This is a genomic window from Anaeromicrobium sp. (assembly GCF_025210435.1).
GTDB lineage: Bacteria > Bacillota > Clostridia > Peptostreptococcales > Thermotaleaceae > Anaeromicrobium.
The window spans coordinates 1-46,318 of the sequence record NZ_JAOART010000003.1; the positions used below are offsets into that span (position 1 = coordinate 1).

A 46,318-nucleotide genomic window follows, 5' to 3' on the forward strand; every position below is an offset into this window, starting at 1 on the left:
TATGATTTATTTTGTTATGTTATATTATTCCAGTAAAAAACAAGCTGAAATCTATGCTAAATTTAACTGAATTACATAATAATTACTGGAATTATATTTCCAAATTTGTTGTGATTGTTTGTACAAATTTTACGTAGTTATACTGGATTCTTTATTTTTCAAGACGGTAATTTTTTTACAATTACTACATATTTACATGAAAAATATGAAATATATGTAAAGAAATGATAGCATCTGTCGATATATTTATTAGCATAAATTATACTTAATTGGAAATTAATAGTCAAATAGTAGGATGGAATGAATTATTAGCAGAATGAGCTGTTAATTCTGATATATCTAAAACTCAAAGATAGTTTTATAGATGCAACTGAAGAAAGTAAAATAAAAAGAATATATAGGTTCTTTAAATCTTCAACCATAGATCCAGATTATTTATATGGATTTTTAATAAACAAGGTTATTAGGCTTAAATTAATTTATAATTTAGATAAAAAGGTGGTTTTTATGGACACACAATATAATATTATGTCGTCTGAGGACTTACGTAAAATGCAATTAATACAGCTTGAAATGCTACTAGAGGTTCATCGTATTTGCAAAAAGTACAATATTCAGTACTGTATTATAGCAGGAACTCTCCTAGGGGCTGTACGACATAAGGGGTATATTCCTTGGGATGATGATGCTGATGTGGCAATGCTTCGCCCTGAATATGAAAGGTTTTGTAAGGTATGCGAAAAGGAGTTAGATGGCACACGTTTTTTTTTGCAAACACATTCTAATACTCATGGTTATCGTTGGGGATATGGGAAAATCAGACGCGTGGGAACAGAGTTTGTTCGTAAGGGTCAGGAACATATGCCTTATCCCACTGGAGTTTTTATTGATATATTTCCGTTAGATAATGTGCCAGATAATATTTATGTTCGTCGAATTCATAATTTGGCATGCACTGTTATTCGAAAAATGCTTTGGTCTGCGGTGGGAGCAAAATCAGATAAAAATGTAATCATGCGTGGTATATACCATTGTATTTCATTATTTCCAAGAAATTTTGTTTTCTTACTGTATAACAGTCTAATGAGGGAAAGTAATAAAAAGTCTACACAGATGGTTAGAATTTTAACCTTTCCTACTCCAGATAATGGCTATTATGGTTATTATAGAAGGTGGTATGTGGAACTTAAAGATATAAAATTCGAGGGCCATTATTTTCCTGGCCCTAAAGATTATGATGAATATTTAACTTTTAAATTTGGGAATTACCACGAGTTTCCCCCTCTAGAGGAGCGTAATGGACATGCAGCTAGCCGATATAGGCTTTCGCCTTCTGAAAAGGGGAAGCTTAATCCTAAGGTATATAAAAATAATACAGAGATAGGGGGGAGTAAATGAAAAAGGTAATTACTTATGGTTCTTTTGATTTGTTTCACTATGGCCATTATAGACTTTTAAAGCGAGCTAAAGAACTTGGAGATTATCTAATTGTGGGAGTAACAACAGAGCAATACGATGAATATAGAGGTAAATTGAATGTGATTGATTCTCTTATGGAAAGAATCGAGAATATTAAACAGACTGGACTTGCGGATGAAATTATTATAGAAGACCACGAAGGACAAAAGGTTAAGGATATTCAAAAGTATGGAATAGATATTTTTGTTGTAGGTTCAGACTGGAAGGGCAAATTTGAATTCTTAAAACAATATTGTGATGTTGTATATCTGGAACGTACAAAAGGAATTTCTAGCACTATGATACGACAGAAAAATTATAAAATTGTCAAATTGGGCATTATTGGAAGTGGTAGAATTGCTACACGATTTGCACCGGAAGTTAAGTATGTAAGTGGAACGAATTTAGAGGGGGTTTATAATCCATCTATTCATAGTGCAAGAAGGTTCGCCCAGCAATTTGAGTTGAAGTTTTTTACGGATGATTTGGAAGCTTTTTTTGAGAAAATTGATGCGGTTTATATAGCATCTCCTCATAATACACATTATGAATATATACGCAAAGCATTAGAACAGGGGAAGCATGTATTAAGTGAAAAGCCTATGGTTTTACATGCACATGAGGCAGAAGAAGTTTATCATATTGCTAAGGAAAAAGGTCTCATATTGCTAGAAGGAATTAAAACTGCTTATGCGCCAGGATTCTTACAGCTCCTGGCAATTGCCAAAAGTGGTAGAATCGGTATGATACGTGATATGGAAGCTTGTTTTACAAAGTTAGTAGCGGGGGATATTAGGGAATTGAAACCAGAGGAAAACGGAGGAAGTGTTACGGAACTTGCCAGTTATCCACTTCTTGCAATTGTGAAGTTACTTGGCACAAACTACAAGGATTTAAGATTTGATACTTTTGTAGATGAAAATGGTATTGATTTATATACAAAAATTCATATGAAATATGAAAAATCTGTTGCTACTGGAAAAGTTGGTTTAGGAGTAAAATCAGAAGGACAGCTTTTGATTTCTGGTACACAAGGATATATTCATGTGGAAGCACCTTGGTGGAAAACCCAGCATTTTGAAATACGACATGAAGAGCAGGATAAAAATGAAAAATTCTTTTCTAAGTTTGCTGGAGATGGCCTTCGTTATGAACTGAGTGATTTTATCTCCATGATAAACGGTAATGAGAGAAAAGGATTTAAACTGACTCCAAAAGAATCGGTTGCTATTGCAGAAATCATTGAGGCATTTTTAGGAAAAGAAAATACAGTTACTATGAAGTATTAATTTGAGGTGAAATATGAAAAAGATAAAGATATTACAATTTCCCATTGCTAATGCACGTGGTGGAATTACACAATATGCATTACAAAATTGGAGATTTATAGATAAAAGTCGTTTTCAGTTTGATTTTGCAACAAGAAGCAAAACTTTGGATTTTGCAGATGAACTTACTGACCAAGGGTGCAAAATTCATTATTTAACATGTTCATCAGAAGAAAATGAATCACAATTTATTAAAGAAGTTAATGAAATCTTAGATGAGGGCTATGATGCTGTTCATCTTCACACATCCTTTTGGAAAGGTTATTTAGTAGAGAAGCTTGCTATGGAAAGAAAATGCCCCTTAGTAATCGTACACTCCCATAGCACGATGATTGATGTATTGGACGAGCAACAGCGAAAAGAATATATAAAAAAACACAATTTCTATAAAAATAGGCTTCCATTAGAATATGCTACAGACTTTTGTGCTTGTTCTAAGCTTGCAGCAGAGTGGTTGTATGGTGAGCAAATTCCTAAGAATAGCATTCACATATTAAAAAATGCTATTGATGTACCAACATATAGTTTTTGTCCTGAAAGTAGGAAGGATTACCGGGAAAAGTTAGGCCTTAATGGGTGCTTTGTTTTAGGCCATATCGGAAGGTTTGTCTATCAAAAGAATCATGATATGCTCATTGAAATATTTCGAAAGGTATATGAAAAAATGCCCAATGCAAGACTTATGTTCATAGGTGGCGGTAAGTTGGAAAAACAAATTCAACAGAAGGTGAAAGAATATGGTTTGGAAAACGTAGTGATGTTTATGGGGAAACGTACGGATGTATCACAACTCCTACAGGCAATGGATGTTTTTTTATTACCTTCTCGCTTCGAAGGTCTGCCTATTGTTCTTATAGAAGCACAAGTAGCAGGGTTGAAATGCTTTGCAAGTGAGAGTATTTCTACAGAAGCAAAAATTACCCCTAATTTGGAGTATATTTCAGATTCCACTTCTGATTGGGTAGAATGGATTGTGAAAACTGGGAGGGGCTATGAACGCATAAAAAATGACCACTTGATTACACAAGTTGGCTATGATTTGAGGGAACACATTAAAGTGATAGAAAAATTATATGCTGGAGAAGATATTTCTAAATATTGTCCTAGTGCAGAAGATGAAATTTCTCTATAATAATGGTTGTTGAAGGAGTTGATACACTTTGTTTAAGGATAAGACGTTAATGATTACAGGTGGAACTGGTTCTTTTGGGAAAGCTGTCTTAAAGCGTTTTCTAGATACAGATGTTAAAGAAATACGCATTTTTTCAAGAGATGAAAAAAAGCAGGACGATATACGAAGGTTATATAATAGTAGTAAGGTTAAATTCTATTTGGGAGATGTGCGAGATTTGCATAGTGTTCAAAGTGCAATGTTTGGAGTGGATTATATTTTCCATGCTGCGGCTTTAAAGCAGGTGCCGTCATGTGAGTTTTTCCCCATGGAAGCAGTTAAAACTAATATCTTGGGCGTAGAGAATGTTTTGACTGCTGCAATAGCAGAAGGGGTGAAGAAAGTTATTTGTCTTTCCACGGACAAGGCAGCTTACCCAATCAATGCTATGGGAATAAGCAAAGCAATGATGGAGCGCGTATTTGTGGCAAAATCACGTACTACGGATAAAACAGTAATATGTGGTACAAGGTATGGGAATGTAATGGCTTCAAGGGGATCAGTAATTCCATTGTTTATTGATCAAATCAAGCAGGGTAAACCCATTACTGTTACTGACCCTAATATGACAAGGTTTATTATGAGCCTTGAGGAGGCCGTAGAACTTGTTCTATTTGCTTTTGAAAATGCACAACCGGGAGATATTATGGTACAAAAAGCTCCTGCATGTACAATTGGTGTTTTGGCACAAGCGGTAAAAGAAATATTTCAGGGGAACAATGAAATTCAATATATTGGTATAAGACATGGTGAAAAGGATTATGAAACTTTGCTTACTAAAGAAGAATGTATACACGCAAGGGACTTGGGTAATTACTATCAGATTCCTGCTGATAATAGGGAACTGAACTATTCCCAGTATTTTGAAGTTGGTAAGACGGAAAAAAACATAATTACAGAATACACTTCAAATAATACCACAATTTTAAACGTGGAACAGGTTAAGGAAAAGCTCTTAAAATTGGATTACGTGCAAAAGGAGTTAATTAAATGAAAATTCTAGTTTTGGGTACGGGAGGTATGGCAGGGCACCTTGTTGCAATATATCTTCGTGAAAAGGGACATAGGGTTACAGGTTTTTCAAAAACTCCCCTTTCCTATTGTGAAAATATTGTAGGTAATGCCTTAGATAAGAAGACTTTAGAAGAAGCTGTTACCTGTGAACCCTTTGATGCAGTGATTAACTGTATTGGTGTTCTCAATAAAGAAGTAGATAATCATATAGCAGATGGTATTTTTCTCAACAGCTATCTTCCTCATTTTATTGTGGATTGTTTAAAAGATACAAAAACAAAATTTATTCATCTAAGTACAGATTGTGTTTTTTTAGGTAAGAGTGGTGCATATGGTGAAGATGATTTTAAGGATAGTGATACTTTTTATGGAAGAACAAAGGCGCTGGGAGAAATTAACGATACAAAAAATCTGACTATCAGAACATCAATAATTGGCCCGGACCGAAAAGAAAATGGAGTTGGACTGTTAAACTGGTTTCTTAAACAAGATGGATCTGTGAATGGATTTACCTCGGCAATTTGGACAGGAGTTTCCACAATAACTTTAGCACAGGCCATTGAACGTGCATTAGAGGAGGATTTATGTGGACTTTATCATCTCGTGAATAATCAAACAATTAGCAAGTTTGAGCTTTTACAGTTATTCAATTGTTATCTAAAGAAGGAGCAAGTTGAAATTTTGTCAGATGATTCGGTTCATGTTGATAAGTCCTTAATAAATAATAGAAAGGATTTTAACTTTATAGTTCCTTCTTATGAACAAATGATAAAGGATACAAGGGATTGGATTTTTGCTCATAAGGAACTGTATCCACACTATTTTTAAGGGGGTGTTTATTTTGAAAAAATTAAAATTAATGACTATTGTAGGAACTCGTCCAGAAATGATTAGACTTTCTGAATTGATAAAAAAGGCCGATTCCTATTTTGAACATATTTTTGTGCATACGGGACAAAATTACGATTATAATCTAAATGAAATTTTTTATAGAGATTTGCAGCTTCGAACTCCTGATTATTATTTGAATGTGGTTGGTGATCATTTGGGACAGACCATTGGAAATATTATTTCAAAGTCTTATGATTTAATGGCAAAGCTTCGACCTGATGCTTTGTTAATTCTTGGTGATACAAATTCCGCACTATCTGCTATTTCAGCAAAGAGGTTAAAAATTCCGATTTTTCATATGGAAGCGGGAAACAGATGCTTTGACGAAAATCTTCCAGAGGAAACAAATAGGAGAATTGTAGATCATATTTCTGATGTAAACCTTCCTTACACAGAACATGCACGCCGTTATTTGCTGGCAGAGGGTGTACGCAAGGAACATATTTATGTAACGGGTTCACCTATAGCAGAGGTCATATATGCACGTAAACAGGAAATTGAAAAAAGCAAGATATTAGAAAACTTATCACTAGAAAAGGGAAAGTATATTGTCCTTTCAGCACATCGTGAAGAAAATATAGATATTGAAGAAAATTTCTTTAGCCTGATGAATGCTATCAATGTAATGGCAAAGAAGTATGAGATGCCTGTTATCTATTCGGTACATCCACGTAGTGCCAATTTAATTGAGAAGAGGCAGTTCAAATTTCACCCCCTTGTTAAGCAGCTTGCACCATTTTCATTTACAGACTATAGTTTTCTTCAGCAAAATGCTTTTTGTGTAGTATCCGACAGCGGAACTTTGCCGGAAGAAAGTGCAATTTGTAGATTTCCGGCTGTTAGTATTAGAACTTCTACGGAACGTCCGGAAGCCCTAGACAAAGGATGCTTTATAATTGGAGGAATTACAGAAGAACAGATATTGCAGTCAGTTGATATGGCAGTGAAAATGGCACAAAATAGTGACTTTGGTTCTACGGTTACAGATTATTCTGAAATAGGTATTTCATCAACGGTACTTCGTATTATTCAGAGTTATGTGGGGATTATTAACAAAAATATTTGGAATAAATAATTATTTGAGGAGGTTTCAATGAATAATCCACTAGTTTCAATAGTAATACCAGTTTACAATGGAGGAAATTATTTAAGGGAAGCCATTGACAGCGCATTAGCGCAAACCTATGAAAATTGTGAGGTATTAGTTATAAATGATGGCTCTAATGATAATGGTTTAACAGAAAAGATTGCTTTATCTTATGGTGAAAAAATTAGATATTTAAAAAAACAAAATGGTGGGGTTGCAACAGCAGTTAATTTAGGAATTGAAAATATGAAAGGTGAATATTTTGCGTGGCTTTCTCACGATGATATGTATTACCCTGAAAAAATCGAGAAGCAAATACAAGCTTTACGTGAAAATGGGGATATGACTGCAATTGTTCATTCTAACTATGACGTATTAGATGTTGAATCACAAAAATTAACCCCTGTTAATTGGCTTAATCAATATACACTTAAACAGTTGACAAATAGTAATTTTGCTCCAGTTTTTTTATGCATTCATGGATGCAGTATCTTAATTCATAAAAGTCATTTTCAACGTGTTGGTTTATATGATGAAAGCCTTATAGCTACTCAAGATTCTGTTTTTTTATTTCATCTAATGAGGGATCAAAAATCAGTATTCGTAGAAGAGGAGCTGTTTATAACTAGGTTGCATAAAGATCAAGGAAGTCGTACAATGGCATGTCATGAACCAGAATATAATAAGATGTTCAAAAACTTTTGTGATATGCTGACGGAAGATGAAATGTGTTTAATGTGTGGTTCAGTATATAATTTTTATAATAGATTATTATGTTTATTAAGACCTATTCCAAAGGGAAAAGTTACTTGTAAATTTATTTTAGAAAAATTACATGAATTACCGATTCCTAAAGATTATTTTAGCAAACAATATGAACTTTTTAGTTTTTTGCAAAATATTTCAAAAGGTAAAACTGACAAGTTGTGCATTTTTGGAGCGGGAAGATTTGGAAAAAGATTGCTTAGAGATTTAAGAGGTAGATGTATCACTGTTGATTGTTTTGCAGATAATGATCCTCAAAAAAAGGGTACATTTATTGAGAATATTCCTTGTATTTCATTTGATGAACTTAAAAAACAAAAAGAACATATATTAGTAATTATTTCCATGTTAGCTTCTGATGAAGTATTTAAGCAATTAAACGAAAATGGGTTTAAATATTTTATTACAAAACAGAGTATTGATAGATTTTTATTCAGTATTCCTCCTATTATTCAATTGGAGGAGTTATATACCAATCCAAAAATTAATTATGAGTCTGAGGATTGCAGATATTTGATAAAGAGTTTTAATAAGACGTTGATGGAAATGATTAAAAATTCTAATAGTTAGAATATAATTAGAAAAGAAAGGACAATAAGTATGAAATGGACAAGTAAAGGACATCAGTTTGATGATTTAGGTATGTTATTAAAGGATAAAAATCAAGTCTATATCTATGGTGCAGCTTTAAAGGGTGGTAAGTTATTTGAACTGTTAAGGTCGTGTAATAAGTGGTTGAACTGGGAAATAGCTTTTGTGGATGCAGATAAATGTAAACAGAAAGATGGTTATCTAGGTACTCAAGTTTTATCACCAGAAGAATTATTTAACAGTCCAAAAGAAAATCATTTTGTTATTGTTGCAGCATCACCATTCAATACAGTGGAAATAACAGATATATTATTAAAAAATGGATATGTTTCAGATTTTAATTGTTTTGCATATGAAAAATTTATGAACTTTATTTTACCTATACACTTTGTATATAATTATGATATGGTTTTTTTCTCTTCTCAAAGTATTTTACCGAGTACAGTATGTAATTTGAATTGTGAAAGTTGCTTAAATTTTAATCCATATATAAAAAATCATATTACCGATGATTTTGAATTAGTAAAAAATGATATTGACAGTTTTTTTACTGCAATAGATTATATTGATCGCTTTCAGATTACTGGGGGAGAACCATTTTTATATAAGGAACTTGGCAATTTGATTTCATATATTGAAGAAAACTACAGAGATAAAATTTTTAATCTGGAAACTGTTACAAATGGAAGTGTTATTCCTTCGGATGAATTGTGTAAGATACTTAAAGAGAATGATGTTCATGTTATTTTAGATGATTATAGAAATGCATTAAAAGATGGAGACAAGAAATTCAATGAAATAATGAATAAGTTTAATGAGTATGGTATTCAATACACTCCAAATTTTGTTACGGAATGGTTTAATATATATCCAAAAGGAATAGACCACTCAAATTGGTCAAAAAAGGAACTTATTGACCATTATGATGCATGTAATAATCCATTTTCAACAATAAGAGACAAAAAAATATATGCATGTAATTATGCACATTATGCAGAGAAAGCTGGTTTGATTGTTGAAAATTCAAATGATTATTTTGATTTATCTAAATTTACTCCAAAGATGAAAAAAGAACTAGTTGAATTTAGACTTGGTTATACTAATGAAGGTTATGTTGATTTTTGTAAAACTTGTGCAGGATGGGTCTCTATAAATAAAAATATGGTACCTGTTGCAAAACAGATCAAAAGAAATAATGCTTAAGAGGTGGTACTATGAAATGGACAAATAGAGGTCATCAGTTAGATTATATAGGAAATCATTTTGTAAATAGAAATAAAATTTATATTTACGGAGCAGGGAAATTGGGAGCAGAGTTATTTTCTTATGTGAAATTTCTTGATTGTGTTGAAGCTTTTGTCGATGCAGATGAAGAAAAACAAAAAGATGATTATTGTGGTGTAAAGGTCATATCGCCTGAAGCTTTTTTGAAATTACCCAAAGATGATCAGATTGTTATATTAGCGGTTTCTATGAAAAATATGGATTACATTTCAACAAGATTGTTACGAGCTGGATATTTAGAATGTATTAATTTTTTCACTATACATCGATTTATTGACTACTATCTACCAATATACAGTGTTTATGCTAAAGATAAGGTGTTTTTTTATTCAGGAGCAACTATGCCTAGTACAGTATGTAATCTAAATTGTAAAAGTTGTTTAAATTTCAATCCCCAGATAAAAAAGCATATTACTAAAAGTATAGAAGAAATGAAAAAGGATATAGACTGTTATTTTAATTGTGTTGATTATACAGTTAGGTTCCAGATTTGTGGTGGAGAACCCGTTTTGTATCCACAACTTGCTGATTTATTAATATATATTGGAGAAAATTATAGAAGTAAGATACGAACTTTTGAAATTGTAACAAATGGTACTATAGTACCTTCAGAAAAATTATGCCAGGCTTTAAAAAAATATGATGTTCTTGTTTATCTTGATGATTATACGGAAGCATTGCCAGAAAAAAAACATATCAGAGCTACTATAATGGATAAGTTCCATCATTTTGATATTAGTTTTGTTGATAATAAAGTGGATGTATGGTTTGATTTATGTCCAATGACAACAGATAATTCATATATGTCTGAAGAAGAGTTGATTGATTATCATGATGCGTGTCAAATTCCTTGGATAGAGTTTCGTGATGGCAAAATATATAATTGTAATTTTTCCAGCTTTGCTATGAAAGCCGGATTGAACGTTGAGTCAGAAAATGACTATTTTGATTTGAGGAATATTACATCAGAAAATAAAAAGGAATTAGTTGAGTTTCGTATGGGTTATACTGAAAACGGGTATGTAGATTTTTGTAGACGTTGTGCAGGTTGGTGTACAATTAATAAAAAACCTGTTCCAGTTGCAAAACAGTTGAAAAGAAATAAGGATTAAGAGGTGTCATAATGAAGTGGACGAATAAAGGTCATCAGTTTGATGAAATAGGAAAATTGTTTAAAAATATTAACAGAGTGTATATCTATGGTGCTGGCATGTATGGTGAAAAATTATATAAAAATATTAAATTTATTAATTGTATTGAAGCATTTGTAGATGGGAACATTGAAAAGCAGGAAAGTGGATATTTAGGTAAGAAAGTAATTTCTCCTGAAGAATTTTTCAAAATTAATCCTAATGGTGACCATATTGTGATAGTGGCAGCGTCTATGGGAAATACGCCAGTAATTTTAAAAGAATTATTATTATCAGGATATAAAGAGTGTATAAATTGTTTTGCTTATAACCGTTTTGTTGAATTTTATTTCCCTATTTTTAGTTTGTATAGATATGATAAGTTGTATTTTGAAGAAATGACAACATCAATTACTCAGAGATGTACATTAAAATGTGAAAAATGTTCATGTTTATTTCCGTATGTTAATGATCCTAAGGATTATGAGCTACAAAGTCTAAAGGAGGATATGGATTGCTTTTTTTCTAAGATAGATTATTTGCAAAGATTAAGTATTATTGGTGGAGAACCATTTTTGTTTTCTAATCTTACAGAGTATGTATCATATATTTGCGAAAATTACTTAGAAAAAATCGGAAAAATAGTAATTGTGTCCAATGGAACTATTGTACCTAATAAAGAACTAGCTTATGTTTTGAAAAAAAATAAAATTGTTGTTGAAATTAGTGATTATACTAAATCATTACCATTTTTAAATAAAAAATTAGAAAAATTGAAGAGTTACTTGAATCAACAAGGTATAGAAATAATAGAAATCTTTCATGATCAGTGGGTTGATTTTGGATTTGAAAGTGTGGATAATAGTGATTTCACATCAAAACAACTCATTTCATTATTTAAGAAATGTGATATACGTTGCAGAGGATTAAAAGACAAAAGTCTAATAATGTGTATGCCATCAGAACATGCTAATGTAGTACTTTCTAAATTTAAAGACGATGAAAATTATTTTGATTTATTAAATGAGTGTGAAAATATAAAGAAAATAATTTTAGAGTATAATATGGGATATACAAATGAGGGTTATTTGCATATGTGTAAGTATTGTAATGGTGGAGTTCCAATAAATAAACATATAATCGAATCGGCAAAACAAATTAAAATGTAGAATGAGGGTAATTTATATGATTAAATCTTTGAAAAATAGAATTTTAGAATTGCTAGATACAATTACAGAAATGGTAAATTTATTGTGCCAAGTACAAGATAAAAAAGTATTCATTTCAGATTGTTACGAAGCAATTGAGTCTATAATGGGTCATATTGAGAAAGAACAAACATCCCCTGTAAAGACACTTAGGTTGTTAGATGAAATTCAAGATGCTTTTGTTTTAGGGTTAAATAATATAGAAATCATTAATGACTCTTATGTTAAAGAACTGAAAAAAAATGTTGTTTTACTTAAATCTGTATTAAGAGAGGAAGTTAATGAACAACTTAATGTAGTATTTTTCCCATACAAGGAATCGATGTGGGATAGTCTGGCTACCATATATGAGGCGGCTGTAAATGACTCTAATTGTGTAGCGAAGGTTGTTCCTATTCCTTATTATAAATTAGAACACGAATCAGTCCAGCCAGTTTATGAAGGTGATTTATTTCCTGAAGATATTCAAAAGGTGAATTATAATAATTATGATTTGGAAACAGAACAACCAGATATTATATTCGTACATAATATTTATGATCAGTACAATACGATTACACAAGTATCTGAGCAGTATTTCACATCAAATTTAAAAAAATATACAGATATGTTGGTTTATGTACCATACCATATTTCATCACCAGTTAAGGCAGAGAAGGATGATTCACGCATGTCATATAAACTTCCAACTATCAAAAATGTAGATAAAGTGGTGCTTGCCGGGGAATTTGTAGAAAAAGAGGCATTAAGAGATGGGATTCCAAAAGAAAAGATTTTAACACTTGGTTCACCTAAATTTGATGGAATGTTAAAAGTTTTAAATGAAGATACTGAATTTCCTGATGAGTGGAAAGACGTTATTGAAGGGAAGACAGTATTTTTACTTAATACTGGATGTTTATATTTTGTTAATGATATTCGAGCTGCTGCTGTTATGCTAGATTTAATACTTGATATTCCTAGGTATATTGATAATGTAGCATTAATTTGGAGACCGCATCCGTTAACCGAAGCTGCTGTAAAAAGATATGCACCAGAATTGTCAGGTCTTTTAGAGAGTTATTATGAGGCAATAAAAAACAAAAGTCCTCATGTTAAGAATACTATATTAGATCAAAATGAAAGCTACTTCCCTGCGTTAAAGGTAGCAGATGTTTTACTAACAAATTTTAGTTCTATATTGGATTCGTATTTGTTGACAGAGAAAAAAGTGATTTATTTAGGTGAAAAAATGCCTGAAAGTTCATTGATTCCATCAGATACATTTTATTATTTTTTTGATAAAGATGAACCTTGGTTTGAACTTGCGAAAAAAATAGCCAAAGGGTATGATCCGTTAGCTAAAAAAAGAAAAGAGATTGCATCTAAATTTTATGAATGTTTAGATGGAACAAGTGGAGAAAAGATTTATAAAGCCGTTAAAGAATGTGTTTTAAGAAATCAATAGTGTATATATTTTTAAAAATTTTATGGAGGAATCATATGAATACACCTATGGTATCAATTGTTATTCCAGTTTATAATGGACAAAATTATTTAAAAGAAGCTATAGACAGTGCCTTGTCACAAACCTATTCAAATTTTGAAGTGATTGTAGTTAATGATGGTTCGAATGATGGAGGTATTACGGAGAAAATTGCATTATCATACGGCACTAAAATTAGGTATTTTTATAAAGAAAATGGTGGCGTTGCAACAGCCCTTAATCTTGCAATTCAAGAAATGCGTGGCCAATATTTTTCTTGGTTATCTCACGATGATATGTATTATCCAAATAAGCTTAATCGTGAAATCCAAGCTTTGCAGGAGCATGGAGATATGTCTGCTCTAGTTTATAGCGATTATGATATATTAGAAGTAGAAACGAATACAATTGATTCTACTAATTTGAGCAAAATTTTTTCTCTAAGTAAGTTAACTAATTCTGTATTCCCAATTTTACAGAACATAATTCATGGTTGTACACTTTTGATTCATAAAAGTCATTTTGAGCGTGTGGGCTTGTTTGATGAAAAGCTAATTACAACGCAAGATTATGATATGTGGTATCGCATGTTTCGTGGGCAGAAAACTATTTTTATTCCTGAATCGTTGATAAAGATTCGTATACATAAAGAATCAGGTACGAATACTATTTCTTGTTTTACTAAAGAAGTAGGTACTCTTTATATGAAATTTATCAATTCTTTATCAGATAAAGAAATAGATGAAATTTTTATACATCCTGCAATATTATATAATAAAATTGCAGGATTAATGAAAGATTATGCTTTAATGGAAGAATATAAAATTGTTATGGAGAAATTAATGAGAATAGATGGGCCCCAAAATATTTGGGGAGGTCTCGAAAAATTCAAGGAATGCATAGATAGTTTTTCAAATGGAAATGCAGAAAAAATCTGTGTTTTTGGAGCAGGGCATTATGGTGAAAGGTTATACTATGATCTTCATAGCAGGTTAATTAAAATTGATTTATTTGCCGATAACAATCCTGAAAAATGGGGTAGCAGCATTAATGGGGTTTCTTGTATTTCACCTAAACAGTTATATGAAATTAAAAATAATACATTAGTAATTGTAGCAATGCGAACTCCTACGGAGGTAGTATTGAAAATGAAAAATGATGAATATCCTTATGTAATAACGAAACAACAGCTTGATGGAAAGATTGCTCAAACAATTCCTTTAAATAATTCTATATAACTATGTTTCGACGATTTAATTTGCATTCATAATTTCATTTTTAAGGGAATTTAAGTTTTATACAAAGGATATTGATATAAATAAAATATTTTAAAAAGGAGTTATCCTATGAAGTGGACTAATAGAGGTTATGAATTTGATAAGCAAGGTGTTTATTTAAAAGGAATAAAAAAAATCTATATTTATGGTGCTGGTAAGCTTGGTATGGAATTTTTGCATATGTTTAGAACTTTTGATGATTTTGATTGTGAAATTAAATTTATTGATGCAGATAGAGCTAAACAAAAAGCAGGATATCTTGATTTGAAAGTGTTGTCACCTGAAGAATTTTTCCAAACATCTAAAGAGGAGCATATTGTCATAGTTGCAGCTTCTATTCAAAACACTATAACCATTATGGAAAAAATGCAAGCATTTGGATATGAAGAGGATGTAGATTGTTTTACTGTGCAACGATTTTTGCCAATTTATTCGGGGTATGTAAGAGATAAGGTTTACTTTCCTTCCATATCTTTTTTACCAACTACAAGATGTAATTTGAATTGTGAAGCTTGTCTAAACTTTAATCCGTATAACAAAAATCAAACAGATATAGATTTGAATATTTTAAAAGCAGATGTTGATATATTTTTTCAATGTGTAGATTATATTGGATTATTCCATATCAGCGGCGGAGAACCTTTGCTTTATCCGCAACTTGGTCATTTAATCGAATATATTGATAATAATTATAGAAAAAAAATATATAGGTTGGAGATAACAACAAATGGCACTATTATACTATCTGATGAAATATGTAAAATATTAAAAAAGCATAATGTGAATGTTATTTTGGATGATTATACAGAGGCTTTACCTCAAAATAAACAAAGATTTGAGAAGGTAATGAATAAGATGAAAGCGCATTGTATTGAGTACTTCATAAACAAAGTGGATAGTTGGATTGATCTTTGCCCTTTAACAACAAATCATTATGATTGGAATGATCAAAAATTAATGGATTTCTATGAAGCTTGCAAAAATCCTTTTCAGGAATTACGTGATAAAAAGATATATAGCTGTAATTATGCCAGCTATGCTATGAAAGCGGGTTTGAATGTAGATTCTTGCAATGATTATTATGACCTTACTACGTTTAACCTGAAAAAGAAAAAAGAATTGATAGAGTTTAGATTAGGCTATACTGAAAAAGGGTATGTTGACTTTTGTAAGAAATGTAGTGGATTATCTACAACAATTAATAAAAATATTGTTGTAGTTGCGAAGCAGAAATCGTGAAAATAATAGTTGTATAACTATATACGTATAATCCTGTACGCTTATAATTAGATAAAATGAGGGACGAGTAATCGTCCCTATTTACATAAACATATCCATAAGCATACCCTTAATGTCATCTAACCTTTTTACCACATTTATCCTATCCACTTCACCACTTAAAAACTCATTTGTCAATTCACTAAGGGCCTTGTCAACCTTCTTAACCTTAGTAAAGACCCTGTGACGACCCCTTCTATCTAAAAAATTATCCTTTTCAAACATATAAGAATTAGTAACGGCCACATCCATAAATTCCTTTACCAACTTTTTATATTCTATCATATCTTGAATATACAATTTATCAGATAATCTATCTGCCTTTTCCGTTATTTTAGAATAAAGGTCTTCTAGCTTTTCTTTCACATCTTCAGATTTTAACTTATTAAATTGGTCCTTGAATTTAATAGTCTTTTCTGAATCTAACTTCACAAGGGGGGGAGTTTTTTGTATTTTATTCATTTGTAGTTTAGGTATTTTATTTATCATATTAGTTATATTATTCAACTAAAACACTCCTTAATATATAGAACCTATTATACTATACATATCGGCAATTATGACATTTTTTTTTAATAATATATAAAAAATATTATGATATAATTATTATAATATAGATACGGAGGAGAGATTAACTTGGAAAAACTACTTAAAGAAATCCTTGTAGAGATAAAAGATATGAAAAGTCATATGGGTACTATTAAAGATGATATAAATATGGTAAAAGAAGATGTATGTGAATTGAAAGAAGATATGTCTAAACTAAAAGAAGATGTATATGAATTAAAAGAAGAACAAAAGCATATGAACAAAAAAATTGATTCAATCCACGAACAAGTATTTATTAATGCAGAAAACATTGCTTAAAATACTATGGAAATGAGAAAAATATCTGAAGATATAGAGTTCATAAAATACAAAGAAAGTAAAACGGAAGAAGATTTATTCAAACTGAAAAATAGACTTGAAATTATAAAATAGGGGCGGATTAACCGTCCCTATTCTATAATTTGAATATATGTTCATTAGGGAAAAAACTTTAACTTTAATGTAAATATGCCGATATATATTATAGAAAGTATATGAGGTGGGAGATTAAATTGTTAGATATAAAGAATAATATATTAAATAAAATAAATTCATACGACAGTTTACCTAAAAATAATTTAAATGTGGAAGGAATTGTTTTAGAAAAGGATAAGAAGGAACTGGTCCTTCAAACAAAGACTAATAAGCTGAATATAACCCTAAAAGAAGATATGGATATACAAGTGGGAGATAAAGTAAATTTAAAGAGAAATCAAATAAAAAAGATGGAAGTAGTAAAGGAAGATAATATAACTAAAAATAGGTATGAGACCATATTAAAATCTATGGGATTGGAACTTAATGATAAAAACATAGAAGCCATAAAGGAACTTGAAGAAAATGGCATGAAGGTAAATAGTGAAAATGTGGGAGCCATGGTAGCTTCTAAAGATTATTTAGATATAGTAAAGGAAAATCTAGATTATCATATGGCTATTAAATTAGAAGAAAAGAATATAGATATATCTAAGGATTCTCTATATAAGATAGGAAAGGCAATAGAAGCTATTAATAAAGATAGCATACAGGTAGAGAATAAGGTTGAGGACCTTAGCACAGAAGAAGCACAAAAAATTGCTAAGTCTATATATGGCAAAGAAGCGGGAAAGGACATACTAGATATTATAAAATCCCTTCATAAAGAGGGCATAGAAGTAAATAAGGATAATGTTGATAAAGTATACAATCTATTTTATAAACTAGATTGTATAAAGGATATAGAAGATGAGATTATAATTAGTTTATATAGGGAAGAAGAAATTATTAGTATAGAGAGTTTGTATAAAAATAAAATGAATATTACTAATGGTGATATAGGGGGAATAAGTGGCTCTAATATGGTTGCCAATATATATGAAAGTACAACTATAAAAGACAATAATATGAATATACAAAGTGAAGAAAATACAAAAGTAGTAAAAGTAAGGAAGACCATAGATAACCTTAATGACAAATTAGATTATAAAATAGTTAATAAATTATCTAGGGCGATAGATGGGAATATAGAAGATGAACATATAGAGGTACTAGAGAAAAAAGTAGATAAAATTAATAGTGAAATAGAACCTCTTAAAAATAAAAATCCTTTTTCAGCAGAACATGTTAAAGAGGAGAAATCTCTTTTAGTAAAGGGATTAAAGAGAGTATTAGATGTAGGTAAAATATTAGACAAAATTAAAACTTTAAAACCGGAGCACATTACTTATCATGTAGGAAGAAAACTAACTTTCACATTAAGTAACATAGAAAAAACATATGATGAAATGAATTTTATTAAAATAAATAAAAAAATAGAAGAAGTAGAATTAAATAAAATAGATAATATACAAAGGGAGTACGATAAAATCCAAAGTACATTAACACCAGAAAAGATAATAGAGATGACTAAAAGGGCTTATAATGTACTTACTATGCCTATGGAAGAAATAAATAGATTTAAGGTGAAAAAGGCATATGATACTAAATTGAATATTATAAAAAATATATCTAAATATGACAAGGATATATTACCAATAATATTTAAAAATAATATTAACTTAACATTAAATGAAATAGACAGAGTTCAGAGTATATTAAAAGGAGAAGAAAGTCTTATGGAAACTATGGAAAAGGCATTAACCTCCTTAGAAACATCTCCTATTATAGAAGAACAGATAAAAGAAATGAAAAGATTATCAAAGGATATTTCAGATAATGTGAAAGCAGGAAAAGATATAGAAAAAGAATATGAGAAATTATTAAATCTAATGGAGAATATGCATAACAATAGTGATTTATCTCAACATAATAAGGATCAAATGGAGGATATGGTAAATAATATACGTCTGTATAAAAAGCTAAATAGTAGGGATACATTCATAGATATTCCCATAGAGATAAATGGTAATATGAAAAATTTTCAAATATATATGAAAAATAAGGAAGTAATGTCTGATGGTTTAAATATGGCTTTGTATGTGGAAACTAATAGCTTGGGAAAATTAAACATAAATGTAAACATTAAAAATAATAATGTGAATATAGAAATAGCTACAAAAACTCCAGATGCCATTGATGAATTTGAAGGTTTTGAAAACTTTCTAAAGGAAAACTTAGAATCAGTAGGATATAGTTTAGATATTTTAAATATTATTAAAGACGATGAAAATAAGAAGGATATGGACCATATAAAATATTCTAGTGCATCCTTTGTAGACATGGTCGTATAGGGGGGGAATTATGAAAAAGAATATAAAGAAGGCTTATAATATATATGAACATGAAGAAAAAAATCACTTACAAGTAGTAATTCCTGAGAGAGTATATAAGATAGTACCTAAAATATTAGAATATATTGAAAAAGTAGATGAAAAAAAGACTAAAGGTATAAAGCCTTAGTATTTTTTTTCCGATATAAATGGTGAATAGGAGGGACGTTATGAGAATAAGAACTAATTTATCTGCAATGAATGCCCATAGACTACTTAGTAGAACATACAATGAAAATAGCAATGTACTAGAAAGATTATCATCTGGAAAAAGAATTAATAAAGCCAGTGATGATGCTGCGGGGATGGCAATAGCTTCAAAAATGCACGACCAAATTAGGGGACTTAGGATGGCATCACAAAATGCACTAGATGGCATATCCTTAGTTCAAACGGCAGATGGTGCTTTAGCTGAAATGCAGAGCATGTGTCAAAGAATAAGAGAATTAGGTGTTCAGGGAGCTACTGGGACCTTAAATTCTGAGGATAAAGATAATATACAAAAGCAGATTGATGAGCTAGTTGAGGAAATAGATAGGGTAGCAAAGGATACGGATTTTAATAAAAATAAACTTTTAAATGAAAAGGATAAAAAATTAGAGTTACAAGTGGGTGCTAATAAAGGTCAATTACTTGAATTAAATTTGGAAAATATGGATGCAAAGTCCTTAGGCGTAGATGGATTAGATGTTAATTCTGGAAATATAGCCACAGAACTGGATAAAGCCATTAGTAAAATATCTAGTGTTAGAAGTCAATTAGGAGCATATCAAAATGGACTTGAAAGAATAATTAGTAATATAGATAATAGTGAATTAAATATAACTACCGCTTTGTCTAAAGTAGAAGATGCAGATATGGCCTATGAAATGGCAGAGTTCACAAAATTAAACATATTACAACAATCAGGTATGGCCATGTTATCACAAGCTAATCAAAAGCCACAGGCTGTACTTCAATTATTGTAGTAGGTGATTTAGATTTATGGATAACAAATATTACATTAATAAAATAAGTACATCAAATGAAGCAGGACTTGTAGCTGTAATGTATGAATTATTAATAAGATATATGGAAAATTGTATAGTTAAAATTGAAAATGAAGAAATAGAATATATACATATAAAAAAATGTAAAAATATATTAAATGAATTTTTCTTAATCACAGAGGGAGATAATAAAATTTCTAATAATATTAGAGGTCTATTATTATATGTAAACAAATTAATAGATGAAGGGTATAATTTTAAAGATATAGATAAATACAGAGAAAGTATTAAAATTATAAGACCTTTGTATGAGGCGTGGAATGAATTAAGTATGTGTGAAAGTAATGACCTAAATAGATATAATGGTTATGGAATGGACAAGGTGTATACTCAAAATAATTTTAATGGGAAAGGATAGGGTGAATAATGAGAGTAGATGCTATGAACAACAATGGTATGGAATATAAAAAGGTAGAAAATGTGGAGGTTGTGAGAAGTACTCAACAGGTAAAAGCACAGATTGATAATGGTAATAAGAAAAAAAATAAGGAATTTAATGGTGAAAAGCAACTAATGAAAGAAATTCAAAAGATGAATAGCGATTTACCTTTTAGAAACACATCTTTAAAATTTGCAATCCATGATAAAACTAATGAAATTATGGTAAAAGTTATAAATGATGATACCCACGAAGTAATAAGGGAGATACCATCAGAGAAGGTATTAGATATGGTAGCTGCTGTACTTGAGAGAACGGGATTAATATTAGACACTAAGGCGTAGGGGGGGGATTAAATGGGCAGTATGAGAATAAGTGGTATAGCCTCTGGTATGGATACGGACACTATGGTTGCAGACCTTATGAAGGCTGAAAGAAGAAAGGTAGATAAAATACAACAGGATAAACAGCTTTCAGTATGGAGGCAAGAACAATACAATGATATTAATAAATCTATTTCACAGTTTATTTTAGATACTAGGAAAGATTTATTTGGCACAACTAGTTATTATAGAACGTCAGACACATTAGACTGGGTAAACAAGGCCACATCTTCTGACGAAAGTATATTCACTGCAAATGCAACTACAAGTGCTCCGACAGGAACCCATACTATGAAGATAACACAGCTTGCTGAAGGTGTTAATGTTGGTAGTACTGGTGAGGTGCAAATAGGTGGTAAGACGGCAAAATCAGAAAATACCTTAAGTGAATTAGGGATTGCTGACGGAAAGATTACCTTTGAAATAATTGTAGATGGAACGACAAAGGAAGTTGATATAAATTACAAGGGGTCAGATACTATTGAAGAATTTGTTAATAAAATAAATAACGCACAAAGTTCTGATGGAGAGCCATTGGGAATTCAAGCTAGCTTTGATGATGCTAATGGAAGATTATTTTTAGCTACAAAGGAAACTGGGGAGAATTCACAGATAAAAGTAAAAACTGGTGGCGATACGGGAGGATTATTAACTGGAGCAAGTTCTAAATTTAAAATGGAACAGGATCTTTTAGATTGGAATAATGGAAAGAAAGCACAAGGACAAGATGCAATTATTGAATTTGATGGAGCTAAAAATTTGAAATATTCTTCCAACACATTTTCTGTAAATGGAATAGATATAAATCTAAACTCAAAACCAGCAAATACTGGTACGGAATATACCATAAAAGTAGACACGGATGTGGATGGTGTATACGATAAAATAAAGGGTTTTGTGGATAAGTATAATGAATTAATAGGAAAATTAAATGAAAAAATAGCAGAAAAAAGATACAGAAAATATGACCCTCTTACAAAAGACCAAAAGAAAGCCATGAAGGAAAATGACATAAAGCTTTGGGAAGAAAAGGCAAAGAGTGGACTTTTAAGAAATGATAAATATATTGAAAGCTTAATGCAAAATGTGAGAAGTGGATTATATGAACCTGTAGAAACGGATAGTGGGAATCTATCTCCATATGATCAATTATTTGATATAGGTATTACTACAGGGGAATGGAAGGATAAAGGAAAATTAGTAATAGATGAAAAAAGACTTAAGGATGCTATTAGGAATGATGGAGAGGGAGTGATGAACTTATTATTCAGCCCATCGGATAAGGATAATAGTTCTAAGTCAGGTATTGTAAATCGCATGTATGATGATATGATAGATGGCATGAAAGAAATCATAGATAAATCTGGAACAGGAGATAATACGGAACTATATAGACATGTTAAGAGTACTATTTTACTAGACTTTGTTAAGGGAACAGATGGAAGAAGGGGGTCCGTAAGTTTAATAGACGAAGAGATATCCTCATTTGAAAAAAGAATTGGAAGGGAAGAAGCAAGGCTTATTAAGGTTGAAGGTAGGTACTGGGCTCAATTTACTGCTATGGAGAAAGCCATAAGCGAAATGCAATCTCAAAGTTCCTGGTTAGCGGGACAAATGTAGTAGTGAGTAAAAGTCTAAAGTTTTTAGCATAAATTCAGATAAGTCACCTGTAGAAAGGGAGTAGATAAGTATGGCAATGAGAAATCCATATGCAGGATTAAATCAATATAAACAAAATAATATAATTCAAGCGTCAAGGGAAGGGTTAACCTTAATGCTTTTTAATGGAATCATAAAGTTCATAAGCCAGGCAAAGATACATGTAGATAATAAGAGCATAGAAAATGCCCATAATGCTATAATAAGAGCTGATGATATAATAATAGAATTAAATTCCACATTAGATATGCAATATGATATATCTAAGAACTTGAGGAGTTTATACTTTTATATGTCTAAAAGATTGGCAGATGCTAACATGAGAAAGGATAAGGAAATATTAGACGAAGTACTAGAATTAGTTACAGAACTAAGAGATACTTGGAAGGAAGCTATGGAAATAGCTAATAAAAAGTAGGTTATTATGAATAAAATAAATGAATTAATAAATATATGTGATAATAAGCTTGAACTTTTAAAAAAGATGCTACAAATGACAAAGAATCAAAACCATATAGTCCTTACAACAGATATGGGTAAATTAACAAATAATATAAAGGAAAAACAAAAAATAATAGACAAAATAAATGAATTAGATATGGAGTTTTTAAAAGTATTTAATGAAGTGAAAACTCTTTTAAATGTAAAATCCATGGAAGAAATATCCTTAACCCAATATCCTCAATTTGTAGAAGTAAAAACCAGAATAGAAAAAATCATGGAATACTTAGAGGATATAAAGAAAATAGATGACGAAAATACACTATTAGTAGAAAATGAATTTAACGAATTAAAGAAAAAAATGAAAAATGTAAAAGTTCAACAAAGCAGTAGAAAAATTGCATCTGCCTATAATAAAAAATATGCTTCCGTAAGTGGTGTCTTTTTAGATAATAATAATTGATATTTCTTTAAAAAGAGTGTATAATATATTGTGCATGATGTAGGTCTGTGGTTGAAAGTCCAAGCCAGTCGCAGGCAAAAGGACCCACGTAAGGTAATTTTAAAAAGTAAATTATTGATCATGGTGCGGCTTAGAAGTAAGACCTGCCAGTTAAATCTGAGAGAAGTAATAGTGAGGCAAACCCGGAGCAAACCTTCCAGCAGGCGAGTGTGGGGGCAAAGACCAGGTCAGCTATGATTATGCAAGTTAAAACTTCCATATTAATATGGGGGTTTTTTATTTTATAAAAAATTATTATAATTGTTGAATATGCCTTAAATAAGATATGATTATAAAGTATTATAAGGTGGACTTTCTACCATACTATAAGTATAAATAAATTTTTGCACCTTCTTTTAGAAAAAAATCAAATTACATGTTTATATTTTTATTTAAAGGGTATGAATGTAATATGAAAAACTTGTCCATATATAAAAAGTGTAAATATAATTCATATTATATGAATATTAATTATATAAAGGATAAAGGGTTAAGATTTAAAAACATCTTTTACCTATTATTTTGGAAGGGGCTGAAGTATATGAGAATCAAAGTCAATGGAAAGAATGTGGTAGTGACTCCAGCTTTAAAGGCAGCAGTAGAAATGAAATTGGAGAAATTCGACAAATACTTCAAGGAGGATACAGAAGCTCAAGTAACGATGGGTGTTCAAAAGAATAGACAAATTATTGAGATAACTATTCCTATTAATGGTTCCATACTTAGGGTGGAAGAAGCCACTGAAGATATGTATTCTGCTATAGATAAGGCAGTGGACAAATTAAATAGTCAGATAAGAAAACATAAAACTAAGCTAGAGAGAAAATATAGAGGACATAATCATATAAGGTTTGAACATATCCCTGCTTATGAAGACAGTCAGTTAGATGCAAAGATTGTAAAGACTAAAAAATTTGCAATGAAACCTATGGGTGAAGAAGAAGCAATACTTCAAATGGAGTTATTAGGACATAGCTTCTATGTATTTACAAATGCTGAAACAGATGATGTAAATGTAATATATAAAAGGAAAGATGGAAATTATGGTTTAATAGAACCTTCTTTTTAAATAAGATATAATATTATATGGATAAAAGCCTTCTTATAAATTTAAATATAAGAGGGCTTTCTTAGTGTACTTTACCAAAGTTCTTAACCTAAAATTTATTTATATTAAAGGATATACCTAATTACACATAGAAATATTCCATATACACAAACTAACAAAATTTAATGAAAATTTGGAGAAAAGACATATTTGTGATATTATAAAAAAAATTAAACTTTTATAATTAAGATGAGGTGAACCGCATGTTTTTAGAGGGAATCACATTAGGTGTAATAATAGGAAAGTTAAGAGGCGGAAGGCTATGGAGTATAGGACGGATTAAGATGAAAATGTGGCCATTAATAATAGTTGCCCTATTAATTCAGTTTTTGTCCATGTTTATAGGATCTTATAGTTGGAGTAGTCATATTGTTCCTTATGCATATATAGTATCCTTAGGTTTAATACTTGTATTTTTAATATTTAATTTTCATAAAAAATCCCTATGGATAATATTTGCAGGAATATTCCTTAATATGCTAGCTTTAATATTACACAAAAATGCCATGCCCATAGCCATGGATTTAGTGAAAAATACAAACTATGGACAAAGTATTAGTGAAATTAATAATAACAATTTAATTAATTATATAAGTTTTGAAAAAATAGAAGGATTTAGTAAATATTTAGGACGATTTATTTTTATTAAGAGACCATATATATGTCCATCCATAATGAGTATAGGTGATATATTAGTATCAATTGGAGTCTTGGTCTTTACACAAAGTCAAATGATGAATAATTATTATGGTAAGTATTCCTATTCAAGTAGAAGTAAAATGATAAATTTTAGATATAGTGGGAATAAATAAAGGAAGAACTAAAGTTCTTCCCTTTTTTTAAGTTGATAAATCTATATATGTATTCTAATTAATAATTATATATGTTAAAATTAAGTTTAAAGCAAGAATTGAGAGGATGATACAAATGGGTTTTTTTGATAAGATATTAGGACGATTTAATGATAGGGAAGTTAAAAAATTATATAAAACTGTGGATAAGATAGAGGCATTAGAACCTCAGATACAAAAACTTTCAGATGAAGAATTGAGAAATAAAACAAGTGAATTTAAAGAGAGACTAAATAAGGGAGAAACTCTAGAGGATATATTACCAGAGGCCTTTGCCGTAGTAAGGGAAGGGGCTGTAAGGTCCTTAGGTATGCGTCATTATAGGGTTCAATTACTTGGAGGTATAGCCATACATCAAGGGCGTATAGCTGAAATGAAAACGGGTGAAGGTAAGACCCTAGTGGCTACAGCACCTGTATATTTAAATGCCCTAACAGGGAAAGGAGTCCATGTAGTTACAGTAAATGATTACTTAGCTAAGCGTGACATGCAGTGGATGAGCAAGGTATATGGTTTTTTAGGTCTAAGCGTAGATTGTATAGTCCATGGAATGGATAATGAACAGAGGCGTGATGCATACAATGCAGATATAACTTATGGTACAAATAATGAATTTGGTTTTGATTATTTAAGGGACAACATGGTCACTTATAAAAGTGAAATGGTTCAAAGGGAACTTAACTTTGCCATAGTAGATGAGGTGGACTCCATCCTTGTGGATGAGGCTAGAACTCCCCTTATCATATCAGGTGCTGGAGAAAAATCTACAAAGATGTATTTAGATGCAGATAGGTTTGTTAGAACATTAAAGAAGGAGTTAGATTACACTGTAGATGAAAAGGAAGGTACTGTAGTATTAACAGATGATGAAGAAGAGGGAAAATCAGGTGTAAAGAAGGCTGAAGAGCATTTTAGAATAGACAATTTAGCAGATCCTGAACATATTCAATTATCCCATCATATTAATCAAGCCCTAAAGGCTCATTCTACCATGGAGAAGGATAAGGACTATGTAATAAAGGATGGAGAAGTAGTAATTGTAGATGAGTTTACAGGAAGACTTATGTTTGGTAGAAGATTTAGTGAAGGTCTTCACCAAGCCATAGAAGCAAAGGAAGGTATGAAGGTACAAAGGGAATCTAAGACCTTAGCCACTGTAACATTACAAAACTACTTTAGAATGTATAATAAATTATCTGGTATGACAGGTACTGCTAAGACGGAAGAAGAAGAATTTAAACATATATACAATATGGATGTTGTAGTTGTACCTACAAATAAACCTATAGCCCGTGAAGATTTATCGGATATTATATATAAGTCTAAAATGGCTAAATTAAATGCTGTAATAAATACAATAGAGGAAAGACATAAAATTGGTCAGCCCGTATTAGTGGGTACCATATCCATATCAGACTCTGAGCTAATAAGTAAACTACTTAAAAAGCGTGGAATAAAACATGAAGTATTAAATGCTAAACAACATGAGAGGGAAGCTGAAATAGTGGCTCAAGCAGGTCATTTTGGATCAGTAACTATAGCTACTAATATGGCTGGTCGTGGAACGGATATTAAACTAGGTGGAAATCCAGAGTTTATGGCTAAAAATGAAATGGAGAAGAAGGGATACTCAGATTACCTAATATCCATGAGCACTAGTTTTGCTCCAACTGAGGATAAGGCCATTATAGAGGCTCGTGAAACTTACAATAAGTTACACGATAAATATAAAGAGCATACGGATAAGGAATATGAAAAGGTATTTAATGCAGGTGGTCTTTATATAATAGGTACAGAAAGACACGAATCACGAAGAATAGACAATCAGCTAAGGGGTCGTTCTGGACGTCAAGGAGACCCGGGGGCTTCGCAATTTTATATATCATTGGAAGATGATTTAATGAGATTATTTGGAAGTGACAGAATTCAAGGTGTAGTAGAAAAGTTAGGAATGGAAGAGGACGAACCATTAGAGGCTAGAATTCTTAGCAAATCCATAGAAGGTGCTCAAAAGAGAGTCGAAGGAAGAAACTTTAGTATTCGTAAACATGTACTACAATATGATGATGTAATGAATAAACAAAGGGATGTAATATATAAAGAAAGAAAACGTGTATTAGAAGGTCATGACTTGAGAGATGAAATAATGAACATGTTAAAAGCCCTAGTGGAGAGTGCTGTTAATTCCTATACTGCTGGAGAACAATATCCAGAACAATGGAATTTAAAAGGCCTTAAAGAAAACTTAAGGACCATATTCTTATCAAAGGACAGCTTAGAGTTTAATAATGTGGAGAATTTAACTATAGAAAGTCTCAACAATGAAATAATAGAAATTGGTAAAAAGTTATATGAAGAGAAGGAAAATGAGGTTGGCCCTGAGCGAATGAGAGAACTTGAGCGAATGGTAATGCTTAGGGTAGTAGATACTAGATGGATGGACCATATAGATGCTATGGATCAGCTAAGACAAGGTATAGGCCTTAGAGCTTATGGTCAAGAGGACCCAGTTCGTGCTTACCAAAATGAAGGATTTGATATGTTTGAAGAAATGATTGGATCTATTCAAGAGGAAACTTTAAAGTATCTATTTAATGTAACTACAGAGACTGATACACAAAGAAAGCAAGTGGCCATAATCAGTGGAACTAACAGTTCAAATTCCAACACTACAGGAACCATAAGAAAGGGCCAAAGAACAGGTAGAAATGAACTTTGTCCATGTGGAAGTGGTAAGAAATATAAGAGATGCTGTGGTAGTAAATAATTTTATTAAATATTTAACGCTAAACGATTTGTTTAGCGTTAAATACGTGTGTAGAAAAAGGATGGTGAAATATGTTAAACATTCAAGAATATAATCAAAAGCTAAGAAATATGGATGGAAAAATAAAAAATCTTGGGGTGTCTCTTTGACACGGAGAGATTAGAAAATGAGTTAGAAGAATTAGAGAAAAAGACTATACAAGGGGATTTTTGGAATGATTCTAATAGGGCTCAATTAATACTTCAAAAAATTAAGGTATTAAAGGATAAAATAGATACATTTAATAATTTAAAAGAAAAGCATGAAGAAATAGAGATTTTATTAGAAATGGCCCAGGAAGAAAATGATGAATCATTAGAAATGGATATAAAGTCGGAATTAAAGGATTTAAATGAAAATATAGAAAAGCTTAGAATAGAAACCCTTTTATCGGGAGAATATGATAAAAATAATGCCATACTATCTATCCATGCAGGGGCAGGGGGATTAGATGCTCAAGACTGGGCAGAAATGTTACTTAGAATGTATTTAAGATGGTGTGATAAAAGGGCATTTAAAGTAAAGACCCTAGATATAATAAGGGACACAGAAGCTGGAATCAAAAGTGTTACCCTTCTTATAAAGGGAGAGAATGTATATGGATATTTAAAAGGGGAAAAGGGTGTACATAGACTAGTTAGAATTTCACCCTTTGATTCTTCTGGAAAGAGGCATACTTCCTTTGCATCTATAGACATAATGCCAGAAATAGATGATAATGTGAATGTGAATATTAATCCTATAGATTTGAAGATAGACACCTATAGGGCAGGAGGAGCTGGAGGACAGCATGTTAATACAACAGATTCAGCAGTACGTATAACCCATATTCCTACAGGGGTAGTAGTACAATGCCAAAATGAAAGGTCTCAGCATATGAATAAGGATGTGGCCATGAAAATGCTAATGTCAAAACTTATTGAATTAAAGGAAGCTGAGAACAAAGAGAAGATAGAAGATATAAAGGGTGATTATAGTCAGATTGCCTGGGGAAGCCAGATAAGGTCATATGTATTTAATCCATATAATCTAGTTAAGGACCACAGAACTAATGCTGAAATAGGAAATGTAGGTTCTGTTATGGATGGAAATATAGATTTTTATATAAATGAATATCTAAAATGGAAAAAGGGTCAAAAATAGGGGGGATACTAATGATAATAGATGTTTTATCAAGGGAATTTAATATAAGCACTAAGCAAATAGAAAGTACTATAAATTTAATAGATGAAGGGTGTACAGTTCCATTTATAGCTAGATATAGGAAAGAAGTAACAGGGGGACTTAGTGATGTAATACTTCGTGAGCTTAACGATAGGTTAACCTATCTTAGGAATTTAGAAAAAAGAAAAGAAGAAGTAATAAGAATCATAGAAGAACAAGGAAAGCTCACAGAAGAATTAAGGGATAAAATATTAAGGGCTAAAGTACTTCAAAAGGTGGAAGATTTATATAGACCCTATCAACAAAAGAGAAGAACTCGCGCTACCATAGCAAAGGAAAAGGGATTAGAACCCTTTGCCTTAGATATACTAAAGGGAATCATAGATGATTTAGAAAATGAATCTAAAAAATATATAGATGAAGAGAAGGAAGTAAATACAATTGAGGATGCCATAAAGGGTGCCATGGATATAATAGCAGAAATCATATCTGATAATGCAACTTATAGGGAAAAAATAAGGAACCTAAATGTAGAAAAGGGTAGTATACAATCAACAGGATTAGAAACGGAAGAAGAGAATGTATACGACATGTATAAAGAATATGTGGAAAAAGTAAAGACTATTCCAAATCATAGGATACTTGCCGTAAATAGGGGAGAAAAGGAAAAGGCCCTAAAGGTAAAAGTAATCAGTCCTGATGAAGAAATAATAGAATTATTAGAAAAAAGTATTATAAATAATGAAAATAAAAAACATAAAAATATATTAAAGGAAGTAATAACAGATGCATATAAAAGACTCATTTCCCCATCCATAGAAAGGGAAATTAGAAATATGCTTACAGAAAGGGCAGAGGATGAAGCCATAAAGGTATTTGCTAAGAATACTAAACCCCTTTTGATGGTTCCACCAGTAAAAAATGTTAAAGTATTGGCCATAGATCCAAGTTATAGAACAGGATGTAAAATATCAGTATTAGATGATACGGGTAAATTATTAGAGTATACAACTATCTATCCTAATGCACCTCAAAATGAAGTGGAAAAATCTAAAGAAATATTAAAAGAATTAATAGATAAACATGATATAGATATTATTCCTATAGGTAATGGTACCGCATCCCGTGAAACGGAAATGCTAGTAGCCGAACTTTTATCGGAGATAGATAAAACCGTATATTACACCATAGTAAGTGAAGCAGGAGCTTCTGTATATTCTGCATCTAAGCTTGCAGCAGAAGAATATCCAGATATTAATGTATCCATACGTGGAGCCATATCCATAGGACGAAGACTTCAAGACCCCCTAGCTGAATTAGTAAAAATAGATCCAAAGAGTATAGGTGTTGGTCAATATCAACATGATTTAAATCAAAGTAAGTTAGGAGATGCTTTAACGGGAGTAGTAGAAGATTGTGTAAACACAGTGGGTGTAGATTTAAACATAGCAACTCCAGCACTCCTTGAATATGTATCTGGTATAAGCAAATCTATAGCTAAAAATATAGTTGCCTATAGGGAGGAAAATGGAAAATTCAAAGATAGGAAAGAAATAAAGAAGGTTAAGAGACTTGGAGATAAGGCATTCCAGCAATGTGCAGGTTTCTTAAGGATTTCAGATGGGAAAAACCCACTAGATAACACGGCAGTTCATCCCGAGTCTTATAAGGTAGTATTAAAATTACTTAGTGATCTATCCTATACAAATGAAGAAATAAAAAATGGTAAAATGGTAGATATGGAAGAGCGAATAAAAGAAAAATATGGTGACACTAAGACCATGGCAGGGGAACTAGAAATAGGAGTTCCTACCCTATTAGATATAATAGGCGAATTAAAGAAGCCAGGCCGTGATATAAGAGAAGAAATGCCAAAGCCTGTATTTAGAAGTGACGTTCTTAAGATGGAAGATCTAAAGGTTGATATGGAGCTTACAGGTACGGTAAGAAATGTGGTGGATTTTGGTGCCTTTGTGGATATTGGAGTAAAGCAGGATGGTTTAGTTCATATATCCCAATTAAGTGACAAATTTGTAAAAAATCCTATGGATGTGGTAGCTGTAGGAGATGGAGTTAAGGTAAAGATTATAGATATAGATTTGAAAAAGGGAAGAATTAGTTTGACCATGAAGGGCTTATAATGGGTAAAATGATTCAAGTATATACTTGAATCATTTCCTTATTTTCTTAAAAACTCTTAAAAATAAGAATATTACCTATATTTGGATAAAAAAATATTGTATAATATATGAAAGCGTAATGAAAAGGAGATGGATAAGAATATGAGAAAAGTATCAATACTATCATTAATACTAGTTGTGATTCTTTCTTTTACAGGATGTAGTAAATATGAAAATAGACTATATAGTGCTTTAGAAAAATCACAAAAAATAAACTCTATGGAAAGTGATACAACAATTACTTTTAACCTAGACGTGGAAGATGCAGATGAAAGAGATAGAGCCCAAATAGAGGAAACTAAAAGGGCTATAAATGATTCTAAATTTTCCATACATAACAAGGTTAAGCAAAATGATGAAAAAACTATAGTAAACGCTCAGATGGATTTGGATATGAACGTGGCTGGTACAGGTGTTAATACTACCATATGGGTAAAATCTGATACAAGTAAAAAGGTGCCCCTATTATCAGAGGTCATAAAAATACCAACTGTAGTTAGTGGATTTCTTCCTCCTGAACAACAGGGGAAAGAATATTTAGTATATGACTTTAATAATATGATGGACACAAATGCTAAAAGTACTATGGATATGGGAAAGTTAACTAGTGCTAGCAAGGAAATGCAATCGAAATTAAGAAACTTTGCAAGAAAGTACGTTACTAAATTTAATCCAGGATTTAAAATGGTAGATTACAAGGGTAAGGAAAAGATAGATGGAAGAGAATTAGCTAAATATGAGCTTAAGTTAGAAGATAGGGAACTAAAAAAGCTTGTAAGATATATGGCTAATGATTTCTTAGAAAATGAAGAAGTTCTAGGTTTCATAAAGGATTATGCAAATATTATGATAGATGCATCCCAAGTATCTAAACTTGAAGGTGAAGATACAAAGGCAGACATTAATAGGGACATGGAAGAATTTAAAAATAATATTCCAGAGTTAAAAGAAAAAATAAATAAATTTTTAGATGTATATGATGACGTTCAATTATTAGGAAATAGGGGAATTCTTATAGAATACAAGATAAATGAAGAAGGATTTATTGTAAGTGAAAATGGAACTATAGATTTAAATATTGATTTAGAGAAGATAGAAAAGGCTAATAGACAATTAAAAGAATATGATGAAAATGAAGAAGCTATGGTAAGACCTGACAAAAAAGGAGTAATCAAATTAACAATTAACTACAATAGTGAAATATATAATATTAATAAGGATATGGATATTAGTATGCCTAACTTAACAATAGAAAACACTATGTATATGAGTGATTTGATGAAACCAAGGGTATATGAAGAACCTATTGAGATAAAAGAGGAAGTTGTTATTCAAGAACCTGTAGTTGTAGAGGAATAAATATAAGGAAGAACTTCTAGTTAGAATAGAACTAGGAGTTCTTTTTTTATGTTATAAAAAATAAATATACATATTTTTATAGAAGAGATTATAACCATCCTCACTTGAATGTTTTACATGGTTTTAACATTTGTTTAATCTTATTTTAACTAAAATAGATTAAACTTATTATGAAGTAAAAAAACTGAATGGAGGTAAAAACTTTGCTACAGTTAAAAAATATAAAAAAGCAGTTTCATAAAAAAGTAGTATTAGAAAATATTACAATAGATATTCAAAAAGGAGAAATAGTTTCTTTATTAGGACCAAGTGGAAGTGGTAAAACCACATTATTAAATATGATTTTAGGATTAACAAATATAGACAATGGAAAGTTGATTTATGATGGGGTGGATCTAACAAATGCTCCCATGAAGGAAAGAGGATTTAATATAGTATTTCAAGATTATGCTTTGTTTCCAAATTTGAATGCTTATGAAAATATAGTATACGGGTTGAGAAATAATCCAAGCTTAGCTACGAAAGAAGAACTTGAAGGATTTATAGCCATCTTAGGTTTAAAACCACATCTTAAAAAGAAAATAAGTGAATTATCAGGAGGACAAAAACAAAGAGTTGCTTTAGCTCGAACATTGGTTACAAAACCAAGAATCCTTCTTTTAGATGAGCCATTTAGTGCCCTTGATGGGGTCATAAAGGAATCTATTAAGGAAAAAATAAAAGCTATTGCAAGGGAGTATGAACTAACTACCATTATTGTTACCCATGATCCAGAGGAAGCATTAACTCTATCAGATAAAGTCCTAATTATTAATGAAGGAAAGGTATCCCAGTTTGCTAAGCCACAAGAAATAATAAATGAACCTAAAAATAATTTTGTTGAAGATTTTATTATAAGTCAATTACACGCTAAGAGAGAAAATATATATAATCTTTTTGGTATGTGTTATGGGTAGAGTTAAGGGCGAGATTAAATTATGTTTTTTTATTATTTCTTTCATGTTTATAGGCTTTTTAATTACGCCCCTCATTATTCTATTTTTAAAATCATTGCAAACTGGGGATGGAATAGGAATTTCAAATTATATAGTCGCCATAGTTGATAAAGAGTTAGTCCAGGCAATATTAAATAGTATTAAGGTGTCTACAGCCACGGCTGTTATAACAACTTGTTTAGCTTTTATACTTGCTTATACGATAAATTATACAAATTTGAATAAACACATAAAGGCAATTATAAGAGTTGGAATCCTAATGCCCATGCTTTTACCTACAATAACTTATGGATTTGCCATTATATACTCTCTAGGGAAACAGGGAATTATAGTGAGGTTTTTAGGAAAAGAACTATTTCAAATATATGGATTTACAGGATTGTTGATTGGGTATGTTATATACACATTACCAATGGCATTTATTTTGATAAATAATTCCTTTAAATATATAGATAAAAAGTTTGTTATTGTTTCAAAGCTAATGGGAGATAAGGGATTTACTACTTTTAAAAATACAGTATTACATCCTTTAGTGGGAACCATAGGAGGAGCCTTTGCAATATCATTTATAGCAAGTTTTACAGACTATGGAATACCAGCATCTATTGGGGGAGCTTATAGTGTAGTTTCTACTCAACTATATCAAGTTATGCTAGGTTCTATACCTGATTTTAATAATGGGGCTGTAATTGCAGTTTTTATGTTAATACCAGCAGTCTTTGGTGTGTTATTACTAAATTATTTAGAAAAGTTTAACTATCATTTTGACAAAGTTACAGATATTCAATTACCTAAAAATAGAATTGAAGATATTTGTTTTGGAACCATATCATTAGGGATGGTAGTAGGAATACTTTTAATATTTATGATTATGTTTATAGTGCCATTTGTTGAAAGTTATCCTTATAATATGAGTCCAACTTTTGAAAACTTCATTAGGGTGCTTACAGCTAATAATCTTTCAAGGGTATATAAGAACTCAGTTATAATAGGAATGTGTTCGGCTTTAATAGGAACTGTAGTAGCATATATATGTGCAATTGTTAATGTGAGGACACAAATTAATAAAAAAGTAAAGCTATCAATTGATGGTATATCTATGATAACAAATACTGTTCCAGGGATGGTGTTGGGTATAGCCTACCTACTGTGTTTTAATAATAGTAACTTAAAAGGAACATTTATAATAATCATAGCATGTAATATTGTCCATTTTTTTACTACCCCCTACCTTATGGCAAAAAATTCTCTATCTAAAATGAATCCATCCTTTGAAACTACAGGGGAGCTTATGGGAGATAGCTGGGTTAAAACAGTATTTAGAGTGATTTTACCAAACTCTGCATCTACTGTGGTAGACATGTTTAGTTATTACTTTATTCAATCTATGGTTACGATTAGTGCAGTTATATTTCTTGTTAGTGCACGAACCTCATTAGTAACCAGTAAGATTAAACAATTACAGCATTATGCAAAGTTTAGTGATATTTTTACATTATCCTTACTAATATTTTTAACAAATATTGTTGTTAAGGTATCCTGTGATTATATACAAAAGAAATATAAATAAAAAATAAAATTAAGGAGAGTTGGATGATGAAAAAGATATTAAAAGCTATGATTTCATGTACGTTATTATTAGCTGTAGTAGTGGCATTTTCTGCTTGTGGTATTCAAGGTAGTCAAGGGGAAGAATCAGTTATTATTTATACCAATGGGGATGAAGAGGCTATTGCTTCTATGGAATATGCTCTGAATGGAGCAGGTTATGAGGGAAAGTATATTTTACAATCCTACGGAACATCAGAGCTTGGAGGAAAGCTTATTGCAGAGGGAGATAAGATTGATGCTAATATTGTAACTATGAGTTCGTATTTTATAGAAAGTGCACAAAAACAAAATAATATGTTTGCAGAGTTAGTGTTTGAAACCAATTCATTAGAGGAATATCCATCCTACTATACACCTATTTTAGCTATTACAGGTGGATTGTTTGCAAATGAAAATATTATGAAAGAAGAAAATCTTACAGTGCCAACATCAATTAAAGACTTAACAAAGGCAGAATTTCAAGATTTTGTATCTATACCAAACATAATGGATTCATCTACTGGATGGTTACTTATTCAAGCCATCATCAGTGAATATGGAGAAGAAGAGGGACAAGAGATTCTTAGACAGTTAATCAAAAATTGTGGACCTCACATTGAAAGTTCAGGGTCAGGACCTATAAAAAAGGTAAGAGCTGGAGAGGTTGCAGTAGGATTTGGGTTACGCCATCAAGCTGTTGGCGATAATATTGCAGGATTACCAATAGCGTGTATTGATCCAACGGAAGGAAATTTTTCTCTGATAGAGGGTATTGCAGTAGTTGATAAAGATGAAGAAATAACAAAACTTGCGCAAGAAATGGCAGAGGTAATAGTTCATAATGCTAGAGAAGATTTAATAAAATATTATCCTGTTGCACTTTATGAGGGAGAAAGGGTAAGTGATGAGAATAAACCAGGAAATCCAAAGAAATTTGAAGAAGCACTTACAGTAGATATTCTAAAAGAGCATCAAGAATTTTTCAAGAATTCAAAATAGATGAATGGAGGTTTAGATTATGAATAACTATAAGCTTTTGACACCAGGACCACTTACTACTACAAACACAGTAAAGGAAGAAATGTTAATTGATCGTTGTACCTGGGATGATGATTATAAGTCTATAACTCAAAAGATAAGAAAGCAGCTTCTTGAAATCGGAAAAGCTTCATTAGATAATTATACCACTGTATTAATACAAGGGAGTGGGAGTTTTGCTGTGGAATCTGTTATAACTACTGCCATGTCCCATGAAGATAAACTTTTAATTATTAGTAATGGGGCTTATGGAGAGCGAATAATAGAAATGTCACAATATATAGGTATTAATCATGTTCCATATAGATTATCCTATGATGAAGTGCCAAAGGAAGAAGAAATAATAAATATACTTAAAGAAGATAAAGAAATTTCTCATATAGTTATGGTTCATTGTGAAACAACAACAGGAATATTAAATCCTATTGAAGTGATTGCTAAATTAGCAAAGGAACATGAAAAGACTCTCATAATCGATGCTATGAGTAGTTTTGGGGGTATTGAAATTAACATAGAAGAATTAGGGATAGACTTTCTGATTAGTAGTGCAAATAAGTGTATTCAAGGGGTTCCAGGATTTAGTTTTGTCATTGGAAAAAAGAATAAACTTCTTAAATGTGAAGGAAATTCAAGAAGTTTATGCTTAGACTTATTTGAACAATGGAAGGTAATGGACAAAGATGGGAAATGGAGATATACTTCACCTACTCATGTTGTTGGAGGATTTTCTAAGGCAATAGATGAGTTAATAGAAGAAGGAGGAGTTACTCAAAGATATATGAGATATAAAACCAATAATAAACTACTTCGTAGTAGACTTAAGGAAATAGGTTTTAATCCATATATACAAGAAGAAAATCAGTCACCTATAATAACTACATTTTTATTTCCAACTCAAGACTTTGACTTTATAAGCTTTTATAACTATATGAAAGAAAGAGGATTTGTAATTTATCCAGGAAAATTGACAGATGTAGATACTTTCCGTATGGGAAACATTGGAGAAATTTATGAAGAAGATATAAATAATCTTTGTGATGTAATTAACGAATATGTAAAGGTGGTTAGAAAATAATGATGATAGAAGGTGTAATATTTGATTGGGCAGGAACTACGGTAGATTTTGGGTGCTTTGCTCCTGTAAATGTTTTTATTGATATATTTAAAGATGCTGGCATAGAGGTTACTATGAAAGAAGCTAGAGAACCAATGGGAATGTTAAAGATTGATCATATACGAGCCATGTTACAAATGCCAAGAATTAGTGCTTTATGGGAAGAAAATAAAGGCAGAGCCTTTGATGAAAATGATGTAAATGAACTATATTCAAAATTTGAGCCAGCCTTAATGGATTCACTATCTAAGTATACTGATCCAATTCCAGAAGTAATAGATACTGTGAAAATAATAAAAGAAAAAGGGCTTAAGATAGGTTCAACAACTGGTTATACAAACAATATGATGAATATTGTAACAAAAGAGGCAAAGGAAAAAGGCTATAGGCCGGATCTTTGGGTAACACCAGATGCAACTAATAAACTAGGAAGACCCTATCCATATATGATATATAAAAATATGGAAAAACTTAAACTTACTGCACCTTGGAAGGTAGTTAAAGTAGGTGATACATCATCAGATATTAAAGAAGGAGTTAATGCTGGTGTGTGGTCAGTAGGTGTTATTATTGGAAGTTCTGAAATGGGATTAAGTTATGAGGAATTTAATAGTTTTTCAGATATTGAGAAAGAGGAAGTGATTAAGGAGACAGAAGAAGTTTTTATGAAAAATGGAGCCGATTTTACTATAAAATCTATGGCAGATCTTCCAGAATTACTAGAGACAATCAATGATTTAATAAATCAAGGGAAGAGACCAAAGGCTAGATAAGGTCATGGTAAATAGGTAAGTTCATATAAGTTTTAGTTAAAATAGAAATTTAATGTTATTCAAGAACTTGTAGTTGCAGAGGAATAAATAAAAGGAGTATCCCCCATGGGATGCTCCTTTATAAGTGTAGATGAAAATCTTAAATTTATATTAAATGAGAATCGGATAGGAAGGAATTATATGAAAAAAGGAGAATTATATACAGTTCAAAATTAAAGTCTTAAAAGGAAGATCTAATGAATATTATAAATAGTGTAAATAAGGGGCGCTATTTAACTAAAAGGGGGAGAAAAAGGTTATATGGATATGATTTCATTAAAAACTATACTTTTTATCATGATTCCAGAGAATATATTAATACTTTTAAGTGGATTGTATTTAGTAAATGAGGGGAAACAGAAATGGACTAAAATCATATTTTTAGTCATGGTACAATCTATGAGTTTAATTATGATCAAAAGATATGTACCATTTCCCGCATATATTTTTGTAGTTACAGGTATATACATATGCTTAATATATTTTATTTTAGGCATATCCTATAAAAAGGCCATATGGGCAGTTATAATACCTATCATATCCATATATATTATAGAGAGCTCGGTGTTAATTTTTATGGAAGTGAAAATAAATCATTTATTTTATTCAGATTGGGATAAAATTAGATTTTCACTACCTCATGAAATATTTCTCTTAGCCACATATTTAATTTGTAAATACACTAATCTATCTTTAACAGAAGAATTAGATATGTGTTGAATAATTAAATTAATTAATATATAATGATGTTAAGAAAATATAATATTGAAAATTAGGTATTCTTCGGGGCAGGGTGAAATTCCCGACCGGCGGTAAAAGTCCGCGAACCATAATATTATTATGGTTGAACTGGTGTGATTCCAGTACCGACAGTAAAGTCTGGATGGTAGAGGAAGGTTTATTTATGACTTTTTTATGTCCGAAGTGTACTATGCTTCGGGCATTTTATTTTAGCATATGCCTGACTATAGAATTACCTATCTAAGGAGGAATATATATGAATAAGATGAGTACTATTAATGGAGGTACTTTAGGAAAGACCCATGTAATGGCTAGAATAGCTGTATTGTCAGTTTTTTCTTATGTATTAATGTTATTAGAATTGCCACTATTTTTCTTTCCAGAGTTTTTAAAAATTGATTTAAGTGATTTGCCAGCCTTAATAGGAGCCTTATCATTAGGGCCTATGGCAGGAATATTAATAGAACTTATTAAAAATTTACTTAACTTAATTACAAAGTCATCTACTGGAGGAATTGGAGAACTTGCAAACTTTTTAATAGGAATATCTTTAATAGTACCAGCTAGTATGGTTTATAAGAATAATAGAAGTAGAAAGGGCGCATTAATGGGAATGGCTTTAGGAACTTTAGCTATGGCCATTGTGGGAGGATTAGCCAATTATTATGTATTGATTCCCTTTTATTCAAATTTCATGCCTATAGAAGCCATAATAGATATGAGTAAAGCAACTAATAAATATATAGTAGATTTAAAGTCCTTAATATTATATGGTGTAGTTCCATTTAATTTAATAAAAGGAACGGTAGTATCAGCTGTAACTTTAGTAATATATAAAAAAATATCACCTATTTTAAAGATAAGGTAAGCTAATGGCGGTTATTTGTAAAATAACCGTCATATTTTTTTGTTTTTCTTGAATGATTCCATGTGAAATTATATAATTGATTTTGGATAATAATATAATTATAGATTTCTCATGTGGAAATTGGCTTTGTGTGAGCCTACTTCAGGAAAATGTATTAAAATTTTTTTCCATCCAAGTCACCTGTCACATGCTAAAGTGTGAATATTGAATATGGGTTCATGCTTCATGTTTACTATGAATATGATGTTGTGACGTTCCACGATTCCAAAAAATTTTAATACATTTTCCTTTGTAGGCAAGTTACTTTGTAGATGAAATTTAGAATGATAAATCTAGAATAGATTAAATGAGGTGTAACATTTGAAGACTATAGTAAGTAGTAGTGAAGATAAAACTTTTAATATAGGATATAAACTTGGAACTCTGATTCGAAAGGGAGATATAGTGTGTTTGACGGGGGATTTAGGTGCAGGGAAGACCACTATGACAAAGGCCATTGCTAAAGGTCTTAAGATAGATGAATACATAACTAGTCCAACTTTTACCATTGTCCATGAGTATGAAGGTCGTGAAAAGCTATATCATTTTGATGTATATAGGGTAGGATCTGTAGAAGAGATGGAAGATATAGGATATGAAGAGTATTTTTATTCAGAAGGAGTTTGTGTAATAGAATGGGCTAACTTAATTGAGGAAATAATACCTGAGAATCATCTTTGGATTAATATAAAATATGGACCCAATAATGAGAGAATTATGGACATGGCACCTACTAGTGATCATTTTGAAAAAATAGTTGAGGAGTTGGAGAAAATATGAAAATATTAAGTATAGATACCTCTTCCATAGTGTCTACTGTGAGCATAATGGATGAACATAAGCTTATGGGTGAAGAAATAGTAAATAGTAAATTAACCCACTCTGAAAAGCTAATGCCGGCTATAGATAGGGTTTTAAAAAATTGTGATCTTACTATAGATGACATAGATGTAATTGCAGTGGCCTTGGGACCTGGGTCCTTTACGGGGATAAGAATTGGAATAGCCACAGCTAAGGCATTAGCCCATAGTAAGGGAAAAAATATAATAGGAATATCAACTCTAGATGGACTAGCCCTTAATATGCCCATGTGTCATATGTTAGTATGTCCCATACTAGACGCCAGAAGAAATCAAGTATATACGGCTGTTTATAAGTGGGATAGGGATAATTTAGAAATAATAAGAAAACATGAGGCCATAGAATTAGATAGTGTATTAGAATATTTAATGGATAGACCTGAGAGTGTGGTATTTTTAGGTGATGGAGTAGAAAAATATAGACAGGTTATAGAAGAAAAGCTAAAGGATAAGGCTTATTTTGCACCAAATAGTGTAAATATGCCAAGGGCATCATCCATAGGTGAGATTGCCTTAAAAAGAGCTAGTTCTAATGATTTTGACAATTTATATGGATTAAATCCCACATATCTAAGGAAGTCTGAAGCAGAAAGACAATATGAAGAAAAGATGAGAAGATGTGATTCAAATGATTAATACTAGACTTATGACGATAGATGACATAGAGCAGGTATTAGACGTGGAGAACAATTCTTTTGCCCTTCCTTGGAGTGAAAATGCCTTTAGAAAGGAAATGAAGGAGAATGATTTAGCCCTATATGTGGTCATAGAGGAGAATGGTAGGGTAGTTGGATATGCAGGTCTGTGGGTCATTGGACATGAGGGGCATATTACTAATGTGGCCGTACATCCCCAGTTTAGAAAAAAGGGATATGGAGATTTATTAATAGATAGACTCTTATGTGAAGGAGAAAAGAAGGGCATAAATGCATATACCCTAGAAGTACGAGTTTCCAATAGACCAGCCCAGAAATTATACGAAAAATACGGATTTAAAAGTGTGGGCATAAGACCTAAATACTATGAAGATAATAAGGAAGATGCCATGATAATGTGGAAATAAAACTATTGAAGGAATTGATTCTTTCAATAGTTTTTTTGCATTATAGATTTCGTGATTATAAATTTGCTTTATGTGAGCCTACTTCAGGAAAATATATTGAAAATTTTTTCCACCCAAGTCCTTGTCACAAGCGAAAGTGTGAATCTTCGTAGATAGGTTCATGAGTCATGTTCAAATAGCATAGGATGTTGTGACGTTCCAGGGTTCCAAAAATTTTCAATATATTTTCCCTTGTAGGCAAGTTACTATATAAAGAAAACTTAGTGTTGCGAAATCTATATAGATGGATTTATCTTATCCTTTGTAGGAAAGCTCATATATAAGGTCAATCTAGTGTTCATAAATCTATAGTGGGTCTTGAATAATTTTATAGGTACTTTTACAAACTATAATAGTATAGACTATTTCATGATTTAAAGAAGGAGGAAGAACATGAATAACAGAAGTAAAGAGCAATTAATTGCAATAGGTGAAACCTGTAATAAATATAGTAGCCTATATGGAGAGGGATTAAGTAACTCTGCTCATATGTGGACTAGTTGCGAAACTTGTTCCCATTTCACTCAAGGGCACCAATGTGATTTGAATCTAATGGAAAAGAATGACGATACGGCAAGAGAAGAAGGTTAAATTTACTATTAATATAATGGGGAATGTGATTAGGAACTATCCTAGTCACATTCCTTATTTAGGCATATGGAGTTAGGTTATAGAAGATAAAATTAATATATTTTGTAAATTTCTTTGTAAAAATATTATGGTTTTATATACCATGATTAGTAAAACTATGATATAATGGTTCCAGTTATAAGGGGTACTAAATAAGCCCTATTTAATTTAATAATACAGGTGATGGAGTTCGCCTTTAACTATTGTTTAAATACAATTAATGACTCCTACTGAGATTTAAAGATCTAAGTAGGAGTTTTTTTGTTTTAAAATGATTTTTAAATCTAAAAATAATCTTATTAAGGGGAAAGGATGAAAATTATGGTTTTTAGTTTGGGTGTAATAATTATATTAGGTTTATTAGTGAATAAGCTTTTCAACAAATTGGGTCTACCAGGTCTTTTGGGAATGATATTATTAGGTATTGTGATTGGACCCTATGGAATGAATCTTATTAGTGATAGTATGTTGAGGATTTCTTCAGATTTGAGAAAAATTGCTTTAATAATAATTTTATTAAGGGCAGGATTGGGAATAAAAAAAGAAACCTTACATAAAATTGGAGTTCCTGCAATTAAAATGAGTTGTTTACCAGGACTTATGGAAGGGATTACGATTCTTTTTTTAGGAAGTTATATCTTAAAAATTTCCAAAATAGAATCAGGATTACTGGCTTTTATCATAGCAGCCGTATCTCCAGCTGTTATAGTTCCACAGATGCTTGATTTCATTCAAAGGAAAAAGGGTGCTACTAAGGGGATTCCCACATTGATTTTAGCAGGAGCATCAATAGATGATGTCTTTGCAATTACATTATTTACTACATTTTTAGGTTTATATGGAGGAAAGAATATAAGCATACCTATTAAAATATTAGAAATTCCTTTGTCCATAATACTAGGCATTTTATTAGGTTTAATATGTGGAATAATATTGATTAAAGTTTTCAGAAAATATCATATTAGAGATACTAAAAAAGCTCTTATATTAATATCCATAGCAATTATATTGACTACCCTTGAAGATAGTTTAAAAAATATAATACCTATTGCAAGTTTACTTGGTGTAATGACTATTGGATTTATCCTTTTAGAAAAATATCCTAAAGTAGCAAATAGATTATCAAGTAAATTTAATAAAATATGGGTATTTGCAGAAATTCTTTTATTTGTATTAATAGGGGCTCAAGTAAATGTCTATGTGGCCCTTGACTCTGGTATGTTAGGATTGTTTATTATTACAATTGGATTATTAGCCAGATCCATCGGGGTTTTAATTTCCGTTGCTGGAACTAATTTTAATTGGAGGGAAAGGGTATTTTGCGTAATAGCATATGTACCAAAGGCAACAGTTCAAGCTGCCATAGGAGCAGTCCCCTTAGCAGCAGGTGTAGAATCAGGAGAGCTGATTTTAGCAATCGCCGTATTGTCCATTATTGTTACTGCACCACTAGGAGCCTTTGGTATAAAGGTTACAGGAGAAAAATGGCTAGTTGATTAAAATGCAGAGAATATATAGAACTGTTCAAATGAACAGTTCTATTATAAATGTTTGTTATTTTTTACAGGATCTTGAGAATGAAGATATGGCTGAACAAAGGATTGTTCCGTTAAAATCATATTGAGCACATCCGTCTCTGTTACTTGAGTTAAAAGTGCATCAGATAAAATATTATCTCTTGAGGCCTTTTCAAAAAAGCCCTCTTCATATTCTTCGTCATTTTTTCTTTGTTTTGGTTTTTTATGCATTTTATATCTCCTTTTTAATAAAAATAAAGATTTGTAGTTATAGTATGGCACAGAGATTATTTAATAATTCTAAAATTAATTAATTTTATATTGGATAAAGAATAAAGTTATTAGTGGAAATAGGCTTTATGTGGGCCTACTTCAGAAAAATATATTAAATTTTTTTCCATCGAAGTCACCTGTCACATGTTAGCGTGTGAATTTTAAAAAGAGGTTCATGTGTCATTTTGACTATGCTTAGGATATAGTGATGTTCTACGATTCCCCCAAATTTAATATATTTTCCTTCGTAGGCAAGTTACTTTAGGGGGGGAGGTTTATTAAATCTTTTGCTAAAACATATGTAGTTGGATATAATATTAAAGAATACATTAGACAAGAGGAGTGGGTTTATGAAAAAAAATAATCCTAAGAATGGAGAATACTACTTAACTCTTGCCATTGAAAGCAGTTGTGATGAAACGTCAGCGGCAGTCTTGAAAGATGGAAGAGAAGTTTTATCTAATATAATATCTACTCAAATAGAGGAACACAAAAAATTTGGTGGGGTAGTACCAGAAGTAGCTTCTAGAAAGCATGTGGAAAATATAAATATGGTAATAGATGAGGCCTTAGAAAAGGCAAATGTGACCTTGGATAATATAGACCATATAGGAGTAACTTATGGCCCTGGCCTTGTGGGAGCTTTGCTAGTAGGTTTATCTACTGCTAAGGCCATGGCCTATGCACTAGATATGCCTTTAGTGGGAGTAAATCATATAGAAGGGCATATATGTGCAAATTATATTGAACACAAGGAATTAAAACCTCCATTTATGTGTCTTATAGTATCAGGTGGACATACTCATTTAGCCCATGTGAAGGACTATGGTGTATATGACATGTTAGGACGAACTAGGGACGATGCAGTGGGAGAAGCCTTTGATAAGGTGGCTAGGGCCATGGCATTAGGATACCCTGGTGGACCCATAATTGATGAGCTAGCAAAGAAGGGCAACCCTGAGGCCATAAAGTTTCCTAGAGTTTATTTGGAAAATGGGTCCTATGATTTTAGTTTAAGTGGATTAAAATCTGCCGTACTCAATTATTTAAACAGTCAGAGGCAAAAGGGTATTGAGATAGTAAAAGAACATGTGGCCGCATCTTTCCAAATGGCAGTCTTAGATGTATTAGTTAAGAAGGCCATAGATGGAGCTGTGGAAAAGAAATTAGATACTATAGTAATAGCTGGTGGTGTTGCAGCTAATAGTGGTCTTAGACAGCTGTTAAGAGAAGAGGGAAAAAAACATAATATAAAAGTATTATATCCATCCCTTCAGTTGTGTACAGATAATGCTGCCATGATTGGTTGTGCAGCTTACTATAATTACAAGGCAGGGAAAATTTCAGATATGTATTTAAATGCAGTACCAGGATTAAAACTAGGGGCTGTGGAAAAATAACAATAAAAAGGGGCAGTTATAAACATAACTGCCCCTTTTTATTGTATAAGTGAAAACCACCTGCTGTGCGGGTGGTTCAAAAAAGCTTCCAGCGGTGAGCAGAAAATAAAAGACTCCTTTGTTAGAATAGTATTTAGGTTTGCCGACCAAATACAAAACAAAGGAGAATGCCCAAA

Annotated in this window: 43 protein-coding genes and 2 riboswitches; of the genes, 41 read left to right on the forward strand and 2 right to left on the reverse strand. The window is 31.2% G+C overall.

Going from position 1 to position 46,318, the window contains the following annotated elements; all coding sequences use genetic code 11:
• The first annotated feature begins 507 nt into the window (after positions 1-507).
• From N4A57_RS00215 to N4A57_RS00275, 13 genes are all read left to right on the forward strand, one after another.
• The gene (locus N4A57_RS00215) at positions 508-1,398 is read left to right on the forward strand and encodes a LicD family protein (RefSeq protein ID WP_293655242.1); all 891 of its coding nucleotides are present in this window, start codon (positions 508-510) and stop codon (positions 1,396-1,398) included.
• Positions 1,395-2,747, forward strand: coding sequence for a Gfo/Idh/MocA family oxidoreductase (locus N4A57_RS00220; RefSeq protein WP_293655244.1), 1,353 nt, complete (start codon positions 1,395-1,397; stop codon positions 2,745-2,747). The genes N4A57_RS00215 and N4A57_RS00220 overlap by 4 nt, the downstream gene beginning before the upstream one ends.
• 13 nt (positions 2,748-2,760) lie before the next feature.
• Complete coding sequence (locus N4A57_RS00225; protein WP_293655246.1) at positions 2,761-3,918, forward strand: glycosyltransferase; 1,158 nt, start codon at positions 2,761-2,763, stop codon at positions 3,916-3,918.
• Positions 3,919-3,946: 28 nt separating this feature from the next.
• Positions 3,947-4,951, forward strand: a complete 1,005-nt coding sequence (locus N4A57_RS00230; protein ID WP_293655248.1) for a polysaccharide biosynthesis protein — start codon at positions 3,947-3,949, stop codon at positions 4,949-4,951.
• On the forward strand, positions 4,948-5,799 hold the full coding sequence (locus N4A57_RS00235; RefSeq protein WP_293655250.1) for an SDR family oxidoreductase: 852 nt from the start codon (positions 4,948-4,950) through the stop codon (positions 5,797-5,799). Before N4A57_RS00230 ends, N4A57_RS00235 begins: the two co-directional genes overlap by 4 nt.
• A gap of 13 nt (positions 5,800-5,812) precedes the next feature.
• Positions 5,813-6,937 carry a non-hydrolyzing UDP-N-acetylglucosamine 2-epimerase gene (gene wecB / locus N4A57_RS00240; RefSeq protein WP_293655252.1) on the forward strand — a complete coding sequence of 375 codons (1,125 nt, stop codon included), beginning with the start codon at positions 5,813-5,815 and terminating at the stop codon, positions 6,935-6,937.
• Positions 6,938-6,955: 18 nt separating this feature from the next.
• On the forward strand, positions 6,956-8,284 hold the full coding sequence (locus tag N4A57_RS00245) for a glycosyltransferase (protein WP_293655254.1): 1,329 nt from the start codon (positions 6,956-6,958) through the stop codon (positions 8,282-8,284).
• Between the two features lie 30 nt (positions 8,285-8,314).
• Entirely contained in the window at positions 8,315-9,508 is a 1,194-nt protein-coding gene (locus N4A57_RS00250) for a radical SAM protein (RefSeq protein WP_293655256.1), read from the forward strand.
• Positions 9,509-9,519: 11 nt separating this feature from the next.
• Positions 9,520-10,701, forward strand: coding sequence for a radical SAM protein (locus N4A57_RS00255; RefSeq protein ID WP_293655258.1), 1,182 nt, complete (start codon positions 9,520-9,522; stop codon positions 10,699-10,701).
• A gap of 11 nt (positions 10,702-10,712) precedes the next feature.
• Positions 10,713-11,888: a radical SAM protein gene (locus N4A57_RS00260; protein ID WP_293655260.1), complete on the forward strand. Its 1,176-nt coding sequence runs from the start codon at positions 10,713-10,715 to the stop codon at positions 11,886-11,888.
• Positions 11,889-11,904: 16 nt separating this feature from the next.
• Positions 11,905-13,374, forward strand: coding sequence for a hypothetical protein (locus N4A57_RS00265; protein ID WP_293655262.1), 1,470 nt, complete (start codon positions 11,905-11,907; stop codon positions 13,372-13,374).
• Between the two features lie 35 nt (positions 13,375-13,409).
• Positions 13,410-14,630 carry a glycosyltransferase family 2 protein gene (locus N4A57_RS00270; RefSeq protein WP_293655264.1) on the forward strand — a complete coding sequence of 407 codons (1,221 nt, stop codon included), beginning with the start codon at positions 13,410-13,412 and terminating at the stop codon, positions 14,628-14,630.
• A 108-nt stretch (positions 14,631-14,738) separates the two neighbouring features.
• Positions 14,739-15,908, forward strand: a complete 1,170-nt coding sequence (locus N4A57_RS00275) for a radical SAM protein (protein WP_293655266.1) — start codon at positions 14,739-14,741, stop codon at positions 15,906-15,908.
• An 81-nt stretch (positions 15,909-15,989) separates the two neighbouring features.
• Here the strand turns inward: N4A57_RS00275 and N4A57_RS00280 are convergent, their stop codons facing one another.
• On the reverse strand, positions 15,990-16,454 hold the full coding sequence (locus N4A57_RS00280; protein WP_293655268.1) for a YaaR family protein: 465 nt from the start codon (positions 16,452-16,454) through the stop codon (positions 15,990-15,992).
• Between the two features lie 129 nt (positions 16,455-16,583).
• Between N4A57_RS00280 and N4A57_RS00285 the strand changes: the two genes are divergently transcribed.
• The 27 genes from N4A57_RS00285 to N4A57_RS00415 all read left to right on the forward strand — a co-directional run bounded on the left by N4A57_RS00285 (position 16,584) and on the right by N4A57_RS00415 (position 44,452).
• Positions 16,584-16,814 carry a hypothetical protein gene (locus tag N4A57_RS00285; RefSeq protein WP_293655270.1) on the forward strand — a complete coding sequence of 77 codons (231 nt, stop codon included), beginning with the start codon at positions 16,584-16,586 and terminating at the stop codon, positions 16,812-16,814.
• A gap of 233 nt (positions 16,815-17,047) precedes the next feature.
• Positions 17,048-19,243: a hypothetical protein gene (locus N4A57_RS00290; protein WP_293655272.1), complete on the forward strand. Its 2,196-nt coding sequence runs from the start codon at positions 17,048-17,050 to the stop codon at positions 19,241-19,243.
• A gap of 10 nt (positions 19,244-19,253) precedes the next feature.
• A complete protein-coding gene (locus N4A57_RS00295) occupies positions 19,254-19,412 on the forward strand; it encodes a hypothetical protein (protein ID WP_293655273.1) in 159 nt (52 codons plus the stop codon).
• 40 nt (positions 19,413-19,452) lie between these two features.
• Entirely contained in the window at positions 19,453-20,250 is a 798-nt protein-coding gene (locus N4A57_RS00300) for a flagellin N-terminal helical domain-containing protein (RefSeq protein WP_293655275.1), read from the forward strand.
• Between the two features lie 16 nt (positions 20,251-20,266).
• Positions 20,267-20,689: a flagellar export chaperone FliS gene (locus N4A57_RS00305; RefSeq protein ID WP_293655277.1), complete on the forward strand. Its 423-nt coding sequence runs from the start codon at positions 20,267-20,269 to the stop codon at positions 20,687-20,689.
• A gap of 8 nt (positions 20,690-20,697) precedes the next feature.
• Positions 20,698-21,054: a flagellar protein FlaG gene (locus tag N4A57_RS00310; RefSeq protein ID WP_293655279.1), complete on the forward strand. Its 357-nt coding sequence runs from the start codon at positions 20,698-20,700 to the stop codon at positions 21,052-21,054.
• A 12-nt stretch (positions 21,055-21,066) separates the two neighbouring features.
• A complete protein-coding gene (gene fliD / locus N4A57_RS00315; RefSeq protein WP_293655281.1) occupies positions 21,067-22,713 on the forward strand; it encodes a flagellar filament capping protein FliD in 1,647 nt (548 codons plus the stop codon).
• A 70-nt stretch (positions 22,714-22,783) separates the two neighbouring features.
• The gene (fliS, locus tag N4A57_RS00320; RefSeq protein WP_293655283.1) at positions 22,784-23,170 is read left to right on the forward strand and encodes a flagellar export chaperone FliS; all 387 of its coding nucleotides are present in this window, start codon (positions 22,784-22,786) and stop codon (positions 23,168-23,170) included.
• 6 nt (positions 23,171-23,176) lie between these two features.
• Entirely contained in the window at positions 23,177-23,656 is a 480-nt protein-coding gene (locus tag N4A57_RS00325; RefSeq protein WP_293655284.1) for a flagellar protein FlgN, read from the forward strand.
• Positions 23,657-24,236: 580 nt separating this feature from the next.
• A complete protein-coding gene (gene hpf / locus N4A57_RS00330; protein WP_293655285.1) occupies positions 24,237-24,764 on the forward strand; it encodes a ribosome hibernation-promoting factor, HPF/YfiA family in 528 nt (175 codons plus the stop codon).
• 242 nt (positions 24,765-25,006) lie between these two features.
• A complete protein-coding gene (locus tag N4A57_RS00335; RefSeq protein WP_293655287.1) occupies positions 25,007-25,615 on the forward strand; it encodes a DUF5317 family protein in 609 nt (202 codons plus the stop codon).
• Positions 25,616-25,730: 115 nt separating this feature from the next.
• Positions 25,731-28,421 carry a preprotein translocase subunit SecA gene (gene secA / locus N4A57_RS00340; protein WP_293655289.1) on the forward strand — a complete coding sequence of 897 codons (2,691 nt, stop codon included), beginning with the start codon at positions 25,731-25,733 and terminating at the stop codon, positions 28,419-28,421.
• Between the two features lie 71 nt (positions 28,422-28,492).
• Positions 28,493-29,603 (forward strand): peptide chain release factor 2 gene (prfB, locus tag N4A57_RS00345; RefSeq protein ID WP_293655290.1). Its coding sequence is split into 2 segments (ribosomal slippage): positions 28,493-28,567 and positions 28,569-29,603, totalling 1,110 coding nucleotides; the frame shifts between segments, so codons are not numbered across the junction.
• A gap of 11 nt (positions 29,604-29,614) precedes the next feature.
• Positions 29,615-31,765, forward strand: coding sequence for a Tex family protein (locus N4A57_RS00350; RefSeq protein ID WP_293655292.1), 2,151 nt, complete (start codon positions 29,615-29,617; stop codon positions 31,763-31,765).
• Positions 31,766-31,906: 141 nt separating this feature from the next.
• The gene (locus tag N4A57_RS00355; protein ID WP_293655293.1) at positions 31,907-33,163 is read left to right on the forward strand and encodes a hypothetical protein; all 1,257 of its coding nucleotides are present in this window, start codon (positions 31,907-31,909) and stop codon (positions 33,161-33,163) included.
• Positions 33,164-33,366: 203 nt separating this feature from the next.
• On the forward strand, positions 33,367-34,119 hold the full coding sequence (locus N4A57_RS00360; protein ID WP_293655295.1) for an ABC transporter ATP-binding protein: 753 nt from the start codon (positions 33,367-33,369) through the stop codon (positions 34,117-34,119).
• On the forward strand, positions 34,112-35,728 hold the full coding sequence (locus tag N4A57_RS00365; protein WP_293655297.1) for an ABC transporter permease subunit: 1,617 nt from the start codon (positions 34,112-34,114) through the stop codon (positions 35,726-35,728). Before N4A57_RS00360 ends, N4A57_RS00365 begins: the two co-directional genes overlap by 8 nt.
• A gap of 26 nt (positions 35,729-35,754) precedes the next feature.
• Entirely contained in the window at positions 35,755-36,747 is a 993-nt protein-coding gene (locus N4A57_RS00370; protein ID WP_293655299.1) for an ABC transporter substrate-binding protein, read from the forward strand.
• 19 nt (positions 36,748-36,766) lie between these two features.
• A complete protein-coding gene (gene phnW / locus N4A57_RS00375; RefSeq protein ID WP_293655301.1) occupies positions 36,767-37,861 on the forward strand; it encodes a 2-aminoethylphosphonate--pyruvate transaminase in 1,095 nt (364 codons plus the stop codon).
• Positions 37,861-38,673: a phosphonoacetaldehyde hydrolase gene (phnX, locus tag N4A57_RS00380; RefSeq protein WP_330671409.1), complete on the forward strand. Its 813-nt coding sequence runs from the start codon at positions 37,861-37,863 to the stop codon at positions 38,671-38,673. The genes phnW and phnX overlap by 1 nt, the downstream gene beginning before the upstream one ends.
• 300 nt (positions 38,674-38,973) lie before the next feature.
• Positions 38,974-39,432 carry a hypothetical protein gene (locus tag N4A57_RS00385; protein ID WP_293655303.1) on the forward strand — a complete coding sequence of 153 codons (459 nt, stop codon included), beginning with the start codon at positions 38,974-38,976 and terminating at the stop codon, positions 39,430-39,432.
• A 55-nt stretch (positions 39,433-39,487) separates the two neighbouring features.
• Positions 39,488-39,611: riboswitch (FMN riboswitch) on the forward strand.
• Between the two features lie 98 nt (positions 39,612-39,709).
• Positions 39,710-40,321, forward strand: coding sequence for an ECF transporter S component (locus N4A57_RS00390; RefSeq protein WP_293655305.1), 612 nt, complete (start codon positions 39,710-39,712; stop codon positions 40,319-40,321).
• Between the two features lie 360 nt (positions 40,322-40,681).
• Positions 40,682-41,140, forward strand: a complete 459-nt coding sequence (tsaE, locus tag N4A57_RS00395) for a tRNA (adenosine(37)-N6)-threonylcarbamoyltransferase complex ATPase subunit type 1 TsaE (protein ID WP_293655307.1) — start codon at positions 40,682-40,684, stop codon at positions 41,138-41,140.
• Positions 41,137-41,856, forward strand: coding sequence for a tRNA (adenosine(37)-N6)-threonylcarbamoyltransferase complex dimerization subunit type 1 TsaB (gene tsaB, locus N4A57_RS00400; RefSeq protein WP_293655309.1), 720 nt, complete (start codon positions 41,137-41,139; stop codon positions 41,854-41,856). The genes tsaE and tsaB overlap by 4 nt, the downstream gene beginning before the upstream one ends.
• Complete coding sequence (gene rimI, locus N4A57_RS00405; protein WP_293655311.1) at positions 41,849-42,283, forward strand: ribosomal protein S18-alanine N-acetyltransferase; 435 nt, start codon at positions 41,849-41,851, stop codon at positions 42,281-42,283. Before tsaB ends, rimI begins: the two co-directional genes overlap by 8 nt.
• 432 nt (positions 42,284-42,715) lie before the next feature.
• Positions 42,716-42,913, forward strand: coding sequence for a hypothetical protein (locus N4A57_RS00410; protein WP_293655313.1), 198 nt, complete (start codon positions 42,716-42,718; stop codon positions 42,911-42,913).
• A 209-nt stretch (positions 42,914-43,122) separates the two neighbouring features.
• A riboswitch (Fluoride riboswitch) is annotated at positions 43,123-43,189 on the forward strand.
• An 84-nt stretch (positions 43,190-43,273) separates the two neighbouring features.
• The gene (locus N4A57_RS00415; protein ID WP_293655315.1) at positions 43,274-44,452 is read left to right on the forward strand and encodes a cation:proton antiporter domain-containing protein; all 1,179 of its coding nucleotides are present in this window, start codon (positions 43,274-43,276) and stop codon (positions 44,450-44,452) included.
• A gap of 41 nt (positions 44,453-44,493) precedes the next feature.
• Here N4A57_RS00415 and N4A57_RS00420 read toward each other — a convergent pair whose 3' ends face one another.
• Complete coding sequence (locus tag N4A57_RS00420; protein WP_293655317.1) at positions 44,494-44,700, reverse strand: hypothetical protein; 207 nt, start codon at positions 44,698-44,700, stop codon at positions 44,494-44,496.
• 392 nt (positions 44,701-45,092) lie between these two features.
• Between N4A57_RS00420 and tsaD the strand changes: the two genes are divergently transcribed.
• The gene (gene tsaD, locus N4A57_RS00425) at positions 45,093-46,142 is read left to right on the forward strand and encodes a tRNA (adenosine(37)-N6)-threonylcarbamoyltransferase complex transferase subunit TsaD (RefSeq protein WP_293655318.1); all 1,050 of its coding nucleotides are present in this window, start codon (positions 45,093-45,095) and stop codon (positions 46,140-46,142) included.
• The last annotated feature ends 176 nt before the right edge of the window (positions 46,143-46,318 follow it).

Coding starts and splice junctions, on each gene's coding strand:
- N4A57_RS00245 (WP_293655254.1), top strand. CDS start 6,956: ATGAATAATCCACTAGTTTCAATAGTAATACCAGTTTACAATGGAGGA.
- fliS (WP_293655283.1), top strand. CDS start 22,784: ATGGCAATGAGAAATCCATATGCAGGATTAAATCAATATAAACAAAAT.
- tsaD (WP_293655318.1), top strand. CDS start 45,093: ATGAAAAAAAATAATCCTAAGAATGGAGAATACTACTTAACTCTTGCC.
- N4A57_RS00325 (WP_293655284.1), top strand. CDS start 23,177: ATGAATAAAATAAATGAATTAATAAATATATGTGATAATAAGCTTGAA.
- N4A57_RS00235 (WP_293655250.1), top strand. CDS start 4,948: ATGAAAATTCTAGTTTTGGGTACGGGAGGTATGGCAGGGCACCTTGTT.
- N4A57_RS00270 (WP_293655264.1), top strand. CDS start 13,410: ATGAATACACCTATGGTATCAATTGTTATTCCAGTTTATAATGGACAA.
- tsaB (WP_293655309.1), top strand. CDS start 41,137: ATGAAAATATTAAGTATAGATACCTCTTCCATAGTGTCTACTGTGAGC.
- N4A57_RS00275 (WP_293655266.1), top strand. CDS start 14,739: ATGAAGTGGACTAATAGAGGTTATGAATTTGATAAGCAAGGTGTTTAT.
- secA (WP_293655289.1), top strand. CDS start 25,731: ATGGGTTTTTTTGATAAGATATTAGGACGATTTAATGATAGGGAAGTT.
- N4A57_RS00295 (WP_293655273.1), top strand. CDS start 19,254: ATGAAAAAGAATATAAAGAAGGCTTATAATATATATGAACATGAAGAA.
- N4A57_RS00310 (WP_293655279.1), top strand. CDS start 20,698: ATGAGAGTAGATGCTATGAACAACAATGGTATGGAATATAAAAAGGTA.
- N4A57_RS00255 (WP_293655258.1), top strand. CDS start 9,520: ATGAAATGGACAAATAGAGGTCATCAGTTAGATTATATAGGAAATCAT.
- N4A57_RS00225 (WP_293655246.1), top strand. CDS start 2,761: ATGAAAAAGATAAAGATATTACAATTTCCCATTGCTAATGCACGTGGT.
- N4A57_RS00370 (WP_293655299.1), top strand. CDS start 35,755: ATGAAAAAGATATTAAAAGCTATGATTTCATGTACGTTATTATTAGCT.
- N4A57_RS00365 (WP_293655297.1), top strand. CDS start 34,112: ATGGGTAGAGTTAAGGGCGAGATTAAATTATGTTTTTTTATTATTTCT.
- N4A57_RS00215 (WP_293655242.1), top strand. CDS start 508: ATGGACACACAATATAATATTATGTCGTCTGAGGACTTACGTAAAATG.
- N4A57_RS00415 (WP_293655315.1), top strand. CDS start 43,274: ATGGTTTTTAGTTTGGGTGTAATAATTATATTAGGTTTATTAGTGAAT.
- N4A57_RS00300 (WP_293655275.1), top strand. CDS start 19,453: ATGAGAATAAGAACTAATTTATCTGCAATGAATGCCCATAGACTACTT.
- phnW (WP_293655301.1), top strand. CDS start 36,767: ATGAATAACTATAAGCTTTTGACACCAGGACCACTTACTACTACAAAC.
- N4A57_RS00260 (WP_293655260.1), top strand. CDS start 10,713: ATGAAGTGGACGAATAAAGGTCATCAGTTTGATGAAATAGGAAAATTG.
- N4A57_RS00265 (WP_293655262.1), top strand. CDS start 11,905: ATGATTAAATCTTTGAAAAATAGAATTTTAGAATTGCTAGATACAATT.
- N4A57_RS00350 (WP_293655292.1), top strand. CDS start 29,615: ATGATAATAGATGTTTTATCAAGGGAATTTAATATAAGCACTAAGCAA.
- N4A57_RS00250 (WP_293655256.1), top strand. CDS start 8,315: ATGAAATGGACAAGTAAAGGACATCAGTTTGATGATTTAGGTATGTTA.
- N4A57_RS00355 (WP_293655293.1), top strand. CDS start 31,907: ATGAGAAAAGTATCAATACTATCATTAATACTAGTTGTGATTCTTTCT.
- N4A57_RS00220 (WP_293655244.1), top strand. CDS start 1,395: ATGAAAAAGGTAATTACTTATGGTTCTTTTGATTTGTTTCACTATGGC.
- N4A57_RS00385 (WP_293655303.1), top strand. CDS start 38,974: ATGGATATGATTTCATTAAAAACTATACTTTTTATCATGATTCCAGAG.
- phnX (WP_330671409.1), top strand. CDS start 37,861: ATGATGATAGAAGGTGTAATATTTGATTGGGCAGGAACTACGGTAGAT.
- fliD (WP_293655281.1), top strand. CDS start 21,067: ATGGGCAGTATGAGAATAAGTGGTATAGCCTCTGGTATGGATACGGAC.
- hpf (WP_293655285.1), top strand. CDS start 24,237: ATGAGAATCAAAGTCAATGGAAAGAATGTGGTAGTGACTCCAGCTTTA.
- rimI (WP_293655311.1), top strand. CDS start 41,849: ATGATTAATACTAGACTTATGACGATAGATGACATAGAGCAGGTATTA.
- N4A57_RS00305 (WP_293655277.1), top strand. CDS start 20,267: ATGGATAACAAATATTACATTAATAAAATAAGTACATCAAATGAAGCA.
- N4A57_RS00390 (WP_293655305.1), top strand. CDS start 39,710: ATGAATAAGATGAGTACTATTAATGGAGGTACTTTAGGAAAGACCCAT.
- N4A57_RS00410 (WP_293655313.1), top strand. CDS start 42,716: ATGAATAACAGAAGTAAAGAGCAATTAATTGCAATAGGTGAAACCTGT.
- N4A57_RS00335 (WP_293655287.1), top strand. CDS start 25,007: ATGTTTTTAGAGGGAATCACATTAGGTGTAATAATAGGAAAGTTAAGA.
- N4A57_RS00420 (WP_293655317.1), bottom strand. CDS start 44,700: ATGCATAAAAAACCAAAACAAAGAAAAAATGACGAAGAATATGAAGAG.